This is a genomic window from Lysinibacillus odysseyi 34hs-1 = NBRC 100172, assembly GCF_001591965.1.
GTDB classification, from domain to species: Bacteria; Bacillota; Bacilli; order Bacillales_A; family Planococcaceae; genus Lysinibacillus_B; species Lysinibacillus_B odysseyi.
In genome coordinates this window covers 173,015-230,685 of sequence record NZ_BCVX01000005.1, presented here as the reverse complement: position 1 = coordinate 230,685, position 57,671 = coordinate 173,015, and the positions used below count along the sequence as shown (strand labels likewise).

The window sequence follows — 57,671 nt, the reverse complement described above, 5'->3', positions numbered from 1 at the left end:
TGAAGCCCATACCCATGATTTTATTACGACAGGTCAGGCCGATTCGAAATTTGGCTTTGATTTGAATAACGGGCAGACTGATGAAGCCTTCGCTCAAGTAAAAGATCATGAATTTTTATGCTTGCTTGGATTGCACTGTCATATCGGTTCGCAGATTTTCGAAACGGATGGCTTCGCTTTAGCTGCCAGGAAAGTAATGAAAAAAATGGGTGAGTGGAAACAGGCACACGGATTTGAATGTTCCGTGCTCAACCTTGGCGGCGGTTTTGGAATTCGTTATACGGAAGAGGACAAACCGCTGGAGCCGCATGTTTACGTGGAAGAAATGATTAAATCTGTACAAGCTGAGGCAGAAGCGGTAAAATTAACAATGCCGGAGATTTGGATTGAGCCGGGCCGCTCTCTCGTAGGAGACGCTGGTACATCGCTGTATACAGTAGGCTCACATAAGAGTGTACCAGGTATACGCGAGTATATCGCAGTCGATGGAGGAATGAGCGATAATATCCGCCCAGCCCTTTATGATGCGAAATATGAGGCAATCATTGCAAACAAAGCCGACAAGGAAAAGGACGCTACTTATACAGTAGCAGGAAAGCTTTGTGAATCAGGCGATAAGCTGATCATTGACGCAGCACTGCAGCAGGCAGAGGCTGGTGATATTTTAGCTATCTTCTGTACAGGGGCATATGGATATTCAATGGCTTCTAATTATAATCGCGTACCACGGCCGGCTGTAGTTTTTGCAGAAGCAGGCGAACACCAGCTGGTGATTAAGCGCGAAAGCTATGAAGATATCGTAGCCAATGATCTTCCGTTAACATTAAAAAAAGGGTGAGTAAGCTTTGAAATTATCAAGACAGGCAAAATGGGGACTTGGTTTATTTGTAGGTGTTACTACTTGGGCCCTGTTATTTATCTATGTCATTAGTCCATTAATTGCGATATTCAACGGGCAATAATCCGTTTTACTGTAATAGAGGCCACAGACTGCCACTTGGAAAATTGTGATATTGCATTTCCTCAGCAGTTTTGGTAGGATGTGCAGTGGTTAGAATTGAGGGAATATGACAATGCTAGTACGATACAAAAAAGCACTTGAAAAAATCGCTATGGGACTGTTATCCTTCATGCCACAGGAGAAGGATGTCCGGCGGTTGATGGAAACAATTCAACAATATGAACAATTGGATAACTGGATGCTTTATTTATGGAAAGAGGACGAGGAATATGTTGGGATTATCGGCGTACGTACGGAAGATACTGTGGCGACGATTCAGCATATTACTGTTATTCCGTCGTACCGCGGAGAAGGGGTAGCCCTGGAAATGCTTCAGCAGCTGCGTGATCTTAATCTTTTTACGGAGATTAAGCCAAACGACGAAACCGAACCTTTTGTCCAAAAATGCATGCCAATATTAGAAGAAGGATGACTCGATTTTGAGCCATCCTTTTTAATATGGGAAGCGCTTGATGAATGATAAATGGGAAGAAATAAGGTCATTTTCTCCCTTCTTTTTTCATGGCAATTTTTGTCATGCGGGCTTCGAGTACTTCACTCCGGTCGCGCAGCATATGTTTATGAAGAAGATATTCCTCATCAGCTGGAGGAAGCGCAGCAATGTTTGAGTCGACAGTGGCTCGGAAAACAGGATCAAGAATAGACAGTTTGAATGGCTGGAAAGGTTTTTGCTGCTTGATAGCTTCAATAGCCTGGAAGATTTGTTGCTCTAGCAATCTATTATCGAGCGGCTCTAAAAAAGCCGAATGACGGTTCTGTTGGAGAATGTGAAGAGATTTTGTTAAAATTCTTGCAGAACCATTAAAATTGCCCCGGCGCCAATGGTACATGCCGGTCGCGAGTTGTACAAGTCCGACAAGGACATGTTCCTTATCCCCAGGCGCAACCTCTTTCCAGTATTCCTCGAATACTTCGTGGCATTCAAAATAGTCCTGGTTGCCGTTAAAATATGTACAATAAGCTACATACAATGGATGGGTATATGGCAAATGAATCACCTTTCCTCTATACTATGATTGAACCATTTATATACAAACGACAGGTGGCATACAAATGAGTTATGAAGTGAAACTTGAAGCATTTACAGGTCCACTCGATCTATTATTGCATTTAATTCACCGATTGGAAATTGATATATATGATATCCCGATGGCCGAGCTGACAGCGCAGTATATCGACCATATCCATACGATGAAAGAACTGGAGCTAAATGAAGCGAGTGAATATTTAGTTATGGCTGCAACGCTTTTGGCCATTAAAAGCAGGATGCTCCTTCCCATTCATGAGGGAGAATTAGAGGATGCTGAATTTATCGAAGACGGACCTGACCCGCGTGAGGAACTTGTAACGCGGCTAATCGAATATAAAAAATATAAGGAAGCTGCAACGAATCTCCAGTCGCTCGAAGAAGAGCGGGCACAAGTTTATACAAGGCCGCCAGCCGACCTTTCAGAATATGCTGTGGCTGAACAGACAGTACTGTTCGAAACAGAAGTCAATGTCTATGATATGCTGTCGGCGTTTCAAAAGCTGCTGCGTCGCAAGCAGTTGAAAAAACCGCTCAAGACACGTGTAGCCAGACAGGAGATTTCTATTAAGGACCAGATGTTTGCCGTAGTAGATCGGCTAAAGAAAAGCGGAGGCCGGACAACGTTTACAGAACTATTCCCATTTGAGGATAAGGAAACACTGATTGTCACGTTTTTATCATTATTAGAATTAATGAAACGCCAAGTCGTCTTTGTAGAGCAGACAAACAACTTTGAAGAACTGACCGTATTACTACAAAAGGAGGAAATTGGCGATGGACTCGAAGAATTTGATGAGTAGAATCGAAGCTTTATTATTTGTTGCAGGAGATGATGGTATGACGTCACGCCAACTTGCACAATATTTAGATGTGGGAGTAATTGATGTAGAAGCAGGACTAAGTGAGCTGGAGACGAAATATAATGAAGCGGAAGATCATGGCATCACAATCAAGCAGTTAGCTGGCACATACCAGTTAACGACAAAGCAATCCGCAGCCGACACAATAAAAAAGCTTGTGGAAAATCCAACAAGCCAAGTGCTGACATCTGCTTCACTTGAAGTGTTGGCCATTATTGCGTACAAGCAGCCCATTACACGGGCAGAAGTGGAGGATTTGCGCGGAGTAAAAAGTGAGCGTCCAATTCAAACACTCGTATCACGTGCTTTAGTTCAGGAAGTGGGCCGGGCCGAAAAGACCGGGCGTGCAATCCTTTACGGTACAACAAAGGAGTTTCTCAATTACTTTGGCCTCAAGGACATTTCTGAGCTGCCCCCTCTGCCGACAGAGGAATCTGAAGAGGAGGAAGCAACGGATTTGTTCATGACCAAGTTCCAGGAAGCATTTAACGAATAAGGAGCGTAGGCTTGAAGAAAATTTGGCTGATGTTGTTATTGCTGCTCGTGCCGGTGAAAGTGGAGGCAGCGTCCAGCTATGCAGTAGTTGATGCACAGACGGGACGACTTCTGGAAGGACAGGCCGAGGATGCACGCTTGCCGATAGCCAGTCTGACAAAAATGTGGACGGCCCTTATTGCCATAGAAAACGGCCGTCTCGATGATATGGTGACAGTGTCCAAGCGTGCTGCCTATAGTGAGGGCTCCTCGATTTATTTGGAGGAAGGACAAGAGGTAAAGCTGGAACATCTATTGTATGGTCTTATGCTGCGTTCGGGTAATGATGCCGCCACGGCCATTGCAGAACATATTGGAGGGTCGGTCGATGGGTTTGTAAAGCTGATGAATGATAAAGCAGAGCTGTATGGATTGAGCAGTACGATGTTTACAAATCCATCCGGGCTTCATCATGAAGAGCATCTTTCCACGGCAGAAGATACGGCAAAGATGCTGCAGATAGCCATGCAGAACGAGACCTTCCGAAAGATTTCCACAACGGTTCTTTATAAAGGGGAGAATGTGTGGCAGAACAAGCATAAGCTATTGTCCCAAGGAATAGGAGCCATTGCAGGAAAAACAGGCTATACAAAGGTGGCAGGACGTACATTAGCGACCTATTTCGAACGAGGGGATAAAGAGTTCGTCGTCGTGACAATCAATGAGTCGAACGACTGGTTATTCCATAAGGAGCTAGCGGATAGAATAGAAGCGCAGTACGAAAGTTATGAGCTTGTTCCAGCAGGAGAGTACTTGATTCCTAACGCAAAGGTTACAGTAAAAAAACCGATATCCTTGCTGCTTACAAAAGAAGAACGAGAGGATATTCATCACACACTCATTGCCCGCCGTGATTACGAACGGGCCATCTGGCAGGTTTCACTCGGGAAAGAGGTCATTTTTTCACAAGCGGTATCCATTCAAGAAGACTGATGATGGTCTTCTTTTTTTATTGGGCTAGTTACGAAAAAACAGAGGAAAAATGGTGCGGTTCGTATACTCAGTGGAAAATATGCGGAAAGTTGGGAATAAAGCTATTTCTCTTTATGTTTTCGTCAAAGTATGACATAATTTTCAACAGATTATTGGGAATAACTTAGTCTAGTTACACGTTACTGTGTGGCGTACAAATCAATGAGGTGAGCTTATGGAAAGACTACAGAAAGTTATTGCTTACGCAGGTGTAGCATCGAGACGTAAAGCAGAGCAGTTAATAACGGAAGGCAAAGTAAAGGTAAATGGGAAGGTTGTACGAGAGCTTGGGACAAAAGTTTCCAACTCTGACACAATCGAGGTAGAGGGAGTAAAGCTGGAAAAAGAGGACAAGGTATACTTCCTGCTTTATAAACCAAAGGGCTATATTTCTGCTGTAACAGATGATAAGGGACGTAAAACGGTCGTGGATATTTTTAAAAAGAGAGTACCGGAGCGTATTTTCCCAGTGGGACGACTTGATTATGAGACAACGGGACTTTTATTGTTGACGAACGATGGGGAGTTTTCCTATCAATTGACACATCCGAAATTTAAAATTGATAAGACCTATGTCGCCCGTGTCAAAGGTGTCCCAACGATTGAAGGGTTAAAAAAGCTGCAGCGCGGTATTAAGCTTGAAGACGGCAAGACAGCACCGGCGAAAGTCAGCATGACATCATTTGATGAAAAGGCAGGAAAGGCCATTTGTGAAATTACGATTCATGAAGGACGCAACCGCCAAGTAAGACGTATGTTTGAAGCAATCGGTACACCAGTTGTAAAACTGAAACGTGAGCGCTTTGCATTTCTTGACCTAGGCAGCTTAAAGCCGGGGGAATACCGTCAGCTAACGAAGCATGAAGTAAAACAATTGCGTGTACTTGCAGAGACAGGACGATTGGATTAACACTAACCATATAGTGTAAACGTTCATAAATCATTCATAATCCATAGAAGGCCTAAACGCAATATTTGGTATAATGGACTATGAATTTGCCTGATTGGGGAGGGATGCGAAAAATGGATAAAAAGAGAAAGAGATCCATTAGTCGTGGAATCATTTTAGCACTGCTAGCGGTAGCAATCGGCTATACGGTATATACAACTTTTACAAAAGACAAAGTCGACGTACTAAAAGTGGGAGCAGAGGCACCCGATTTTGAATTGGTGGACTTAAATGGTAAAGTCCACCGTTTATCGGATTATAAGGGGCAAGGGGTGCTTCTGAACTTCTGGGGAACATGGTGTGACCCTTGTAAAAGGGAGTTCCCGGCAATTGAAAGGCAGTATAAATCGTTCGAATCACAAGGTGTACATGTGCTGGCCCTTAATATTGCTCAATCGGATTTCGAAGTAAAAAACTATGTGAAAAACATGGGCATGACTTTCCCGGTGGCGATCGACCAAACAAAAAGCGTGATGGAAGCGTATAACGTGACCAATCTACCAGCAACGATTTTGATCAATAAAGAAGGAAAAATAGAAAAAATCGTTACAGGTGAAATGACAGAAGCACAGATTGCCGCGCATATGGAGTCTATTAAGCCGGAATAGGAGTCTTACAATATGGAAAAAATTACATGTGAATGTGGCCATGAAAATCCTGTCGGCACGAAGCTCTGCGGGAAATGCGGCCGTCCGTTAACAGAAGAAGAAAAGCAAAAAAAGTTAGTAGACATGCGCTATGATGGAATTGCGATTCGGTCTAAAACATACAACAAATCCATCATCGATAAGATCTGGAACTTTTTCTCGAGTGTAAAAGTGGGAATTACGCTTATTATCTTGAATCTCGTTGCAGCTTCGATTGGTACGATCCTGCCTCAGGAGTTTTATGTAAGCGTGTCCAGTGCACCAGAAAAAGCAAAATACTATGAAGATACGTACGGAACATTTGGCACGCTCTACTATAATTTAGGGCTGTCAGATCTTTATTCTTCCTGGTGGTTCCAAATATTAGTCGGCATGCTTGGTGTATCAATTATAGTGGCGAGTATCGACCGGGGACTGCCGCTGCATAAATCGTTAAAAAACCAGCGTGTAAAACGCCACTCAAGCTTTATGAAGCGTCAGCGTCTTGTGGCTGAGGGAGTACCTACTGCTGAGCAAGGGAAGACGCTTGACCTTGTAGAGAAAAAAATGAAGGACATGAAATATAAGGTCCGCCGGGAAGGCAATGCACTCTTGGCAGAAAAGAACCGGTTTGCCCGTTACGGCCCTTATATTAATCACTTAGGGTTAATTATTTTTCTAGGTGCTGTCATGCTGCGCCTATTACCCGGCTTCTACATAGATGAGTCCACATGGTTGCGTGAAGGAGAATTACGGGCTGTTCCCGGGATGGAGGGCTACTTCATCCATAATGATAAATTTATCCTGGAAACGTACGACAACGAGCCTACAGAAGAACAGCTGAAGCAGGGCGTTAATGTGATGGCAAAAAACTACCAGACAAACGTAACGCTCTATAAACAGCAGGAAGGTGACTTGCCAGGCCAAACGGATAACCTGAAAGTTGTCGACAAATATGAAATTAAAGTTAATTCTCCGCTTAAGCACGACGGGTACGCTATTTACCAAATGGACTATGGTTTAAATGAATTAAAAACAATGAAATTTGCACTAACAAACAAAACATCAGGCGATTCACTCGGAGAGATAACAATCGACCTGTCAAGTCCTGAAACAGAATATATACTGAATAACGATACACGTGTAGAAATTGTCTCGTACTTACCAGACTTCTCCGGATTTGAGGAAGGTGTACCACAGACTGCTTCTCCAACACCAAACAATCCGGCGTTTATTTTCCGAATGTATACACCTGAAAAGCCGGAAGGGGAGACAAGTTTTGTGGCAATCCAGCAGACGCTTGAGCCTTTAGGTGAGAACACTTACAAGATGTCCTTCCAGGGAGTCGAAACACGGAATATGTCAGGTTTGACTATTCGTAAAGATAAAACGATTCCATTTTTATTCATTGGTGGTATGATATTCATGCTGGGTGTAGCAATCGGTTCGTACTGGGCTCACCGCCGCCTGTGGGTGGAAGAACTGCCTGATGGTACGGTACGTCTTGCAGCACATACAAATAAAAACTGGTTTGGTATGAAAAAAGAAATGGATGCTGTGACGGCATTTGCGCATCTTCCAGCTTATATAGATCAGGTGGAAGCTGAAAAGGAAGAAAGTAAAAAGGAAGGTGACAATACCTTATGAGTTTGATTGACTTAAGTGGTAACCTCCTATTCGTAGCGTTTATCTGCTACTTGATTGGTACATTCCTGTTTGGAGGAGCGATCAAGGAGAAGGAAGATACAGCAGCAAAACGCGCTGATAAATGGGGAAAAATTGCAATTAGTATTACGATCGTCGGGTTCCTTGCTCAGCTTGGTTACTTTATTACTCGCTGGATATACACAGGACATGCTCCTGTAAGTAATATGTTTGAATTTACAACTGCATTTGGTATGTTCATCATATTATCTTTCATCATCATTTACTTTATGTATAGAGTAACAGCATTGGGTGTCGTTGCACTGCCGATTGCATTGTTAATTATCGCCTATGCTTCTATGTTTACAAAAGATGTAAGTCCGCTCGTTCCATCTTTGCAAAGTTACTGGCTGACAATTCACGTAATTACAGCTGCGCTTGGTCAGTCGATTCTCTCAATGAGTGCAGTCGCCGGGCTTATCTACTTATTGAAAAACGTAGATGCAAAAAAAGCAACAAAAGAGCGTTTCTGGTTGGAAGCCGTTATGTTTTTCTGTGTGCTTGTCATCGGATTTGTCGTGGCAACAACAGCGTTCCGGGCTGCCGGCTACGAGGCGAGCTTCGAGCATGTTACGCAAGAGGGCAAAACAGAAGTAGTAGAATACCACATGCCGGCAATATTTGGACCGAATGATTATGTGGCGCTCTCTGAAGATCGGATGACTCCGTTTGTCGAAGTGCCTGCGCTCTTTGACGCCAGCAAAATGACAACGGTTGTATGGTCGATTTTATTTGGCAGCGTTTTATATGTATTAATCCGGTTAATTGCCCGCCGTTCGGTAACAGCCATGATTCAGCCATTATTAAAGCGGGTGAACTCACAGCTGATGGATGAAATCGGCTACCGTGCTGTATTGATCGGTTTCCCTGTATTTACCCTTGGAGCCCTGATTTTCGCCATGATATGGGCACAAATCGCTTGGAGCCGATTCTGGGGCTGGGATCCAAAAGAAGTATGGGCGCTTATTACATGGCTGTTCTATGCGGCATTCCTGCATCTGCGCCTCTCTAAAGGCTGGGAAGGGAAAAAGTCTGCTTGGCTAACAGTAATCGGCTTTTTGATTATCATGTTTAACTTGGTTGTAGTAAACCTTGTCATCGCAGGCTTGCATTCTTACGCATAATTGTGCGTGAAATCAGTGGAAGGAGCCGTATTTTACGGCTCCTCTTCTTTTCATTTACTGACTAAAACTGTACAATAGAAGTGTATATAACGCTTGAAGGGGGATTCACACCAGTGTCTGAGAATATTTCTGTATTAGTAGTGGACGATGAGGATCGCATTCGCCGTCTATTGAAAATGTATCTAGAACGAGAAGGGTACATAGTGGACGAAGCCGAAAATGGCGAAGAAGCGATTGAAAAGGCGTTTGAAAATGAATATCATTGTATTCTTCTGGATATTATGATGCCGGAAAAAGATGGACTGCAAGTTTGTGAAGAAATCCGTGAAAAGAAGACAACCCCTATTATTTTATTAACGGCTAAAGGGGAAGAAGCAAACCGTGTGCAAGGATTTGAATTGGGAGCTGATGATTATATTGTTAAGCCGTTCAGCCCGCGTGAGGTCGTACTGCGTGTGAAGGCAATCCTGCGCCGCTCTGCTGCATTTTCGCCTGTTGCAAATGGAACGGCTTCCAAAGACCTTGTAGTGTTTCCGCATCTAACGATCGACCATGATGCACATCGTGTAACAGCTGATGGAAAAGAAGTGAATCTCACACCAAAAGAGTACGAGCTGCTATACTTTTTAGCGAAGGCTCCGGACAAAGTGTTTGACCGTGAACAGTTACTGAAAGAAGTTTGGCACTACGATTTCTTTGGTGACCTTCGCACGGTTGACACACATGTGAAGCGCTTACGTGAAAAGCTGAATCGTGTTTCCGAAAATGCTGCGAAGATGATTGTGACAGTATGGGGCGTCGGCTACAAATTCGAGGTCGTGAATGAATAGAATATGGAATAGTATTGTCGGGAAGCTATGGGTAACCATATTGCTTCTCGTTTCATTTGTCCTTTTCATCTTCACGGTATTTATGCTGGAGTTTTTAGAGAAATACCACAGCGAACAGGCAGAAAGTTCCCTACGCCAGTCAGCTGCTGCAATAGCAAGCATTGTGGATGAGTACGGTGCCGGCCATTCACCCATGGATGTCATTAAGGTTGTATTGGATGAACATACGAACGCACTTGTAGCGAATAATCCAAATGATGTGGTGTATGCAATCCAAGAAGGGGAAAATCAGAAGGAAATACAGCAGGCTATTTTGGAAAGCAAGGGATTCCAGTCGATTTATGAATCGGATAAGCCTATTTTAAAAGAAATGATTCTTCCGTCGCAAACAGAGGGAGATAAAATGGAGTCTTATGTGGTGTTGGGCTTCCCTCTGAAATCAGATAATGAGCTGCACGGCGCAGTGTTCATTTACCAAAGTCCGGATGCAATCCATCAAACGAGCAAGGAAACGACAAAAATTGTTTTCATCTCTGCTCTGATTGCGTTCATGTTAACAACGTTCTTTGCCTTTTTCCTGTCGAGCCGTATTACGTATCCGTTACGCCAAATGCGCGAGCATGCCTTTGCTCTTTCGAAAGGGAAATTTGATTCACAGGTCCCGGCAATCCAGAGCAGGGATGAGATCGGTCAATTAGCGGTAGCATTCAATCAAATGGGACGCCAGTTGAAGCATCATTTAGAAGTCATTAACCAGGAGAAGGAACAGCTGTCAAGCATCCTTACCTCGATGACAGATGCAGTGATCACCTTCAATCGTGACCGCACCATCTTACTGAGCAACCCGCCGGCTGAAAAACTGCTGCAAAAATGGTTTATTAGTAAAGGCAGCAAAAGCGAACGGCCAATCCCGCCGGAAATTTACCATATGCTTGATCATGTGCTGGATTTTGAAGATAAAATTGAAGAGGATCTAGCGATGGATAGCTCATTTTATAGTATTACAATTAGTCCGTTATACAGCGGAGAGCTAATACGAGGAGCTATTGCAGTTATTCGTGATAAAACGGAGAAAAACCGTCTGGAGAAGCTGCGTTCAGATTTCATAGCGAACGTCTCTCATGAGCTTCGGACACCGATTGCTATGCTGCAGGGGTATTCGGAAGCTATATTGGATGATGTTGTGCAATCAGACGAAGAACGTAATGAGATGATTCGCATTATCTATGATGAATCACAGCGTATGGGCCGGCTTGTGACGGATTTACTTGACCTTGCCCGGATGGAGTCGGGACATATCCGTCTCTATAAAGACACTGTACCGATTGTTCATGTCCTTGAGCGTATGACACAGAAATTTATGCAAGTGGCAAAGGAAAAGCAAGTCTCTCTGAAATTCGTTTCCGATTTGCCGGAGGACACTATTATTTCCCTCGACGAGGACCGTATTGAACAGGTATTGACGAACCTTATTGATAATGCACTTCGCCATACACCGGAGGAAGGCACAGTTACTGTATCGTTGACAAATGAGCTCTCCTACGCCAAAATTTCGGTGAGCGATACAGGAATCGGTATACCATCGGAAGATCTGCCATATGTATTTGAGCGTTTTTATAAAGCAGATAAGGCACGGACGAGAGCGAAAGGCGGAACAGGCCTCGGATTAGCGATTGCCCGTAACATTGTGGAAGCGCATGAAGGAAATATTAAGGTAGAGAGTGTGGAAAAAGAAGGAACAACATTTACGTTCTACCTTCCAATGTAATAATATAGAAGATAGGGTTATGATACCCTATCTTTTTTATTTTTGGCTCCTCAACGAAAATGGAGGATGACAAATTGTGAGGGCATTTTAGAGGAAGATGAAACAATTTTAGTATTTATTCGACTAATTTGATGAGAACGGAGGTGGAATGGATGAAAGAATCCATTTTCCATCGGTTATATGATGAGTACCATCAGGATGTCTTTCAGTTTTTAATTTATCTCGTAAAAAACAGGACGGTGGCTGAGGATCTCTCCCATGAGGTGTATGTCCGGGTCCTGAAAGCATATGACAGATTTGAAGGAAGAAGCTCGGAAAAGACATGGCTTTTTTCCATTGCCAAAAATGTAGCTATTGATTATTTCCGAAAAGCAAAGGTTAGAGACCGCCATTCCTTCGATGCGTTTGACTGGGAGCAAGAGCAGCTCGTATCGCCGTCCAAATCTCCCGAGCAGTTTGTCGAGCACAATGAAGAAATGAATCGTCTGCTGACTGTATTGGAATATTGCACAGGGGATCAAAAAATGGTCATTGTCATGCGGTATTTCCAGGAGCTCTCCATTGCAGAAACAGCAGAAATTTTGGGCTGGACGGAAGGCAAAGTAAAAACAACACAGCATCGGGCAATTAAATCGCTGCGTGAGAAATTGAGTGAACAGGAGGCGAATTCATTGTGAAGAACGAAAAATGGGACGATCAACAGCTGGAAGAATTATTATCCAAAGCCCCAAAAATTCAAGATCATCGTTCAAAGGAAGACGTCTTCGCAAGACTGAAGGAAGCCGGGGCTTTTGAAGAGGAACCCGTACAACGAAGCAAGAAGAAATCAAGAAAACCATTTATGCTCTTTGGGCTAACAGCAGCCTTGACATTGTTAACATTCGGCAGTGTTTTCTACTTTTCGCAAAGTCCTTCTGAGGAGAAAAGTATAGCCTCGTTCGATAATGAGAAGGCAGATCAACAGGATAAAATGCTTGATACAGAAGAAGAGACAGCAGAAATCCAGGAGATGGCAATCAGAGGGATGCCGGAAGAGGATATCCGTACTTCTGTATATGAAGAACAGCTTGAGAATGCTTCAGCATTTCATCTTGGTCTAGCGGGAGACGATGCGGAAAGTGTACCGGTAACAATTGTGATTCCGAAAGAAAAGCTTATAGAAGACTTTGGAAAAGAAGAGCCGACACAGGTTGAAATGTATAATAAATATGCTGCAGCCTTAGATGAACAGGCCGCTGGATTCAATGAGTTGCATCCGGTAAAAGGAACGATAGAAGAACAGGGGAAAACGGTGATCCATACATTGCCTGATGATCACGGTTATGATGAATCGGCTGGTAAGACAGCGGTCTATACAGGAATGCTGACGGATACGTTTGGTAAAAATTATGAAAAGGTAGTCATGCAAAATAAAGACGGAACGCCCGTTACTTTTAAAGAAGTCGGAACACCGAGCGAACCGATCGATTTAGCAGATTCATCACGATATAGTTATTTCCTGGATGAGCAGAAAAAGGGTACTTTTCTATCTCCGAATTTCCGCCAAACCTTTTCTACTGTAACAGAGGCATTGAATTATATGAAAGTAGAAGAAAATGATATTTATAAAACAGCCATCCTGCCGGGAATAGACTATCATGTAACGGATGGGGATGTTGTCAAAGTCAGTTTTACAGCACCGCTCGATCTAGATGCGGTTGATTCGCAGCAGGCGATGCAGATGATTGAGGCCATGCTGTTAACGGCATCCGGTTTTAATAAGCAGATTCTTTTTGAAAATATCGTACAAACCGAATGGCGGGGGTTCCGCTTTACAGAACCGCTTCCAAAACCGGTTGGGGCAAATGAATTACCGGTCGATCTTATTGAGGCTAAATAGCGAGCTTTAGAGAATTGTAAGCAAAAAGGTTTACAATTCTCGTTTTTCTCTTATAATGAAAGGTGTAACATAATTTTATATTGATTCATCTTCGGGGCAGGGTGTAATTCCCGACCGGCGGTAATAGAAGGAGCGATGTCTGACCATCCTTGGAGGACATTGCGAAACCCCTTCTTCAGCCCGCGAGCCGCTTTTACAGTGTGCAGGATTTGGTGAGATTCCAAAGCCGACAGTATAGTCTGGATGGGAGAAGGTGAAGGTACGGTCGTCATTTCATGAGAAATGTCGTGTTTTGTGTGCTGCTTAAAGCTAAAGGGAACTAGCTTTATTTCGCTGTACACAAAATGCTGATAATAAGACCTTTATTTAAGTGTGCCTTATTCTCCCTTATACAATGCTGTATAAGGGTTTTTTCATGGCTTGAGGCGACAATGTACCTTTCTTCTTGCGAGATGGAATCAGCAAAGGAGAAGATTTTTTATGACAAAGACTAACAAAAAGTTACGTTCATTCGTAACGATTGCGATGTTGAGCAGCATTTCGTTTATTCTAATGCTATTTAACTTTCCGCTTCCTTGGTTCCCAGCATTTCTGCAAATCGACTTCAGTGATGTACCAGCATTGATTGCGGCAATCACAATGGGTCCGGTTGCCGGTATTTTAGTAGAGTTGATGAAAAATATCCTGGACTGGATTTTCTCGGGTTCACCAACAGGTATGCCGGTAGGACACATGGCGAATTTTGCAACAGGTATTTTATTTATCATGCCTGTCTACTACATTTATAAAAAGTTACCTTCTGCAAAAGGTTTATTTTTCGGCTTAATCGTTGGTTCTGTCATTATGTCAGTAGGAATGGCCTTCCTGAACTATATTGCATTTTTACCGATGTATGGCTACTTTATGAATTTCCATGTGGAGAACATCTCCGAAATGGCAGTGAAGGCAATTTTACCGTTCAATCTGATTAAGGGAATCATGCTGATCGCCATTGTTACGGTTCTATTCCGTACGATGAAAACGTGGATTCAAAACCAACGTTTACAATATTTATCATAATGAAAACGCAGCTGCTTTGGCGGCTGCGTTTTATTTTGCAGAAAAGAAGTGATAAAATAGCGTCATATGAAGACAGTGCGGTTAATTATCGGCTTCTAATAGTAGGAGGGAAAAAGTATGTGGATTGATATTACGATGCCATTATATAAAAATATGCCGGTTTGGCCGGGGGATACGCCATTTGATTACCGATTAATGGCGATGCTCACATCGGATGGGGCAAATGTGGGGGAAATAACGATGAGTCTGCATGCGGGAACACATATCGATGCACCATTTCACTATGATGATTTTGGGAAATCGATTGATGCACTGCCGCTTGACTTGTTTATTGGACCTGTCCTGCTTATTGATGTGACAGGAAAAAAGCAAATACAGAAACAACATCTAGAAGAGCTTTCGCTAAACGGGATTGAAAGAATCTTTTTTAAGACGAAAGAAACATATGACCTGTACCGGTTTGACCCTTCCTATACGACCATCCATCCTGAAGCTGTCACATTTCTAGCGAATAAAGGAATCAAAGTAATAGGCACGGATGCCCCCTCGGTTGATGCAGTGGAAGATACAACATTGCAGGCGCATCACGCGTGTAAAAATGAAGGGATATACATTATCGAAAATTTGCATTTAAAAGATATAGTGGGCGGATTGTATGAATTTATTGGCCTTCCGTTAGCTATACAGAGTGGAGACGCATCACCAATCAGAGCGATTATCCGAAAAATGAAATAGAAAAAAGCCGGCCGAAGAATGGCTGGCTTTTTTGCTTGGAAAAAATAATATTTTATCTGCTAGATGACTTTTCGTGTCAGCTATTGTTTATCTGAAATTGAGATAAATTCAATCTAAAAGTGATATGTTATATTTTCTAACATAATATTGATAATAGTTATAACATGTTGTAAAGTAAAAATAAGAAAGGGAGGGGATGACGATGAGTCGAGAGTTTCGAAGAGCCATGCCGTTACTTCCCATTAGCATGGTGATGCAGTTGACGGAATTGACTGCCAGACAAATCCGTTATTATGAAGAGCACAAATTAATCCAGCCGGCACGCTCGGAAGGAAACAGAAGAATGTTTTCATTAGATGACGTGGATGCGCTTTTGGAAATCCGCGAGCTCCTTGACCAAGGGATCAATATGGCAGGCATTAAGAAAGTATTTGATATGCGTCAAGTAAATGATGTAAGGATTTATGACAAAACGATCATTTCAGATGCAGAGCTTCGTATTATCTTAAGAGAAGAGATGCTGCAGGCCCAGCGTTTACAGAAACCTTCGCTGCGTCAAGGTGGCCTATCGCGTTTCATCCAAATAAAAAGTAAATAACATATAGGAGCGTGAAAGAGTATGGGTAACGCAATTGAGAAAACGACAGGTAAATATACAAAAGAGGATATTAAACGTATCGTAAAGGAAAAAAACGTAAAGTTCATCCGTCTGCAGTTTACGGATATTTTAGGTACGATAAAAAATGTGGAAATCCCGCTGAGTCAGTTGGATAAAGCACTTGATAATAAGATGATGTTTGATGGTTCTTCCATTGAAGGCTTCGTGCGTATTGAAGAGTCCGATATGTATCTTCGCCCGGATCTCGATACGTTTATGATTTTCCCATGGACAGCGGAAAAAGGAAAGGTTGCACGTCTCATTTGTGATATTGCACGCCCGGATGGCACACCTTTTGAAGGTGATCCGCGCTCCAATTTGAAACGGATGCTCACAGAAATGGAGGCTCTTGGCTTCACAAGCTTCAACCTGGGACCTGAACCGGAGTTCTTCTTATTTAAGCTGGATGAGAAGGGAGAACCGACACTAGAGCTGAATGATGACGGGGGATACTTTGATCTGGCGCCAACAGATCTTGGTGAAAATTGCCGCCGCGATATTGTACTGGAGCTTGAAGAGATGGGCTTTGAGATTGAAGCATCCCACCATGAGGTAGCACCAGGACAGCATGAGATTGACTTCAAATATGCTAATGCTGTAGAAGCGTGCGATAATATTCAAACATTCAAGCTCGTCGTTAAAACAATTGCGCGGAAGCATGGTTTACATGCAACATTTATGCCAAAGCCATTATTCGGTGTTAACGGGTCGGGCATGCACTTCAATCTATCCTTATTCAAAGGAGACAAAAATTCATTTTGGGATGAAGGAGCTGACTTGCAATTATCAAAAACGGCCCGCAGCTTTATGGCTGGTGTCTTAAAGCATGTACAAGGTTTTACAGCAGTAACAAATCCGACAGTGAATTCCTATAAACGTCTTGTGCCGGGTTATGAGGCACCGTGTTATGTAGCATGGTCGGCGCAAAACCGGTCCCCGCTTATTCGGATTCCTGCTTCCCGCGGTTTATCAACACGTATTGAGCTTCGCTCTGTAGACCCATCTGCAAACCCGTATTTAGCAATGGCGGTTATTTTGGCAGCCGGTCTGGATGGTGTGAAAAGTGAGCTGGAGCCGCCAGCTCCTGTTGACCGTAATATCTATGTGATGAATAGTGTGGAGCGCCGGCAGCACGGTATAGAAAATCTGCCTGCATCCCTAGAAGCAGCATTAACGGCGTTAGCAGAAGATGGCGTTATCAAGGCGGCACTGGGAGAGCATATTTACGAAAACTTCAAAGAAGCAAAGGAAGTGGAATACGATATGTTCCGCACTACTGTTCACCCGTGGGAACGCGAGCAATATTTGAAAATGTATTAATGACTGGAGAGATGGCATAAGCCATCTCTTTTTTTAAATTAAAATAATCTGGATGTCCGTTTGTATTAACTTAAAGATTTCTGCTCCTCCTTAATATATACCAAACTCCTATATATCACTCCATTTGCAGAAAAGGTGAGCAAAAACAAGGTAAAACAATTTCACAATATAAACGTGTAATTTACATACAAATAACAAAACATAATACAGAGAAAATAATCTGTTAATAAATTGCTTGTATGCTAAATATGTAAAACTTATTTGGGAGGGATTGGCAGGATGAAAAAAGGTAAAAAACTGGCGGCAGCCGCAATGGCGGGGACGCTATTAGTATCTTCGGCAGCTGCAATGATTCATACGAATCTGATGGAAGTAGAAGCGAAGGAAAACGGGAAGAAGCAGGACCCGACAAATGTCATTATGCTTGTGATGGACGGTTCAAGTAATAACGTATCGACACTTTCCCGCTGGTATAAAGGAGAGTCGCTGGCGCTGGATGAAATCCTGACAGGAGGTGTGCGTACATACTCTGCAGAATCGGCTATTACCGACTCCGCTCCAGCTTCTACGGCACTTGCCACAGGACATAAATCAAATTCAGGCTATATTGGTGTCCTGCCATCCTCTGTGACAACACCTGGTGTGGAGCAAGTGAAAGAGGAGGAAGCATTTAAGCCGGTAGCCAATGTGCTGGAGGGAGCAAAGAAATCCGGAAGAGCAACAGGGATTGTATCCACTTCCGAGATTCAGCATGCCACACCCGCAGGCTTTTCCTCTCATGTAGCGTCCCGCAGCAATTATGATGACATTGCGGAGCAGCAAGTATACCAGGGGATTGATGTTGTGCTTGGGGGCGGACTTGATTCCTTAAAAGAAACGAGAAAAGACGGCGAGAATCTGCTGGAAGTGATTGAAGAGCAGGATTATGAGCTGGTGACAACTCGGGAGGAGCTATTAAAAACAAACGCCGATAAAATTTGGGGCGCCTTTGCACCTGCTGCGCTTGCTTATGATTTTGATCGCGGACTCACAAAAGCCGAGGAGCCGACACTAGCTGATATGACGAAAAAAGCGATTGATACATTGGATAAGGATAAGGACGGTTTCTTCCTTATGGTAGAAGGAAGTAAAATCGATTGGGCAGCCCATGCAAATGACACAATCGGAATGATCAGTGATTTTCTTGCTTTTGACGATGCAGTAAAGGAAGCGCTCGAATTTGCGGAAAAGGATAAAAACACACTTGTCATTGCGGTGACAGACCACGGAAACAGCGGTATTACGATAGGGAATACAGCTACAACAGGCACATACGATACAACACCTGTTTCTGCATATATTGATCCATTAAAAGAAGCATCGATGACAGTAGAAGGGGCACTATCCTTCCTGAAGGAAGATAAGTCCAATTTGGAGGAAGTGGCTGCTTTATACGGCTTAAAGAATTTAACGGAGAAAGAGCGCAAGGCTTTAGAAGCTTCTGAAAAATTATCAGCTACGATGGTAAAGCTGCTCGCTGAACGCGCTAATATCGGCTACACAACAGGAGGGCATACAGGTGATGATGTGTTCCTATATGCATATGGCCCAAACAAACCATCGGGTCTTGTGGACAATACCGATTTAGCGAATATTATGGCCGAGACAATGAACTTCCAATTGAATCAGCTGACAGCTTCTCTGTATATCGAGGCTAAATCTGCTCTGGAGAAAAAGGGCTTCACCGTAACGGTGGATCAGTCTGATAGCAGTAACCCGGTTCTCGTAGCAAAGAAAGGGAATACGACATATGAAATACCGGAAAATAAAAATAGTATCCTTTCCAAAATAACAGATAAAAACGGTAAATCAGAAGTTAAGCAGCATACAGTACCGTATGTAACGGTTTATAATGACCGCAGCTTCTTTATTTCAGAAGAAGCATTGAAATATATAAAATAATAGAAGGTAGAAAAAGAAAAAAGAGATGGCGCAATGCCATCTCTTCTTCAATTAACCATGATGTCGGTCACGACCCCAACACTCCACTTCGCCAATGTCTTCTACTTCGTCAGCATAGAACACCGGCTCTTTTCCTTGCTTACGCTGCGCTGTATAATTGTCGAGTACCTTTTTGGCCACTTTCCACAGCATTAGAATAGCAATAAGGTTGATGAACGCCATGACACCCATAAAGACATCTGCCAAGTCCCATACGAGCTGCACTTTAGCAACGGAACCAAGGAAGACGAATGCCACAACAATGACACGGTAAACGTTTACCATTACTTTAGAGTTTTTGATAAACTCAATGTTTGTTTCCCCGTAGTAGTAGTTACCGATAACTGAACTAAAGGCAAACAGGAAAATAATGATAGCCAGGAACATACCCGCCCAATCACCAATATGATCAGTCAATGAGGCTTGTGTTAAGTTGATCGATTGCGCATCCACCTGCAAATAAGCATCGCTTAATAAAACAATCATAGCAGTAGCTGTACAGATCAAAAGCGTATCAACAAATACACCTAATGATTGGATTAACCCTTGCTTTACCGGGTGGGACACATCTGCTGTTGCTCCGGCATTCGGCGCAGAACCCATACCGGCTTCGTTGGAGAACAATCCGCGTTTAATACCGTTCAGGACAGCCGCACCAATCATCCCGCCAAATGCTTCTTCCAGCCCGAATGCTGATTTGACAATCAATGCAATAACGCCTGGAAGCTCTGTAATATTCATAATCATGACAATGATGGCCAAAATTAAATAAATAATCGCCATAACTGGCACGATTAATTGTGTTACGCTAACAATTCGCTTTAAACCGCCGAAAATAATAAAGGCAGTCAGTACAGCCAAGATAGCACCCATTAATGTACGAGAAATATCAAAGCTTTCATTAAAAGCGATAGAAATCGTATTTGCCTGTACAGCATTAAATACGAAGCCAAAGCAAAGCGTGATGGCGACAGCAAAAATAACGCCCATCCAGCGTTTGTTCAAGCCCTTTTCCATATAGTAGGCAGGACCGCCTCGGAACAGTCCATTTTTTTCAGGCACTTTATATACCTGTGCAAGTGTACTTTCAATGAAAGAGGAAGCAGCACCAATGAGTGCAATCAGCCACATCCAGAAAACAGCACCAGGACCACCAACTGCAATGGCTGTTGCCACACCTGCAACATTCCCTGTACCAATACGGGATGCCGCACTAATCGTGAAAGCCTGGAATGAAGAAATTCCTTTTTTACCGTCTTTTCCGACAGGAGCTTTTTCTGTAATAACTCTGAACATTTCAGGTAACAGGCGGAATTGGACGAATTTTGTACGAATCGTAAAGAATAGGCCGATTCCGATTAGCATGTAAATGAGTAGGTACGAATACATGAAATTATTAATATTCGCTACGATGTTTTCGATAAATGCCATATTTTCTACCTCCTTAATAGTATAACAATACTACAATTCCCTAAAACGATTAAAATAATAGATTATATCGACAATTAAGAAAATAATGAAGAAAAAGAGCGGAACCTATTAAAATAGGTCCGCTCTTGTCATATGTGTAGAAAGAAAATGGTATGGATTACCCCATGATGTTATAGCCGGAGTCTACATAAATCGTTTCGCCTGTAACACCTCGTGACAGACGGCTCAGCATTACTATCGTCATATCCGCCACTTCTTCTTGATTCGTGTTTCGTTTAAGTGGGGCTGTCTCCCCGATTTTATTAAGAATCTGATTAAAGCTTGGTACACCTTTTGCAGCGAGCGTACGGATAGCACCGGCTGAAATAGCATTGACACGGATGCCATCAGTACCTAAATCGGCAGCAAGATAGCGCATTGCAGCTTCTAATGCAGCTTTTGCCACTCCCATCACATTATAGCCGTCCAGTACACGGTCAGCTCCAAGGTAGCTCATCGTAACGATCGAAGCGTCTTCTGACAGGTAAGGCTTTGCTGCTTTGCTGACAGCGACAAGTGAATAGGCACTTGTATCCTGGGCAAATGCATAGCCTTCGCGTGTCGTTTCAACAAAACGGTTTTTCAAATCCTCAGCATGGGCAAAGGCAACAGAATGGACGATTCCGTGAATTGTCCCAAATGCAGCACCGATTTCCTCAAACGCTTTTGCAATCGATTCATCGCTGTTAACATCACATTCTACAACGGCCGTTTTATACGCCTCATAATCTGCCAATAATTTTTCAATTTTTCCTTTAGAACGTTCTTTCCGGTAAGTGAAGATGACGTTAGCGCCGACTTCCATTAGACGTTTTGCCACGCCCCAAGCGATACTCCGTTCATTGGCAACGCCCATTACCACAATATTTTTCCCGGCTAATTGTATTAAATCCACAGTCAACACCCCTAAGTAATATCAGTTATTAGTACCAACTACTAATTGTAACTATAACATTTCTTCTGTTAGCATGCAATAACAAGTTGACAGCTACTTTGTTATGCAATATAGTAAAAACAGCTACTTTGTTACGCAAGGTAGTGTATTATTTATCAAGCTATCTTGTTTTACAAGGGAGTGAAAAAATGTCGATCCGAAGTCAGTTGTTGAAGGGAATACTGGATGGCTGTGTACTGGCGGTTATTGAAAAGGAAACGATCTATGGCTATGAGCTGTCTGAAAAACTGCAGCGGGCAGGGCTGAAGGATGTCAGTGAGGGAACAATTTACCCTGTTTTATTACGTTTACAAAAAAATGAATTTATTGTTGGAGAAATGAGACCTTCTGAATCGGGACCGAATCGTAAATATTATTCATTAACCAAAAAAGGAATGGAAGCACTGGATGAAATCCGGACAGAGTGGGAGCTGCTGGCAAGTCCCATTACTACTTTATTGAGAGGTGAGTAACATGGTAAAAACGAAGACACTTATTAAACAAAATAATGAACGCAGGAAATTACTCAATGAGGAAAACAAGGTATATTACGAAAACCTAATGGTATATATCCGTACCTCTCCATTCAAGGATGACAAGGCAACGGAGGAAGTACTTATGGAGCTGCTGGAGCACTTACTGTCGGCACAGGAGGACGGCAAAACGGCAGAAAATGTATTCGGAAAAGCGCCAAAGGAATTAGCAGATGAAATTATTGCAGGTCTGCCGAAGGAGAAGCCCTCTAAGACGGTCATTTTCATAGTAGAAATTGTCGTTCAGTTTTTAGGTATGTTTATAGCGGTAACAGGTATTGCGACTATCATAAAGGGAGAGCCAAAAATAATTCATATAGGCTCCGCTAGTTTACTTGCTGCTGTGCAAATAGTCGGCATCTTGCTGCTCATTGTTTTATTATTAAAGCTCCTAAAATCCGATGCATTCAAGCAAAACCCACAAAGTAAAAAAATGTTTTGGTCATGGGCTTTAGGATCAGGGGTGTTTATTTTAGTGGTATTAATTTTTGGTGTATGGATGGAACCATTTGGCCCTGCTATAGAAGTAAGTAAGTATACTCAACTAATTGCCGGTGGTGTACTTATTTTGGCTGCTTTTGGACTGAAAAAATGGCGTGAAACAAAATGAAAAAACAGCAACTTTGCTTTGGTAAAGTTGCTGTTTATATCGAAGCATCCACATTGTGCATGCACATTGGATCTATTCGTATTTTAATGCATCGCCCTCGAAGGATTCGTCTGCGACTTTGATCGAATCAGTTGGACAGCCTTCAAAAGCATCCTGCATATCTTCTAACAGGTCTTCCGGAACTTCTGCAGTACCCATGTTTTCGTCTAAAATAACAAAGGCAATACCCTCATCATCATAGTCGTAAATATCCGGTGCAGCTGCGCCGCAAGCGCCGCAAGCGATGCATGTATCTTTATCTACAATTGTATATTTCGGCATTGTTACCTCTCCTTTTATCATTGCTCTACCCTAAGCTTCTTTACTATTCTAAATCGGTTTACTCTACTTTTCAACCGTGAAACCGTTATTTTCATACGAACGTATGAGTAAATATGGACACAAATAAGGTTTCGATGCTATATCGTGAGGACGGATTTCATTATAGCATAGTTCCCGTCCATTAAAGTCCCGTTCCGCTCAAAGAATAGAAATTTACATAGTAATCGTCGTTTCCAACCCCATTTGTATATTTGGCCATCCAGCTTTTTACACTAAACATAAATGAACAGTACCTTATTTCTCCAAAGTGTTCTATTATATGGAGAAGGAAAGATAGCGGGAATTGAACAGGATGGGAGATGAAAGGTAATGAATAACAAAAACAAAACAGTTGTCCGCTCAATGGATATTTTAAATTTATTTATCGAGCATAGCGAGTTGTCTTTTCAGGAAATCATCACGCTATCCGGGATGCCGAAAACATCGGTATACCGGATGCTTGGCACAATGGAAGAAATGGGATTTCTGGAGAAGGGGAGCGACGCTAAATACCGGCTCGGATTGCTTTTTTTGAAGTTCGGCCATTTAGTTTCCTCGAGGCTTGATATACGGAAGGCGGCATTTCCTTTCATGAACGCGCTTCATCAGGAAACGGAGGAAGCAATCAATTTGATTATCCGTGAAGGGCATGAAACCATCTACATAGAAAAAATAGACACGTATCAGAAGGTGCGTCTTTACACAGCGATTGGCCGCAGAAGTCCGCTTTACGCTGGAGCCTGTCCCCGTGCCATTTTGTCCTTTCTTCCGGATACAGAAATTGATGCCTATCTCGATACGGTAGAGCTCAAACCAATTGCCAAAGGAACAATTACCGATAAGGACAAGCTATATGACATGATCCGCCAGGCAAGAATAGAGGGGTGCACCGTCAGTCATTCAGAATTAGAAAACTATACATCGGCTGTTGCGGCACCTATTTATAATAATGTAGGAGACGTTATAGCCGGCATCAGCATCGCAGGCATCGAGGCGAATTATGAAGGGGAAAAGGTTGATGTGCTGAAGAAAAAGGTGAAAGATGCTGCCTATGAGATTTCTAAACAGCTTGGGTATTTGCATTAAAAAAGGGAGTTCCTGGTAATGAGCTCCCTTCAGATTGTAGACAAATAATATGCAATAATTGAATATTTTATAGGATAGCTGTGGGATACTTCCCATAGCTATTTTGGGCAGGCAGTCAAAGATGAATTTGTTAAGCTAATTCTGCATCAACAAACTGTACTTTCCGCCTTGTCTCATCAATAAACGAAATGGCAATATAATCGAAGCCATCAAGTAAAACTGTTTCCCATGCTATTCGTCGCCCATCAACTAAAATGACCGAACCGTTTTCATCAAAATCATAATCCTCTTTTTCTTCTTCGTAGTCTATACTATACCCGAGTTCTATCATGATTTTTGAGGTGGGAATATCAAGCTTTTTTAAAGTTCGACAGGAGAGCTCTTCTGCATCGTGTACATCACAAAACATATTGTCGTAACCATGTTTACCCCCGTCAAAGAGTATAATTTCTTCTTGTGTATCCGGCTCTTTTGCCACAATTAACATAGGCGCTTGATCGGTATTGACAATGTAATTTTGATTTTCATTTTCGACTAAAAATAAATCCCCATAATACCATATTTCAAACAACTCTTTATCATCACTGGAGCACACTGTCATAGCTGTCAGTTCATTATCTTCGAAATTGTTTATATTATTTTTTAAATAGGTTGGTACTTTCATGCTGCTCTCCTTTTTCGAATTTTGGTTTGTTAAATAATACCACTATTATCTAAAAAATCATAGAATCGAATAGTTAAAAGCATATACTAAACACTGTGCTTTTTAGGCTGCTTTATCTACACTCTGGAAGCTCGTAGTAAGGAGATTCCTGTTATACTTTTATGCCTTTTAAGATTGCGCCTTTAGACGAATACCAAGCGCGATATCAGCCATTACTCTTTCTATTTCAAACAAGGCTTCCTCTGCCTGCTCCAACGACACTTCCGTGAAACGAATTTCGGTGTTAGGCTGCATTTGTGCCAACCGGGGAAGATCAGCGGAAATGATTTGCCCGATTTTTGGATAGCCGCCGGTCGTTTGTCTATCAGCCATTAAAATAATCGGCTGTCCGTTTGAAGGGACCTGTATTGTTCCATATGTGACACCCTCCGAAAGTAAATCAAATGTCTCGGATAAATGTAACGGAGGTCCTTCCAGCCGGTAGCCCATCCTATCTGACTGTGTTGTTATTTTATAAAGGCTGGAAAAGAAGGCATGCCGGCTTTCAGGGTTGAAACGATGGAATTCAGAACCATGCATGACGCGAATTGCCTCGTTTTTCCTAAATAAGCCAAGCTGTCTAACATCAACATACCATGTGAAAGACTGATCTGCCTGTTCTAACTGCTGGATGAATGATTGCCCGATAGGATTTGTGGTGCCGCTGCAGGCAAAACAATCGCCCTTTTGCAGCGCACGTCCGGAAAGCCCGCCAATGCCGGCGCGAAGATACGTACTTTTGCTGCCCATGACAAGCGGTATGTCGATTCCGCCGGCAAACGCTAAATAGGATCGGCAGCCGCGGATGGCCGATTTGAATTGTAAAATAGATCCGCGCCTGATAAGTACCGGCCGCCACATCGGTGCGGGCTGTCCGTCAATGGTCGGCTGGAGATCGCCGCCTGTTATTGCGACAAGCTGATCCTGCTCAAAGTGGAGCTTTGTACCGAACATTGTAACTTCAAGCACGCCTTCCTCCTCTTCGTTGCCTACAAGTAGATTTGCCACACGCATCGACACACAATCCATCGCCCCGCTGACAATGACACCATACTTCTGGAAGCCGAACCTTCCTAAATCTTGAACCGTTGTTAATAGACCGCCGTGTAAAACCTGTACACTCATTGCTTCTTCTCCTTTAAGCTTGAAAATTCCTTTGAAGAAATAGGAACAAAGCGCACCTTATCGCCTGATTGCAAAAGGGTCGGCGGAGAGCAGTCTGGAAGGAACAAGTCGAGCGGTGTGCGTCCGATAATTTGCCAGCCACCGGGTGTTTCCAGTGGATAAATACCTGTCTGCTTCCCTGCGATACCGACCGAACCAGTTGGAATGGCCAATCGTGGTGACTCTTTTCTAGGCGTAGCAATCTGCTCGTCCATTCCGCCCATAAACGAAAAACCTGGGGCAAAGCCGAGCATATAGACAAGATATTCGGCAGAGGAATGGAGGCGAATGACCTCGTCGACAGAAAGCCTGTTAAAGGAAGCAACATATTCAATGTCCGGTCCATACTCTCCGCCATATAATACCGGAATATCTATTTGTCGCTGCTTGAATGTTTGATGTGTTCCCACAGAGTCTATTAATTTCGATAAGAAGCCGCAGACAATTTGGTAGGGGCTTTTTTTAGCATATGCTGGATTTAGCGAACACACAGTAAGGGGATGATAGTAAACAGTCAAACTATTATAAGACGGTACAGCCTCTATAAAGCCGGGAAAGGGACTGTTTTCCAGTAATAAACTTAAGTGCTTCACTTTTTTATGAATAGCCGGATCAATTCCTTCTCCTAAATGGACGACAAGGGCTGAGTCTCCTAAAGGACGAAACGGTGTGCTCATTTGTTGAAGGGTCATTAACATTCTCTCCTTTAGTTTCGTATTTCGGAATTACTGTTCTGAAAAATGGATATATCTTTTATTATAGGGCGTCTTAAAATAAAAACAAATAAATATTTTTGAACTATCCAACTTTTCTATCAATTCTAACATTATCTCTTTTCAAACAAAAAATAGATATGCTAGAATGAGACTGTAATTTAAAACTAAAGTTCCGAGAATCGGAACAAAACGTTAAAGAAGTATATGTGGAGGGGATAGGAATGTATCACGTAGATATAAATTGTGACTTAGGAGAGAGCTTTGGGCGTTTTAAATTAGGGGAGCAGGAGGAAATTCTGAAGTATGTTACATCCGCCAACATCGCATGCGGCTTTCACAGCGGCGACCCGACTGTTATGAGGGAGACGGTAAAGCTGGCTATCGATAATGGTGTGAAGATAGGGGCTCATCCGGGCTTGCCTGATTTGAACGGTTTCGGCAGAAGAGAGATGGCCATCACACCTCAGGAAGGCTATGATATGGTTGTTTATCAAATTGGTGCATTACAGGGATTCCTTGCAACTTTCAAGGAAGAGATGCAGCATGTAAAACCGCACGGCGCTTTGTATAATATGGCAGCGAAAGATCGGGCACTTGCAGAGGCCATCGCTCAGGCTGTGTATGATGTTTCACCTTCCCTTATCTTATTTGGTCTAGCAAATAGCGAGTTGACAAGAGCGGGAGAAAAAATAGGTCTACGCACAGCACATGAGTTTTTTGCTGATCGTACATATCAGGCGGACGGTTCACTTACGTCACGCTCCCAGCCTGACGCGATGATTACAGACCGGGTGCAATCTGCTGCTCAGGTCATCAAAGCTGTAAAGGAAGGAAAGGTTTTAACCCAGCAGCAAACAGAAGTTGCGTTGCGGGCACATACTGTCTGCATTCACGGAGACGGCGAGCATGCACTAGCCTTTGCGCAATATTTGAAAGAAACATTGGAAAACAACCAAATTACCCTTGCGGCAATTGGACGTCGGGGGGAATAGTAGATGGCTGTACCAAAGGGGAAAACAAAAAATCCGAAGCCTGAAGCCATGAAGAAACAGAGCAGCAAAAAGGTGAGCAGAAGCGTCCTGCTCGGAGCAGCATTTTTAATGGCGACCTCCTCCATCGGGCCGGGATTCTTAACACAGACGACAGTGTTCACACAGCAGCTCGCTGCCAGCTTTGGCTTTGTTATATTAATTTCATTAATCTTGGATGTTGTTGTCCAAATGAATGTGTGGCGTATCATTGGCGTGTCAGGGCTGAGAGGACAGGAAATTGCCAATAAGGTACTGCCGGGTCTTGGTGTTGTGCTCGCAATCCTGATTGTAATCGGCGGGCTGGCCTTCAATATCGGAAACGTAGCAGGGGCTGGGCTTGGATTGAATGCCATGCTCGGGCTCGATCCGATTACAGGAGCGATCATCAGCGCGGTTGTTGCCATTTTCATCTTCGTCGTAAAGGAAGCAGGAAAGGCAATGGACAAGTTCGCCCAGTTCGCTGGTTTTATCATGATTCTTTTAATGATTTATGTTGCTTTTAAAACGTTCCCTCCTGTCGGGGAAGCACTCGCGAACACAGTCATGCCGGAAACGATCAGTTGGTTTGCCATTGTGACGCTTGTCGGGGGTACGGTCGGCGGCTATATTACCTTTGCGGGCGGGCACCGGTTACTTGATGCAGGTGTAAAAGGCATTGAATCATTACCGGAAATTACAAAAAGCTCTGTGACGGGTATCGCAGCTACAGGGATTATGAGGGTTGCCCTATTTTTAGCGGTTCTTGGTGTCGTATCACAGGGCCTGGTTATTGATGCAGACAATCCAGCTGCCTCTGTATTCCAGTTAGCTGCTGGCAATATCGGCTATCGTATATTCGGAATCATTATGTGGGCTGCGGCTATTACTTCTGTTGTCGGGGCAGCCTATACGTCTGTTTCCTTTATCCGTACTTTCCATCCAATTATTGAAAAATACCATAATTGGATCATTATCGGCTTCATCATTGTTTCGACAACCATTTTTGCCTTTGTTGGAAGACCTGTTAATATTCTGATCATTGTCGGGGCGCTGAATGCACTTATCCTGCCGCTTGCATTGGGAACACTGCTGGTGGGAGCTTACAAGAAAAAGATTGTCGGAGAATACAAGCATCCTTTATGGCTGACGATTACAGGCGTCATTGTCGTCGCGATTATGGCTTATTTAGGTATCATCACATTGATCGAGCAATTACCATTGCTGTTCAAATAGAAGGAGGAGAAAAGCATGCAAGATGTTTCATTACTGGCTCCGAAAGATGTACGGGAGCTTATTCGAAAGCAGGAGATCACAGGACCGACAGCAGGTATGTCAAAGGGGTATACACAGGCAAATCTGGCCATCTTAAAAAAAGAGCATGCTTTTGACTTTTTATTGTTCTGCCAGCGTAACCAAAAGCAATGTCCTGTGCTTGATGTGACAGAAGTCGGCTCATTCAGTCCGGCACTGCTGGCAAAAGATGCGGACATCCGGAAGGACATACCAAAATACCGCATTTACCGGGATGGCGTGTTCACGGAAGAGGTAAATGATATTACAGATTACTGGGAGGACGATATGGTTGCCTTTCTGATCGGATGCAGCTTTACGTTTGAAACACCGCTTTTAGAAAGCGGCATTCCGGTCCGTCATATTGAGGAAAACTGCAATGTCCCGATGTATAAGACGAATATTCCGTGTATAAAGGCAGGGGTGTTTGAAGGACCAACCGTTGTCAGCATGCGGCCGATGTCACCGGAAGACGCTATCCGGGCTGTCCAAATTACATCACGCTTCCCTGCTGTCCACGGGGCTCCGCTGCATATCGGCAACCCGCGTCAAATCGGCATCGAGGATATTACAAAACCGGATTTTGGTGATGCTGTTACGATCAAACCAGGCGAAGTACCGGTATTCTGGGCCTGCGGTGTTACCCCACAGGCAGTAGCGATGCAAAGCAAGCCTTCGATCATGATTACACACGCACCGGGCTGTATGTTTATTAGTGACGTCCGGGATGAGGTGTACAGCGTCATTTAAAATGGAACAATCAGCTTGCGATAATGCTTTATGTAGCCGCAATCCTTTATTGGATTGCGGCTTTTTTGTTGGAGAATATAATGTTATCTTGGTGGCAGGAGGAGGCCTAGCCTTTCTTCCGGAAAATAGTGTCTGGAAAATTATGAATCTTATAGGAGTTTTCGTATAATAGAAATAGAGAGTACATCTTTGATTCGATAGCACCCCATTTACTAAAGAAATGAGGTCCGAAAAATGGAGAATGTAGCGGTAAATGAGTTGAAGGAAATGTTTGAGAAGCAGCTTGAGTATCAGTGGGAAGTTCGTGCCACAACAGCCGTACAGCGAATTGATAAGCTCGCAAAACTGAAGGATGTGCTACTTCGGAGGTTAGACGATATTGTGGAAGCAGCTATATCGGATTTTGCACGCCCGATTGATGAGGCCAAACACCAAGTATATGCAGTGACGCAGTCCATTGATCACATTATCGCCCATCTGGAGGAATGGATGCAGCCGGAAGAATACGCAAGTGAAGAGGGCAGCACAGCGAAAGCCATTTATGAACCAAGAGGACTGGTTTGTATTTTCGGCACATGGAATGCACCGCTTTCTGTAACGGTACACCCATTGACAGAGGCTGTGGCTGCAGGCAACTGTGTAGTGATAAAGCCGTCAGAATTTACGCCGGCCTACAGCCAAATAATCAAGGATGTTTTATCGGAAGTATTTGATGAAAGGGAAGTGGCAGTCGTACTGGGAGAGGCAGATGTTGCGGCTGAACTGCTCGAGCTGCCGTTTAATCACTTCTTCTTTACAGGAGGAGAAAAAGTAGGGAAAATTATTATGCAGGGAGCAGCAAAGCATCTAGCAGCTGTCACACTGGAGCTTGGTGGGAAGTCGCCGGCCATTTTGGACCGTCATATTGATCTTAGTCGTACAGCTCAGCGCCTCGCGTATGGAAAAATAATGATGGGCGGCCAATTCTGCATCTGTCCAGATTATATTTTTGTCCCGGCGGAAGATGTGGATGCATTTGTCCAAAGCTATGAAGGCGTTGTACAGGCTTTGTTATATGAGGACGGGAAAATCCGCACGACAGAGCGTACGCAAATTGTCAATGAGATGCACTACAACCGCTTGAAAAACTTGCTGGACGATGCGATGAGTAAAGGGGCAACGGTACTGTCAGGCGGCACATTAAACGATGAACTGCGCCTGATAGAACCGACAATTTTAGGCCATGTAACAGATGATATGAAGATCGTGCAGGAGGAGATATTCGGCCCGCTGACATTCCTGAAGCCTTACACAGAGACAGCCGAGGTTATTCGTTACATTCGTCAGCGACCGAAGCCGCTCGCTTTATATATTTTCAGTGAGGACAAGGAATTCCAGAACCGGATTCTTGCCAATACATCATCCGGCGGGGTTACGATTAACGATATTGCTTTGCATAATATACACCCTGAATTACCATTCGGCGGTATCAACCAATCCGGGCTCGGCCATTTCCACGGGCAGCACGGTTTTAAAACGTTCTCTCATCTCCGGGCAGTTTATACGGTGGAGGATACAAGTCAATAAAATGAAAAGGTAATATCCGACTTGGCTGATGTAATGACAGCCAAGTCGTTTTTTGTTCATGTTTTTCACAGAAGGGAGGATTCATCAATATATCATAGCTGGAGATGGTAACGAGGAAATAGAGAACAAAATAGTGGAATTTTGTAATTATCATGCCGGAGAAGCTAAATAGAATAAGAAGAAGTACGTGTTGAAATGGAACGCTTTTCGTGAGGAGTAGGTACTGAAAAATTTAACAAGTTAATACATTATATTAACAAACGTTTAAAACGATATCGTAAATCGTTTTTATTGACGATTTGCCCCCATGTGTATGTGATAAAGGATAGAAATTTGTAGTAATTGCGAGAAGCTTTGATAAGCCGAGGCTGTTTCATAGGAAAAGCACTAGAAGGGGGACGGAAGTGCGGAAAAATATGATAGGGGCAGCTATTGTAGCTGTATTGGTTGTTATTTTCTTTGTCAACCTATCAGGAGATAAAATGGCAGTAGAGGTGAAAAAGGATAAGGGGAATGAGCAGCAATCAGCTGTTCAGAAAGGGCAGGCGACAGAAGCAGCTGATTTTACGTTGAAATCTTTAACAGGAGAAGAAGTAACGCTGTCATCATTAAGAGGGAAAATCGTCATTGTAAATTTATGGGCTACCTGGTGTCCGCCCTGCCGTCAGGAAATGCCGCATATGCAAAAATTTTATGAAAAACATCAGGAAGAAGTCGAGATTTTGGCAGTGAATTTAACTTCCGAAGATTATGGAACGGAAAAAGTAGCGGAATTTGTATCGGAATTCGGTCTGACATTTCCTGTCCTCCTTGACCAAACAGGAGAAATCGGGAAGCTATACGAAGTATATACAATCCCTACAAGCTATATCATCGATAAAGAGGGTATGATTTTCCAGAAGATCATCGGCCCGATGGATGAAGAATATATGGAGCAGCTAATTACAGCATTAAATGAAACGGAAAAGTAAGTTCAATATACAATGGAAAACGGTAAAGTTTTTCTTCTCCGCTATATTACCATTTTATAAACCAGCTCTTATCCGGAGCAAATAAATAATCGGTTACTTTCCCGCCCGGTAATATGCCAGGCGGGCGTTTTTATATTAGCAGCGCTTTTTTTTAGGAAAATAAGCGGTTTACATGGAAGTCTCCAAGTGATGGTCGAAAGGAAGCGGTGTATAAAGAATGGCGAAAATGAACAAATTTCAAGCAAGTATCCTTTTTTACTAACAAAGCAAAAAGGGTGAAATATGAGGGGAGGAGTAAGGTTGGACTTTCTAATAGGTAAGCTTGAAGAAGATATAGAATATTTATATTCACAAGGTAAGCGGGTCGATATGATCAAAATGAATCCCGAAATATACGAGCATTTTATCCAGTCAAGGCAAGACGTTCCTAACATGGATATTCCCGTCGAAGCAGATGAAAACGTGGAAAAATACGAACTTGTTTATAGCGTCATTCAATAAGGGGAAATATGAAAATTTATACAGCGTCCACAGCATCACTAAAAATATTGGCAGCTCATTAGATCAAGCAGCACTCCTGATTATTCCTAAAAGGGAGTGCTGCTTTTATCTTTTTTGTAAACTGAATAAGTGAACACTCAATCTTCCTTCCTGCTTAAATAAAAACGTGCATTAGCAAAAAAGGCTGTTCCTAAAAGGAAGAGCATCACGGTAATCCAACTAGCGATGGCAGAATATTCACCGTCTAAAATAAATTCACTGCTTAAATTAACAAATACCATTATAGACATTACTACATATAAACCCTTTAGAAATTTCACCTGTTTACCTCCCGAAATATGCGAAAACCTATACGCCTATTTAGATTCCGTACTGTTCACTACGATAGTAAAACCGCCTTACGTGTTTTGTATCTGATTCTTGCTGGGCTTCTCTTTTCCAATAATCTGTTTCTGAATGACGATATTGACTAACGCCTGGATTGTCATGGCGAGCACCAGGAAGATAAGGTGTGTGTTACCGGAGATAAATAAGGAAATAAAGTAAAAGAGCGGTGCTGCTGAAAAGTAAGAAATAAATTGGTTTTTTGTCCATAGAAAAATGATAGTCGAAAGACAAATTGTTACTAATAGAATTTCACTTATCATTCCCAGTGTACCGCTGTCCAAGTAATGGACAAGATCGTATACATAAAACATAGTACTTTCTCCTTTCTAAAACTAATAAGTTATTGAAACTGTAACATATTTACATTTATAGTGAAAGAGAGCTATTTTCCTATCTCCTAGATTACACTCACCCGTTATTCGTATGAGCGTGTTAAAATGGAAAAAAACGTATAAGGATGGATAAAAAGATGAACATTCCGGAGCAATTTATCAAGCCGTTTCCTTCATATGAAGAGGTGTTTTACGATGAGCTGGAGCAGCATAAAAAGTATTTCCTGCCGATTTGCTCTATCAATCTGCAGTGTGTTGATCCTGAGTGGGATGAGTGGCTGCATATTGTATCAGTAAAGGAAATCCATGACGGCTGTGTCGGCGAAAATACAAAGGAGTTCCATACACGCTTCACGACAGAAGATACGCTAGGCTTCAATATTATTGATGGTAAATATCAATTTGAGGCAGGGTGGGATTACTTTGAGGCTGAAACGGATGGAGTACTGGAGGACGTATATTTACAGAACGAAACAGATTATGAAGCAAGGAAACAATTTTTCCTTCGCCATGGAAAAATCTACCCTTATTCCAGTTTCGGAAGAGGCTTTGAATCAGCAGAAGCATTGGAACAGGATTTTAACGATAAGCAGGCAGCAGGCTGGGGCTTAGAATACCCTATGGTAAACGGGATATTAGATGATGTGCGGTTTATAACTGAGGAAGGTCAGGTGCTGCTGGAAGACTACGAAAGTGAAGCGGATGCTTTTGACTACACAAACCTGCTGTACGTGCCAAAGGATGAAAATGGTGCTGTGTTTACATATATCGGATTTGCGACAGGCTATTATTTTCAAGCCTGTGGGGCAGACCGGATCTATCTGTTCTTCAATAAGGAACTGAAAAAAGCAGTCATTTGCCTTGAGTATACGTGAGGGGGAAGGCTGAAAATAGTAAGAGCCGGTGGGGCTTTTGCTGTTTTTTATAAAGAGAAGCTATTTGATTCCATATAGTACCGAAACCTTTAATAGTCAAGCTGCTAGAATTTTAGGCATGCTCTGACTAGCTGTCATTTCTGAATTAAACATGATAAGGACGATACTATGGGCAGTAGAATGACTGATGAAAGCTGTCTATTTTCAATCGAAATAATTCCGTGATAGGTCTTACAAATGAATAAAAGCGGATGTTATAAAATGAACGGCAGAGAGTCTTATGACACTTAGAACAGTCCATACCAATAAAACAGGCTAGGTAGTTAGGAAAAACAAAGACAGAGGGGATAACATATTGAAAGAGGGAAAATTTGAATATGTTTCAGAGACAGAAAGATTAGTAGTAAGACCGTTAAGAAAAGACGACTATGAAAATTGGTTAAATGAATTTGAAAGCCGTTATCCATCTCAAAATCGCCATGATCAAGGAAAGATGGATATGAGTGAATGTACAATGGAGTGGTTTCATAATCTCGTAGATAAACATCAAGAGTTAGCACTCACAGATACTGCACATGTATTTGGTGTGTTTAGAAAAGAGGATGGTATACATCTGGGGATGGTTGATTTTTCAACCTTAGCAAGAGATGATTTCCAATGGGGGCGTATAGGGTATACCATTCATAATCAGCATTGGAAAGAAGGTTATGGTAAAGAAGCCGTACAAGAGGCTCTAAATATTGCTTTTCAATATTTAAAATTTCACCGTATAGAAGCCCATATTAACCTTGATAATACACCTTCTATGAAATTAGCTGAAAGTGTAGGCATGAAATTTGAATGTATCCGCAAAGGCTTTATATACGAAGATGATGAATGGACCGATCATGCAGTTTATTACAAGAACTCAAAGTAATGTTTTTTCGGTCCAAGGGAAATTTGATTAAATAAGTGGACTCCAAAAAGGAGTTCACTATTTTTATTTATAAGACACGTTATTGTTTTTATATCTCTTACGAGGTTTCGTTATTCATTTCCAAAATAAGTTGAGCTGTTAAAATACCTCGATGTTTTTTCCTCCATGAGCTTTAAATGTGTTCTATAGAGCAAGAAGCGAAGGGGCTTCTCCTACCGCTTTTTTTGTGAGTCATATCTACTGTACTAAACTATCCAGTTCCGGCTGCAATTTGTTCCGCAGAATATACAGCATAATGCCCCCAACAATGAATGCCACAGTATCTGCAATGACAAGGGACCAGATCACCCCGTGGAAGCCGTGCATATGGTTGGCGATAAATAGTATGGGAATCAGAGTAATACCTTGAATAATTGACATAATAAACGCGGCGGTTCCTTGAGCTGTTGCTTGAAAGATTCCAGTAAACAATGTGGTCATGCCTGAAACGAATAAGGATAGGAACGTTACATGCAGAATGTAACTCCCCATTTCAATTAATTGCGGTTCATTCGTAAATAAACCAATTAAGTGATCGGAAATCAGATAGACAATAACGCCAAATACGCAGGCTAACGTCACAATCGCTTTGATTGTAAATCCGATAGTATGCTTCATACGTGTTTTATCTGCTGTAAAAGAAAAGGCAATGAGCGGTACTACTCCTTCGCATAAGCCCATCAGAATAAACTCAGGAAATTGCAGTAAACGGGAGGATATTCCAAAAGCAGCTACTGCCTGATCCCCGTACTCGACAAGAAAGTGGTTTAAGATGAGCGACATTGCACCCAAAAAGATACTCATAATAAAGACGGGAACTCCAATTTTGAATACATTGGCTAGAATGTCTTTGTTAGTCTTGAACCATTTTGCGGAAACGGTTAAAAATTGGCTTTTATATCCTATATGGAAAGCGAAGAATGCACTCGCAGCCACGTTTGAAATTACCGTAGCAGACGCAACCCCGGTCACGCCCCAATGGAAGACGAAGATGACTAGCGCATCTAGAAGAATATTCACGGCCACGCTGAGAATCATACCGATCATCGATGTGATTGCTGCCCCTTCTGAGCGCACGATATTTTCCAGTGTGAAGAACAATATGACAAATGGCGAGCCTATAAGCATAATTGTGACATAGTCCTTCGTAAATTCGAAGGAGTCAGGCGTTGCTCCTAGGCTATGAACGATTGGATCGATTAATGGGAGGCCGACAGCGATCACAATAAGACCGAGAACTAAGCTGCTGTAAAAGGCGAATGAAGAAACATGTTTTACTTCGCCGTATTTTTTCTCTCCTAACAAACGTGAGATAAATGTACCACTCCCCATGCCAATCAAATTTCCCAGTGCCATAATGATCGCAAATAACGGCAGGGTTAATGCGAGCGCGGTTAACATGGCAGTACTGTGGAGCGTACCAAGAAAATAGGCATTCAAGATGGAATATATGACACTCATTGATGTGCCTAGCATCATCGGTACAGCAAAATGGGCTACAGCTTTTGCGACCGGTGCTTTTTCAAAATAATAGAGATTTTCTGCATCCATGTGGATCACTTCTTTCTTTTGAATAAATACCTAACAGTGTTAGTTTGAATCTTACAGTGTTAGATGTTATCATGAACCTATGGGTCTGTAAAGCATAAACTTACAGTGTTAGATGGATGGGGGATACCAATGAAAAAACAGCAGCCTCAGATTTCGGAGGATAAGATTTTAGAAGCCTCATGGGAACTTCTTGGAGAAGGCGGCATCGAGAAATTCAGCATGAGACGATTAGCCGACAGACTAGGGATTCAGGCTCCCTCTTTGTATTGGTACTTCAAGAGCAAACAAAATCTCTACCAGCGTCTGGCCAATCAGGTATCGAAAGTAATATTGGAGGAATTCCAATCTGAAGGGGACTGGAAGGAGCAATTGACGGAGCTTGCAGTGACGGTACGGAGTGTGCTCAGCCGATATCCATGCTCTACGCAGATCATGATGATGACACTGCCTCACGAACCAGATATCATCCGGTTCACCAACCGTATGCTGCTATGTGTTGAATCGACACCGCTTGAGCAAGAGCAGAAAATACAAGTGATTACAACGCTTGTGAACTATGTCTATTACTTCGTTCTAGATGATTACCAACATAACCGTAATATTTCTGTTATCCTTAAGGATAAAGAAACGCCTCCAGGAGAGGAAATGATTCGCCTCCTAGACTCCATGAAGGAAACAGATGCGGGATTATTCCGGAGAATGTTCACGAACGGGCTGTTTGAAGTGATGGGGACCGACAGAGCGTTTGAGTTTGGTTTGAAGCTCATTTTGCTCGGGGTTGAGCAGGTGATTAAGGAGCAGGTGAAGTAAATGCAAAAAAGCTCATCCGGTTACCGGATGGGCTTTTACGATGGAATGCACGTGTAATAACCAGCACGAAGATACCATAACCTTAGCACTGCTTCCCCAATATAAGTGCCAGCTTTAGTACGAATGCGTCCTCAAAATGCTGGGGGTTGTAGCCGGTCAGCTTATACACTTTATTAAGGCGGTAGGTGAGGGTATGGCGGTGAATACCGAGTTTTTCCGCACATATATTTAACTGAAGATTGCATTCAAAAAATGTCAGCAGGGTTACAGTAAGTTTATCTGTCAGCCCGCGAATCTTCATAAGAAATCTCGTCACTTCCTCGCTGCTACGGTTTTTAAACAGCGTATATATCTCTACATCCTCAAAATAAGTCGTTTGCCCGAAGGAAAGAGCTGTTTTTGCTCCGTTAAATGCATAGGGCAGTACCTCCAATTCATCTACAACTGGTCCGACACCGATGGAAATCTCAAACTTTTTCTGAAGCTTCACCAGCTGCTGGATCGTTTCTTTTGCATGCTTTACAGAACGCCCGCATAAAAACAGGTAATATTCACCTAGATCAATCTGACCGAATAGCGCTTGCTGTCTATAAAGAATGTTTTCCAAATGAAGGGGCAGCGCAGAAGCATCACCTTGCTGCTTAACGAGCAGTATTTGAAAGGGTCCCTCCAACGGAAACGACAGCTTTTCAATTCGTTCCTTGAATGCCTCGTCGATAGGCGCATGATCAATTAATGCTTTAAAAATAAGATCCCCATTTTTCCGCTGCCATTCGCTTTTGCTTTCCGTCAGCACCTGGTGCACGATCATTTCTGTCGTCAGCTGCACTAAGCTGGCGATTTCCTGCAGGTCATGTGGATTCCCTGTAATCCCGATGACCCCGATAATTTTTTCGTGGAACTTGATCGGCAGGTTAATGCCGGGCTTACAGTGATAAAAATCCTTTGAAAGCGGATCATCTATCAACAACGGCATGCCCGTTTTTACTACTTGGATAGCGCCTTCGTGAATAGAATCTATGCGCTCCTTATCCCCCGAGGCCAATATGACACCATCCGTACTGATTACATTAATATTATGATGAAGCCGCATCATCGTCTGATGTACGATTTCCTCTGCTAATTTAATAGATAACATTTTATACACCTCGTACAAAAATGATTCTGTACTAATACAGTTAATTTGTACATCCATTATAATGCTTTTTCGAATAGTCTGTCATTATAATATTTGTAAGCGCTTAATCGGAAGGAGAATGAGGATGAAAATCATCATAAGTCCAGACTCTTTTAAAGGTACATTAACAGCTTTAGAAGCAGCAAAATCTATCGAACAAGGAATTAAGCAAGCATATCCAGAAGCGGAAACCGTTTTACTGCCTGTTGCAGATGGCGGAGAGGGGACAATGGAGGCCCTTGTACTTGCAACAGATGGACACTTTGTTCAAACAACGGTACTCGATCCTCTAGGGCGTGAAATAGAAGCTTCGTTTGGCGTGCTTGGCAATCAATCGACTTGTGTTATTGAAATGGCCTCTGCATCAGGTATTACACTGTTGCATAACAATGAGCGCAATCCGCGGATTGCCTCGACTTTTGGTACGGGGCAGCTCATTAAAGCAGCATTAGACCAAGGTTTTAGAGACTTTATCGTTTGTATCGGCGGAAGTGCTACAAATGATGCCGGCGTGGGGATGTTGCGGGCACTCGGCCTGCGTTTAGTAGATGAGTATGGACGTGACGTACAAAAAACGATCGATGGCTTATATGAAGTAAAAAGCCTGGATTTTTCAACTTGGGATACAAGACTGCATGATACGACTATTGCCATTGCCTGTGATGTAAATAATCCACTAGTTGGTGAAAATGGTGCGACAGCAGTATTTGGCCCACAAAAAGGTGTGAAGCCTGAGGAAATGGATTATTTTGATGAGGCATTGACACATTGGGCCAATATTGTAGAAGCAGAAAAAGGAACCCGGCTGCATGACTATCAAGGTGCCGGGGCAGCAGGTGGCATGGGGGGCGCGTTAATCGCATTCCTTAACGGAAAGTTTCATCAGGGCATTCAATTAGTACTCGATGTTATGAAGTTTTGCGAGAAAATCCAAGGTGCGGATTATATTGTAACAGGTGAAGGGAAGTCAGATCGCCAGACACTACACGGGAAAGCACCAATGGGCGTTCTGCATTGTGCCAAACAGTTTAATATACCGGTCTTATTGCTTTCGGGTTGTATTGAGAAGCAAGATAGAGAATTATTAGCACCGCACTTTCAACAGACGGTGTCAGTAGTTAATGAGTCTGTCTCTAATGACATGGCGATGAAGGAAGCAGCCCGCTGCCTGTCTCAGCGGGCATATGAAACGTTTCAACATTTAATCGGTTAAGGGGGAGAAAGGAATGTTATTTTTCATCATTTTAATAGGGGTGTTATTTGTCGTACTCGCTACGGCCAAATTAAAGCTCCATCCATTTTTAGCACTCATTATTAGTTCGTTCTTTGTCGGAATTGCGAGCGGCATGCCATTACTGGATGTCGTTACGAACATTAATACCGGTTTTGGCAGCTTAATGACGAGCATCGGGATTGTCATTGTAGCTGGAACAATGATCGGCGTCATTTTGGAGCGCTCCGGCGCGGCATACCGTATGGCGGAGGTAGTTCTCCGAATTGTTGGGCCAAAGCGTCCGCAATTAGCAATGTCCATTATCGGCTATATTGTATCGATTCCTGTGTTTTGTGACTCTGGATTTATCATTCTATCAAGCTTGCAGAAATCACTGGCAAAACGCGCGAAAGTAACAGTTGCATCTATGGGTGTAGCACTTGCAACAGGCTTATATGCAACACATGTACTTGTGCCGCCGACACCGGGGCCGATTGCAGCAGCCGGCAATATTGGTGCTGCTGATTACTTAGGGACGGTGATTTTAGTCGGACTGCTTGTGGCGATTCCGGCGACATTTGTCGGATATTTATGGGCTGTAAAGGTAGCGACAAAAATCGAAGTACCGTTAGATAAAGAAGAGGCAATGGATTATGAGGAAGTCATTAAATCCTTCGGTGAAATGCCTTCAACATTCAAATCATTTTTCCCGATTATCCTGCCGATCGTATTAATCGGTATCGGTTCGATTGCAGCATTAGTAGGTGATCCGGAATCTACATTTAATATGATTTTACGTTTCATCGGAAGCCCGATCGTGGCTCTGCTGTTAGGTGTATTTGCCGCGTTCCCATTACTGCCGAATCTAAATGAAGAAACGTTAACGGGCTGGATTGGCGATAGCTTAAAGGATGCAGCACCGATTCTGTTAATTACGGCAGCCGGTGGTTCATTCGGTACGGTAATTAAAGAAACAGGTGTAGGTGACATGTTGCAGCAAATGGATCTTGGCTCATTGGCACAAGGTTCACTGTTCCTGCTTGTGCCATTCCTGATTGCAGCTGCACTGAAAACGGCACAGGGCTCTTCCACAACAGCACTTGTTATTACATCGACATTAGTCGCACCAATGCTCGTTACTGCTGGAATTGAAGGGGCATTCCCATTGGCGTTAGTCGTGATGGCTATCGGTGCTGGAGCCATGACTGTCTCTCACGTCAACGACAGCTTCTTCTGGGTCGTGACACAGTACAGCGGCATGGAAGTAACGCAAGCCTACAAAGCACAGACAATGGCGACATTGCTTCAAGGGGTAACAACAATTGCTGTTTCAATGATTTTATGGGTATTGTTTGTATAGGGCAGGAGATTAATAGATAAGATAAGAAAGCATACCTGCAGAACGGGGCGGTATGCTTTTTATTTAGGCAAAGTAGGATGTCAAAGTGTTTTATTACTAATCCATAAAAGCCGGAGATATTGATCAGGAGTTGAGCTCCAGGTCAATATCCTTTTTTTATCCCCAAAAAGAGACATATTTAGAGTGATAGCCGATCTTTGAAATGCACTGTTTAGAGGTTTTTTATGTATGGAAACAGAGATGCGTGTTTAAGCAAAGGACATTGTGCATGATAGGAAAAACGGTTGAGAAAATAATAATATATAGCAAAGTAATATAAGACAGAATATACAGAAAACAATAAGTAAGCGATTACAAACAGAATTTTAATGTTAAAATTGAGAAAAAATAGGCAGATTTCACATTGTGAAATTTCGACGGTTACGGAAAAAGAGCAGAATGATATTATGCGAGTAATAAGAAGGAAGGAGGTATTTGTATGGATAGTAAATTACTAAGGCAAGCCTTTGGGAAGTTTCCAACAGGTGTAACTGTTGTTACGTGGTTCGATGAAGAGGATATTAACGGAATTACGGTAAACTCTTTTACATCTGTTTCCCTGGACCCGCCGCTTGTACTTGTCTCAATCGATAAGACAACTAATTCCTATACGCAAATGCAAAATAAAAATTTCACCATCAATGTCCTGACTGCAGATCAAGAAGCCATCGCCTGGCAGTTTGCGGGACGGCAGCAAGAAGGGCTGAATATTGAGTGGAATAGGGAAGGCGATTCCCCTGTCATTCAAGGGGCAGGAGCCTATTTCAAATGTAAACCTTGGCAAACGTATGATGCCGGAGATCATGTTCTATTTATAGGCGAGATTACAGAGTTCGATCGCCAGGATACTGATTCTTTAACCTTCTTCGAGGGGAAAATGGGCTCCACAAAGAACTATGTAAATCTTGCAGCTATAAAAGGAGTGTAGCATATGGGAATTCGCACAGGAGATCAATATATCGAGGCACTAAAATCGAGAAAGCCGGAAGTTTGGCTTAATGGTAAGTTAGTCGAAAGCATTTTCGATGAACCCTATTTTCAACAACCAATCTTGGAAATTGCTAGATTATATGATATGCAGCATGACCCGGCCTATCAGGAAGATTTAACCGTTATTTGCGAAGAAACCGGCGAACGTATGGCTGCCTCTTTTTTACCGCCCCGCTCATACGAAGATATTATGAAGCGCAGCAAAGCATTTGAGGTAGTAGCACGTCAAACATATGGTTTGATGGGACGCACACCGGACTTTTTAAATACAGTGGTAACATCCCTTGCACAAAATTCTTGGTTTTTAAGTAAATACAATAAAGACTGGGCAGCAAATATCGAAAGCTATTACAGGCATCTGCGTGATAATGATTTATTTTTAACCCACGCTATTGTAAATCCTCAAAACGACCGTAGTAAAACATCCCATGAACAATCAGACAAATTTACACACTTAGGTGCAGTAGAGGAACGTCCTGAAGGACTTGTAGTACGAGGGGCAAAAATGCTTGCTACACTAGCAGCACTGACAGATGAAGTGATTATCTATTCCTTCCCTGGCTTTGCACCTGGTGATGAAAGATATGCACTCGCTTTTGCGATTCCGATCGATACAAAAGGGCTGAAAATTATTTGCCGAGAGCCTGTGCAGGATGGCACACGTTCCACATTTGATCATCCATTAGCATCACGTTATGAAGAAATGGATGCACTGCTTATATTTGAAGATGTCGTTGTTCCTTGGGATAAAGTGTTCTTATATAACAATGTGGAAGCAGCAAATTTACTCTATCCGATGACAGGTATTGCAGAGCAGCCGGCACACCAATCAAGTGTACGTGGTTATATTAAACTCGCATTTGCAGTGGAGGTTGCTTGTAAAGTAGCTGATTCCATAGGTGTTGACCAGTACTTGAATGTCCAGCGCGATTTAGGGGAGCTTGTCCAATCGGTAGAAGTGATTCGGGCACTGCTACGAACGGCAGAGCGTGAATATACAATGACGGAGCGGGGAGAGGCACGTTTAAATCCCGATGCATTAGAAACAATTCGCGGTATGATGCCGGAAATGTATCCGCGTGCAGTGGAAGTGATGCAGACAATCGGGGCGGGCGGATTATTGATGATGCCGACAGAAGCGGACTTCCTAAATCCTGAGCTGCGTCCGAGTATTGACCGCCATTATGGAGGACGTGAGGGAGTTGATGCAGAGCTGCGTATGAAAATTTTCAAACTCGCCTGGGATTTGTGCGGTGAAGCATTCGGTATGCGTGCATTACAATATGAACGCTATTATACAGGCGACCCAATCAGAAAACGTGCAATCTTCTACAATAAATTCAAAAAGCAGCATAATTTTGATCTTGTGAATTCAATTTTGGCGAAAGAAAACTGTTTAAAAGAGCCCCAAACAAACTAAAAAACATATACGGAGGTAATAGGAATGATTTCTTCTGTTAGTAAAATGGCACAAATAATTGATTTATTTTCTGCGGGTGAATCATCTTTGTCCAATAAACAAATTGCAGAAAAATTAAATATTCCTATTAGCTCGGTGCATCATTTCTTGAAAACGATGTGCAAAGAAAATATTTTGATGCAGGATAGAGACCGGAAATACCGTTTAGGCTGGCGAATTTTAGAGTGGAGCAACAAAGTCATGTATCACCAGGATATCAATACCGAGGTTGCTCCGATTGTTGCAAAGCTGGTGAACCGTTTTAAAGGGAGTGTACATGTAGGTATGTTCGATCAGGGGGAAGTTCGCTTTATATTCAAGGCCATATCCCCGCATTCTGATGTCATCCCGACTTATATAGGTATGACAAGGTTTCCAGCACATGCAACGAGCATTGGAAAAGTGCTGCTTGCTTATAATCCTTCCTTTTTGCCGGCCGTGGCACAAAAAGGGATGCCTGCCTACACGGAAAATACAATTACAGACATGGATGTCTTGAAAAAAGAGTTATTAATTATCCGCCAGCAGGGCTATGCCATAAGTAATTGCGAAAATGAGACGGATACGTTCGGTATTGCAGCGCCAATTAAAAGCTACAATGGTCAAGTTGTAGCTGCCCTCAATTTTGTGAGCGACGTAAATTATTTCAAGGGCAGCAACTACCAGAGTATTTTAAATGAAGTAATCCGGTCGGCACAAAATGTATCGCGTGAGATTGGATATATTACCATTAATTATTAAACTGGGAGGTATTACGATGAGTAATTCAATCGAAATTAGCAAGATGCAGGCACGTTCGCAAAATATTTGGAAAATCATCGAGGATAATAAGGACTTATTAAAACCACCTGTAAATAATAAAGCGCTATGGGAAGATTCACAGTTCCTTGTGATGCTTGTAGGGGGACCGAATGCACGGCGCGAGTTCCATGTCAGTCCATCAGATGAAATATTCTATCAAGTAAAAGGCTCCTGCTATGTAGAAATTATTAATGATGAAAATAAAAGAGAAGTAATTGAAGTAAAAGAAGGCGAGATGTTTGTATTACCGGGCAATGTCCCACATTCACCACATCGCGTGGCAGATACGTACGGAATTGTAATTGAGTATAAGCGAAAAGCAGGAGAGTTAGAGGATCTGGTCTGGTTATGCGATCAATGTGACCATGAGCTGCACCGCGCTACATTGCAAGTAACGAACATCGGCCAGCAGATTGCAGAAGGTATCGCACATTTTAATGCGACAGAGGAATTGCGTACATGTGATAAATGCGGCCATGTCATGCCGGAAACAGTAGAGGAATGGAAATGAGAGTAGATTTCCATACTCATATATACCCTCTTGAATTACCTGATTTTTCTGAAAAGTATGACAATAAAAAATGGCCTGTATTGCAGCAAAAATGTTCTTGCGGTGCGGATATTATGGTGAGCGGAAAAGTATTCCGTGAAGTTACTGATCAAGTATGGGACCCAAAAAAGCGGATTGAGGATATGAAAAAAGAAGGCGTGGATATGCAGGTGATTTCACCGGTTCCCGTTACATTTTCATACTGGGCGCCGGTAGAGCAGGCACTGGAGCTGGCCCAGTTCCAAAATGATTTCATAGCCGGCACCGTAAATGAATATCCTGATTATTTTATCGGGCTGGGAACGGTCCCTATGCAAGATGCAGATGCAGCAATTGAAGAGATGCGCCGCTGTAAGGAGCTGGGGTTGGCGGGCATTGAAATTGGAACGAATGTAAATGGCGAGAATTTAGATGCCGCCTATTTACTGCCTTTCTTCAAGGCAGCTGAAGAGCTGGAAATGCCGTTATTTATTCATCCTTGGGAAACGATGGCGCAGGACCGCACACCTCGTCATAACTTTTTGTACACGATTGGTATGCCGAGCGAAACAGCCTTGGCCGGTGCAAGCCTGATTTGGAGCGGCATAATGGAAAAATGCCCAAATCTTAAAGTTTGTCTTGCCCACGGCGGCGGATCGTTTCCGTATATTTTGCCCCGGCTGGATCAGGGCTGGGAAGTATGGCCACATCTTCGCTTAACAGAGCATCCTCCTAGTCATTATGCAAAGAATTTCTATTTTGATTCGCTAGTTTACGATAAAGATAATTTAGCATTCTTAATCGAAAGATTCGGCCATGACAAGATTATTATGGGATCGGATTATCCATTCTTGTTAAGAGAAATTGATCCCGGAAAAGTGATAGATGACTCCCCGGATCTTCCGTCAGAAGTGAAAAAAGCGATTTTGGGAGAGAATGCCCTGCAATTTTTAAACTATCAAAAGAGTGGTGTTGGAAAATAATGTTCAGTCAAACTCAATCTCCAGAAGAGCGGCTGCGGAATTTAGGAGTTGAAATTGCAGCACCCCGTCAAGCGGTAGGCAATTATGTCAGCTGTGTCCGGACAGGTAATTTAATTTTTACGTCCGGCCAGGGGGTCGATCAATACCACGGCAAATTAGGCGAAAATTTAACCGTAGAAGACGGATATGCTGCAAGTCGACAATCCATGATTAATTTACTGACAGTGCTTAAGCATGAATTAGGTGAACTTTCGAAAATAAAGCGTGTTGTCAAAATTTTAGGCATGGTAAATTCCGCCCCGCATTTTACAGAACAGCCAAAAGTAATGAACGGTGCGTCGGACCTATTGGTTGAGGTATTGGGCGAAAAAGGAAAACACGCTCGCTCGGCTGTCGGGCTTGCCCAATTGCCGAATAATACAGCAATTGAAATCGAAATGATTGTGGAAGTGGAAGAAGAATAACCTGTAGAGCAGCTTTAAGGAAGTGAATAGTTTCATTTTCTCGGAAGCTGCTATCTTTATTTATTCAGGAAAAGCGAGGTGAATTCTACACGTTCGTGTAGGAAGAAAATGCAGCAGTTACAAAAAGCGGTTAAAGGAATCGATTGTCAAAATTTTATTAATGGTCAATATATCGAAGCGCCGGAAGAAAGAAAGTTTTTGAACATCAATCCGGCTACTGAGGAAGTAATTGGATGGGTAGCGGAAGCAACACAGCAAGAGGTAGACCAGGCAGTGAAAGCAGCCAAAGCGGCTTTAAAGGGTGAATGGTCACAGTATACGGTGAAGCAGCGCTCGCAAATCATTCGTAAAATTGGCGATCTCATTTTGGAAAATGTGGAGGAGTTAGCGGCGCTTGAGGCTTTAGATACAGGAAAGCCCTACGAATTGGCACTTGAAATGGATATTAAAAGAGCTGCCCATAATTTTCATTTTTTCGCGGACTACGTCACTTCCCTGGGAAATGAAGCGTATCATCAGGACAATATTGCCTTGCATTATTCTATTACCCGTCCTGTAGGGGTTGTCGCCATGATTAACCCGTGGAATCTGCCGTTATTGTTATTAACATGGAAGCTGGCACCGTGTTTAGCGGCAGGAAGTACCGCTGTCATGAAGCCGGCCGAACTGACGCCGATGACGGCAACGAAGCTGGCGGCGCTCTGTAAAGAGGCGGGCGTACCGGATGGTGTAGTGAATGTAGTGCACGGATTTGGAAGTGATTCCGCCGGGGCATTTTTATCCGAACATCCTCAGGTGGATGCTATTACATTTACGGGGGAGACACGGACAGGAACGGTCATTATGAAGGCGGCAGCACCTACATTAAAGAAAGTGTCCTTTGAATTGGGCGGTAAAAATCCTAGTATCATTTTTGCGGACTCTGATATTGACGAAGTTGTGGAAACAACGCTTCATTCAAGCTTCCGCAACCAGGGGCAGGTCTGTCTATGCGCGTCTAGAATCTATGTTGAACGATCGATAATGGATATATTTTTAGATCGATTCACCGCACGTACGAAAGAGTTAGTAATAGGTGATCCATTTGATTCGAATACAAATATCGGGTCTGTCGTCGGAAAAGAGCATTATGAAAAAGTGATGCATTATATTGATATTGCAAAAGAAGAGGGCGGCACTATTTTAACAGGCGGCAAGCGTCCGGATCATTTAGAAAAAGGCTATTTTATTGAGCCGACCATTATTGTCGGGCTGCCGGAGGATTCCCGCTGTATCAAAGAGGAAATTTTCGGCCCGGTAGTGACGGTCATGCCGTTTGATACAGAAGAAGAAGTGATTGCGTATGCAAATGATACAACATACGGGCTGGGTGCTACGATCTGGACAAATGATTTACGCCGGGCGCACCGTGTCGCCGGGCAAATCGAAGCCGGCATTGTCTGGGTGAATACATGGTATTTACGCGATTTACGCACACCATTCGGCGGTATGAAGCATAGCGGTATTGGACGCGAGGGAGGGGCCCACAGCTTTGAATTTTACTGTGAGCTATCAAATGTAACTATTAAATTATAAAGTCTGGGTGATTAATATGGTCGTTAATTTAATTGAGTGGTCAGATAAATTTGTGGAAGCTGAAAAACAGCGTGAAGGAATCGAACCGTTAACAGAGCAGCTGGAACATTTCACATTAAAGGATGCGTATTCTATCCAGCTGGAGGTTATTCACAAGAAGGTAATAGCCGGAGATCAGATAACAGGCAAAAAAATCGGCCTCACATCAGAGGCAATGCAAAAGCTGCTGAAGGTAGATGAACCTGACTATGGTCACTTACTGGAATCGATGGAGCTGAAAAATAACGAGCTGGACTGCTCGGAGTGTTTAAAGCCGCGCGTTGAAGCAGAGGTAGCCTTTGTTATGAAGGAGGACTTAAAGGGGCCGAATGTTACTGCCGAGGATGTGATCAACGCAACGGATTATGTACTGGCCAGCATTGAAGTAGTAGACAGCCGAATTAAAAATTGGAATATTAAATTGCTTGATACGATTGCAGACAATGCTTCTTCTGCTAAATATGTGTTAGGTGAGAAGAAGCGGACACTCGATGAGATTGACCTGCCTGCTGTCCATATGGATTTCTATAAAAACGGCGAGTTAATAAACAGCGGGAAAGGAAGCGATGTGCTTGGAAACCCCGCTTCTTGTGTAGCTTGGCTCGTCAACAAACTGGCTGATTTCAATATCGGATTGAAAAAAGGCGAGATTGTTTTATCGGGCGCATTATCTTCAGCGCTTGATGCTGCAGAAGGTGATATTTTCGTGGCCGACTTTGGAGACACACTGGGCAAAGTGGAACTTATCTGTCGTTAACAGGAGGAACTATGAAGAAATTAAAAGTAGGCATTATTGGTTCAGGTAATATTGGTACGGATTTGATGAAGAAAGTCATGCGTTCCGAGCTATTGCACATGTCAGTCGTCATCGGGATCGACCCGGACTCTGACGGCTTAAAAAAGGCAAAAGATGCAGGTGTCCACACCATTTCCAACGGGATAGAAGGATTTTTGGAGCATCCTGAACTGGCAGATGTATTATTTGATGCCACTTCTGCCAAAGCACATACTAAACACGTCGAGCTGCTAGAGCCGCTTGGCAAAAAAATAATAGATTTAACACCGGCTGCGATAGGTCCTTTCGTTGTACCGACCGTTAATCTGGAAAGACACCTCAATGAATCTGTTGTAAATATGATTACGTGCGGCGGGCAGGCAACGATTCCCGTCATTCATGCTATCCAGCAGGTGCAAAATGTAGAATATGCAGAAATCGTCGCAACGATTGCTTCAAAAAGTGCAGGACCAGGTACACGGGCCAATATCGATGAATTTACACAAACAACAGCTAGAGCGATTGAAGAAGTAGGGGGCGCCAAAAAAGGAAAAGCGATTATTATCCTAAATCCTGCCGAGCCCCCAATGCTGATGCGGGATACTGTATCGTGCTTACTCGAAGAAGATGTTAAAGAGCCTGACCAAATGAAGACGGCTATTGAGCAGATTGTAAAGGACGTAAATTCTTATGTTCCCGGATACCGCCTGAAAATAGATCCGTTAATTGAAGGAAGAGAAGTAAAAGTCTTTTTAGAGGTAGAAGGGTTAGGAGATTATTTACCGGTTTATGCCGGGAATCTGGATATCATGACTGCCGCTGCGTTAAAAGTTGGAGAGATTATGGCTCAGCAGCTGCAGAAAAAAGAGGTAGGAATATAATGGGGAAAATTCTATTAACAGAAGTTGCCTTGCGGGACGGAAGCCATGTTGTGGGCCATCAATTTACTAAAGAGCAGGTTCGCTATGTTGTAGAGCAAGCAAGTAAAGCGGGTGTTCCCTATATTGAGGTAACACATGGCGATGGTTTGGGAGGATCTTCTTTACAATACGGTCTTTCGAAAGAATATGATATAGATCTTGTAAAAGCAGCGGTTGAAGTAGCCGGCGATTCCATTATTTCCGTATTGCTGCTGCCAGGTATCGGGACAATTGAAGATTTAAAGGAAGCCTATCAAGCAGGAGCACGCATGGTGCGGGTCGCTACACATGTAACGGAGGCTGATGTTTCGAAGCAGCATATCGAAACGGCGAAAAGCATGGGAATGGAGACAATCGGGTTTTTAATGATGTCACACAGCGCGCCGCCTGAAGTAGTGCTGGAGCAGGCAAAGCTAATGGAATCCTATGGAGCGGATGCCGTATACGTAACTGATTCGGCAGGCGCGATGCTTCTGGGAGATGTGCAAGCCCGGATCAGTCTGCTAAAAGAGCACTTATCCGTAGATATCGGCTTCCATGCACATAACAATCTATCGCTCGCTGTAGCCAATTCGTTAGCCGCAATTGAGGCGGGAGCCAATCGAATAGATGGAAGTGTGTGCTGTCTTGGTGCAGGTGCGGGCAATACACAAACAGAAGTGCTGGTAGGCGTGCTCGACCGGATGGGGATTGACACAAATATCGATTTATATAGAATGCTGGATTTGGCTGACTATGTCCGGGCCAATATTTTACCGGCACCGCAGGATATTACAAGCGGCAGCTTCATTATGGGCTATGCAGGCGTCTATTCAAGCTTTTTGCGGCATGCGGTAATTGCCAGTGAAAAGTTTGGTGTAGATTCCCGTGATATTCTGATTGAATTAGGAAAACGCAACGTCGTAGGGGGGCAGGAAGATACAATCATCGAAACAGCCCAACAAATGGCGGAGAAAAAGGTGAGTGTGTAGTGGGGAACGTATTTGAATATGTCGAACGAGTAGCAAATGCACAGATGAATAAAGAAGCGATAGAAAAAATAACGAACAGCCATCCAGCCTTAACGATAGAAGAGGCATATGAAATTCAGCGGTTAAGCATAGAGAAATCAATCTCAGCTGATAATCCGTTCATCGGTTGGAAAATGGGGCTGACAAGCAAGGCAAAGCAGCAGCAGGTTGGTGTAGACTCAACCATTTACGGACGTCTTACAGAAAACATGCTTTTGCGTACGAACGAAATTGTTGCTGCTGACTATATCCATCCGCGGGTAGAGCCGGAAATCGCCTTTACATTTAAAAAGGCGATTGCAGGTGACAATGTAACTCCCCAGCAGGTGTGGACAGCGGTGGAATATGTATATCTCGCGTTAGAGGTCATTGACAGCCGCTATGAAAACTTTTCGTTCTCATTACCCGATGTCATTGCAGATAATGCATCTTCGACAAAATTTCTATTAGGCAGCCAGCCGTATGCACCAACTACAACAAACTGGGCTGCCGTTCAAGTAAGCATGTACCAAAACGATGAGAAAAAACACGAAGGTGGCGGAGCGGCCATCCTGGATCACCCGATTCATTCTGTAATGGAACTGCTGGCCCAGCTTAGTAAAGAAGGAAGAGGCATCATGCCGGGCGACGTCGTACTGGCAGGTGCTATGACAGATGCTGTAGCTGTGAAGGCCGGTGATATGGTGACGGCTAACTATGGCCCATTAGGAATGTTGACTCTGCATGTTAAGTAAAGGTGATTCGCTATGCCAATTGTACAAATTCAACTATTAGAGGGCAGAAGCGCTGATCAGAAGCGTGAAATCATTTATGAAGTGACGGAAACATTGTCTAAAGTCGCTGATGTCCCTAAAGAACGCATTCGTGTAATTATTCAGGAAATACCTCTAGAACATTGGGGCATTAACGGAGAAACGATGGCTCAATACCGAAAAAAAATAGATAAGGGAGAGGTCAAATGAAACAGTTCTTGAAGGTTGGAAAATGGTCTTTGTTTTTACTGCTTATGCTTTTAGTAACAGCATGCAGTAGTAAAGGGACGGAAACAGGGGATTCATCAGGAGACAGTGTGAATGTGAGTGCAACAACGAACGGCGGCTATCCTGAAATGACATTGAAGCTTGCCCACATTACAGCGACAGATCATATGTGGCATCAAGCTTCGGAGAAATTTAAAGAGGAATTAGAATCAATATCAGGCGGCAAAATGAAGGTGGAAATTTTCCCGGCCAGCCAGCTTGGTTCGGAAGCTGATATGGTACAGCAGGTAGAAGCGGGGTCTGTTGATATGGCGATGATTACAGCAGCATATTTAACATCGCGTACACCTGAAATGGCAGGATGGTTTGCCCCGTATTTATTTGAGACGCTTGAAGAGGCAAATGCAGCTGCAGCTTCGGAAACAGGACAGGAAATTTTGCGGAAAGTAGAAGGGACAGGCTTAAAAGGGCTCACTTATTTATTCGCCGGTCAGCGGACAATGGTAACAAAGGATAAGAAAATTGAATCAACGAATGATTTAAAAGGGCTGAAACTGCGTGTAACACCAAGTCCCGTCCTGCAGTCCTTCTATAAAAACGCAGGGGCTGCCCCGGAATCCCTTTCATTAACAGAAGTATATTCTGCATTGCAAACAGGGGTTATTGACGGGATGGATATGGACCTTGATGCAACGATTACAAATAAATATTCAGAGATTGCCAAATACGTAGCAGTAACAAATCATATGGTATGGCCTTCTACTATTCTAACAAACGAGAAAAAATTCTCCTCCCTTTCACAAGAGGCACAGGATGCCATTACCCAAGCATGGAAAACAGCAAGTGACTTTGCTGTAAAAACACGTTCTGGACAAGAAGAGGAGTTTCGTAAGAAGCTGGAAAGCCAGGGGATGGAAGTGTACGACGTTGACGCGAGTGTCTTTGATAAGCAAATCAAAGCATTTGATAAGGAATACGGCGGACAATCAGACTTGATCAAAAAATTTATCGAAGAAAATCGGTAATAAGTAAAATGACTTGGGGGTATGGGAATGACAAAGTTAAGCAATGTCATTACTAAAGTAGAGGAAGTCATTATGGGGCTATTAATGGGGATTTTGACAATCGTTATGATTGCTGCTGTTACCTTCCGCTACTTTTTGAAAGATCCGATCCCTTGGGCAAGCGAGGTTTCCATTTACTTATTTATTTGGTTTTCGTTTATCGGCGGTAGCTGGGGCTTGAAATATGGTACACAAGCCTCGGTTACCTTTTTGGTAGATGCATTATCTGAAAATAAGCAAAGAATATTGCGCATTGTCCAAGATATCATTATGCTGCTGTTTTTATTTATTATTTTATTTTACGCTTCCAAATGGGTGATGCTGCCTTCCACGATGCTGCAAAAGTCCACCTCACTAGGTATGCCGATGTGGATTCCGTACAGTGCTGTGCCAATCGGTATTTTATTTGCGGTCATCCATATCATCGCCCGGTTGATCCGGCTGTTTCGTCATCAAAGGGATGTCCCTGGCAAAGAGGGGGATAAAGGGATATGACATTTCTTACGATCGCTTTATTCATCTTACTATTGATTATGGGGATTCCGATTTCGATGGTGCTGGGGATTATTACGGTTATTTACTTTTTGCTAAATGGCCAGGCTTTGCTGTTGGAGTCAACTCCGCTGCGCATGTTTTCGGGGCTGGAAAACTTCGGTCTATTGGCGATCCCACTGTTTATGCTAATGGGTGAAATCATGAATGAGGGCGGCATCACTACGCGCCTTGTGAACTTTGCCAAATTATTATTAGGTCATTTCCGCGGCGGGCTTGCCTATGTTACTGTTGTGGCGAACATGTTTCTTGCATCTATTTTAGGATCAGCCAATGCCCAAGCGGCTATGATGAGTAAAGTAATGGTTCCGCAAATGGAGAAGGAAGGCTATAAAAGAGAATTTGCAGGCGCTATTACACTAGCTTCATCGATCATAGCCCCTATCATTCCGCCAAGCATGATTTTTATCATTTATGGCACATTATCAAGCACATCAATTGGTGCTATGTTTATGGCTGGGATTTTACCGGGGATTCTTTATGGCATCGCCTTTATATTAATGATTGCCTATATGGGGTATAAGCAGGGCTTCCCGAAAAGCGAAAGGGCTTCGTTCCGTGAAATAGTACGGGGAACAATTAAAATGCTGCCGGCATTGCTGATCCCGCTTACTGTCGTAGTAGGAATTTTAACAGGGGTTTTTACAGCAACAGAATCCGCTGCCATTGCCTGTTTGCTGGCAATCATTGTAGGGTCTGTCATTTACCGGGAACTGGACTTTAAAAAATTCCCGAAAATGCTTATTAATACGGTTACGAATACGGCGACTGTCACATTTTTAATCATCATGGCGAATATTTTCGGCTGGATGATTGCTTTCGAGCAAATTCCGCAGCTGCTGGCAGATCTGATTTTAAACATAACGGAAAGCCCGTGGGTATTCCTTCTGCTTGTAAATGTCTTGCTGCTGATTGTAGGTATGCTGCTCGATGGTATAGCAGCGCTTGTTATTTTAGTTCCGGTGTTTATGCCGCTGGTCCAGGCACTGCAGATCGACCCTGTCCATTTTGGTGTCCTTATATGTATCAACTTAACATTAGGGTTATTGACACCGCCGGTAGGAACAGGCCTGTTCATTGTGTCTTCCATGGCAGAGGTGAAATTTGAAACACTCGTAAAAGCGGTATTTCCTTTCATTATCGTGTCGATTGTCGTATTAATGATCATCACGTATATTCCGCAGCTTGTATTATTTATACCTGATGCACTAGGATTCTAACATGGAGAAAGCTATAAATACGCGGACATTCGTCATGCTTATTATTTTCTCGCAGCTGCTGACAGCGTTTGTCGGGAGGAGTATGAACCCTTTTGCCATTTATATTGGCGACAGCCTGCAGTTGACGAATTTTCAGCTTGGCTTCCTGCCGACTGCCTTATTTCTAGGCCAGTTTCTGGCTACGCTACCGATGGGTTTTTTTGCCGATTATATCGCAACACACCGCTTACTTTTGCTGCTGATGCTGACTGTAGGGGGAGGGTTTTTCCTGTTTGCTACAGTGCAGAACACATATATAGTTGCATTGCTGTTTATTACATTGGCAGGATTGGGATACGGGGGCATGCATCCTGTCACAAACAAAATGCTCATCCAGCTGTACCCCGTCCAAAAAGTCACCTTCCCTATGGGGCTTAAACAGATGTCCATCACATTAGGTTCGGCTCTTTCAAGCATTCTATTGCTTGCGCTTGCTGAAAAAATAGGATGGCAGTGGGCTGTAAAGGGAGCGGCAATAGGCTTGATTGTGTTTGCTTTTATCGTATATAACGTGATGCGGACCTATTCGGGCGTGTTTTCAACGCTGCGTTCTACGGAGTCATCACTGCTCGAACAGTTAAAAAAGCTCTTTACCTCTAAAATGCTTTTTTTCACAACCTTTATTGCGCTGCTTTTAATGGGAATGCAGGTGACTTTTAATACTTACTTATTACTGTTTTTGAGCGGGGCAAAAGGCTGGTCCATTTATATTGCCGGCCTGGCACTGGCATTTTCGGAAATCTGCGGAGCGGCAGGAAGAGTCCTTTGGGGCATGATGAGTGATGCGTGGTTCAATGGAGACCGATGGATCGTACTTATGATCATTACAGCATGGTTTCCGATTGCCTTATGGGCGCTGTATGAAGTAAATGCGGTCTGGATTACGGTCATCATCATTGCCAGTGTCGGCTTTACATTGTCCGGCTTTAACGGGGTATGGATGAACTTGGCGGTCGAAAGTGTACCGAGGTCCATCGGCGGCTCGGCAAGCGGCTACAGTGTTACCTTTGCCTCGATAGGCGTATTCATACTTCCACCGGTTTTTGGCTATTTAACGGATATGGCCGGCTATTTGTATGGCGGCATTTTTTTGGCCGGCTCGAGTGCGCTCTGTTTGATGATCCTGTTCTGGGCTTTCATAAGCAGTAAGAGAATGGCTAATATATAAATAAAATTCAATGTTAGGGGCTGCCCGGAGAGTTTTTCCTCTCTGGACAGCCCCTTTTTAGATGAGCGGCTTCAACGAATTGAACGCTCTCTATAGGAGTATCTGATAGTGATAGAGAAAAAGTAGTATAGGTACATAAAAAAGTTAAAAAAACCATTTATTTAAGTCGATTTAGCTGTATAATTATAGGTCGATAGGATTAAAGTTTAGTGAGCAGAGGTGAAAATAGGAATAAAGTTTATTAAATACGGGGTGCTTAGGGCAGGGGAATTACAAATGTTTTGCCTGTGAGTAAACTCCTTGATAGTAAGTGGTAGTAATAAATAAAATTATTCAAAAAGTAAGAAGATAATACGTTGTTAATTCGTACACAAAGGGATAGGCAGTTTTTCACCTATAGAAACGACACACAGAGGGACAAATTTAAGCAACTCTTGCCCCTTGGTATAAGAGAGCTGGGGGCAATACCGAAAAAAGTATAAAAATAACTTCCAGAGCTGATTTATTGTGGATGCAGCAACGGGACAACAAAGTGCTAATATAGCTAAAAAATACAGCTAGGCTGCAAAGGTAGGAAGGAATATATTATGGCAAAAAAAGATAATGTAACGAAGTCAAACTTGTTTTCCTGGATAGGAAACAGTATTTCAACAAAAGTAGCTTTTGCTCTTTTTATAGCTATTATAATTGTATTTTCAATTACAGGATTTCTAATTAACTCTTATACAAAATCAATTTTAGTGGATAGTGTGGAAGAGAATGTGTCGACCAGCAGTGACGCAATCGCTGATCAAGTGAATAGTATGTTTGCAGAGAAAGAAACAATCGTAAGACAAGTTGCTACAAACCAGGAGATACTAAAATACTTGAATACAGCCCAATCGAGGGAAGAAGCAACAACAAACCCGTATTATGATGGAGTTTTAAAATCTCTTGATGAGATTGTGAAAACAGATGAAGCTGTTGCGATGGTGTGGGTTGCCAGCAATAAGGCCAATTTTCTAGTCGGCAGTAATAACGTAGTATCGGATTCAAGCTTCGATATAAAAAGCAGACCATGGTATGAGCAAGCCGTTAAGGAAGATGATGTATTTTTTACTGAGCCGTATATGGATGAAGTGTTCGGGAAAATCATTTTAAGCGCGATGAAGCCGATTAAAGAGGGTGGAAATACGGTTGGTATCGTTGCGATAGACATATTTTTAGATGAATTGCCGCAATTAATGCAATCTTATAAGATGGGGGAAAACGGATATTCATTCTTACTTTCCAGCGACGGAACGATCCTGTACCATCCGGACAGCGAGTTAATACTAGAACAAAAGCTCCCTGAACTTTCCGGTGAAATAGGAAATGTAGGCAAGAAAATGGTTGAGGGTAAAAAGGGGCTCGAATTAACGAAAGTAAATGACGGCTTGGAATATATCGGATATTCACAAGTTCCGACAACTGATTGGTCAGTAGGCGCATCTATACCGCAAGAGGAGGCATTGAGCAGCCTTAGCACCTTTACATACATGATGGGCTTATATTTTGCGGTTGCCTGCCTCATCCTCATTGTTCTCGTTTTCTTCCTGCTAAAACGGATGTTAAGAGAAATACCTCAAGTTACGAATGTAATGGAGCAGCTAGCTTTAGGTAATTTAAGCGAGGGAAAATTAGAATCAAAATCTAAAGATGAAATCGGACAG

At 42.9% G+C, this 57,671-nt stretch carries 61 protein-coding genes and 1 riboswitch (2 of these 62 running past the window's edge); of the genes, 50 read left to right on the top strand and 11 right to left on the bottom strand.

What is annotated here, in order from left to right:
* Positions 1–838, top strand: partial view of a diaminopimelate decarboxylase gene (gene lysA / locus BOD01S_RS10385; protein ID WP_036154267.1) — the 3' portion only. It extends 476 nt beyond the left edge of the window; 838 of the gene's 1,314 nt are visible here — the last part of the coding sequence; the start codon falls outside the window, past its left edge; it ends in the stop codon at positions 836–838.
* Between the two features lie 235 nt (positions 839–1,073).
* Positions 1,074–1,433, top strand: coding sequence for a GNAT family N-acetyltransferase (locus BOD01S_RS10380; protein WP_036154269.1), 360 nt, complete (start codon positions 1,074–1,076; stop codon positions 1,431–1,433).
* Between the two features lie 67 nt (positions 1,434–1,500).
* Here the strand turns inward: BOD01S_RS10380 and BOD01S_RS10375 are convergent, their stop codons facing one another.
* A complete protein-coding gene (locus BOD01S_RS10375; protein ID WP_322786776.1) occupies positions 1,501–1,992 on the bottom strand; it encodes a DUF309 domain-containing protein in 492 nt (163 codons plus the stop codon).
* A gap of 82 nt (positions 1,993–2,074) precedes the next feature.
* Here BOD01S_RS10375 and BOD01S_RS10370 point away from each other — a divergent pair, with 82 nt between their 5' ends.
* The 16 genes from BOD01S_RS10370 to BOD01S_RS10295 all read left to right on the top strand — a co-directional run bounded on the left by BOD01S_RS10370 (position 2,075) and on the right by BOD01S_RS10295 (position 19,010).
* Positions 2,075–2,851: a segregation/condensation protein A gene (locus BOD01S_RS10370; protein WP_036154271.1), complete on the top strand. Its 777-nt coding sequence runs from the start codon at positions 2,075–2,077 to the stop codon at positions 2,849–2,851.
* On the top strand, positions 2,826–3,407 hold the full coding sequence (gene scpB / locus BOD01S_RS10365) for an SMC-Scp complex subunit ScpB (protein ID WP_036154274.1): 582 nt from the start codon (positions 2,826–2,828) through the stop codon (positions 3,405–3,407). The genes BOD01S_RS10370 and scpB overlap by 26 nt, the downstream gene beginning before the upstream one ends.
* Before the next feature lie 11 nt (positions 3,408–3,418).
* Positions 3,419–4,378: a D-alanyl-D-alanine carboxypeptidase family protein gene (locus BOD01S_RS10360; RefSeq protein WP_036154276.1), complete on the top strand. Its 960-nt coding sequence runs from the start codon at positions 3,419–3,421 to the stop codon at positions 4,376–4,378.
* A gap of 214 nt (positions 4,379–4,592) precedes the next feature.
* Positions 4,593–5,327: a pseudouridine synthase gene (locus tag BOD01S_RS10355; protein ID WP_036154278.1), complete on the top strand. Its 735-nt coding sequence runs from the start codon at positions 4,593–4,595 to the stop codon at positions 5,325–5,327.
* 113 nt (positions 5,328–5,440) lie between these two features.
* Positions 5,441–5,974 carry a thiol-disulfide oxidoreductase ResA gene (gene resA / locus BOD01S_RS10350; protein WP_036154280.1) on the top strand — a complete coding sequence of 178 codons (534 nt, stop codon included), beginning with the start codon at positions 5,441–5,443 and terminating at the stop codon, positions 5,972–5,974.
* 12 nt (positions 5,975–5,986) lie between these two features.
* Complete coding sequence (locus BOD01S_RS10345) at positions 5,987–7,639, top strand: cytochrome c biogenesis protein ResB (protein WP_036154282.1); 1,653 nt, start codon at positions 5,987–5,989, stop codon at positions 7,637–7,639.
* A complete protein-coding gene (ccsB, locus tag BOD01S_RS10340; RefSeq protein WP_036154284.1) occupies positions 7,636–8,820 on the top strand; it encodes a c-type cytochrome biogenesis protein CcsB in 1,185 nt (394 codons plus the stop codon). The genes BOD01S_RS10345 and ccsB overlap by 4 nt, the downstream gene beginning before the upstream one ends.
* A 113-nt stretch (positions 8,821–8,933) precedes the next feature.
* Positions 8,934–9,650, top strand: coding sequence for a response regulator transcription factor (locus BOD01S_RS10335; RefSeq protein WP_036154286.1), 717 nt, complete (start codon positions 8,934–8,936; stop codon positions 9,648–9,650).
* Positions 9,643–11,418, top strand: a complete 1,776-nt coding sequence (locus BOD01S_RS10330; RefSeq protein WP_036154288.1) for an ATP-binding protein — start codon at positions 9,643–9,645, stop codon at positions 11,416–11,418. The genes BOD01S_RS10335 and BOD01S_RS10330 overlap by 8 nt, the downstream gene beginning before the upstream one ends.
* 152 nt (positions 11,419–11,570) lie before the next feature.
* Positions 11,571–12,095 carry an RNA polymerase sigma factor SigX gene (gene sigX / locus BOD01S_RS10325; protein WP_036154290.1) on the top strand — a complete coding sequence of 175 codons (525 nt, stop codon included), beginning with the start codon at positions 11,571–11,573 and terminating at the stop codon, positions 12,093–12,095.
* The gene (locus BOD01S_RS10320) at positions 12,092–13,297 is read left to right on the top strand and encodes a hypothetical protein (RefSeq protein WP_036154292.1); all 1,206 of its coding nucleotides are present in this window, start codon (positions 12,092–12,094) and stop codon (positions 13,295–13,297) included. Before sigX ends, BOD01S_RS10320 begins: the two co-directional genes overlap by 4 nt.
* A gap of 83 nt (positions 13,298–13,380) precedes the next feature.
* Positions 13,381–13,556, top strand: a riboswitch (FMN riboswitch).
* A 221-nt stretch (positions 13,557–13,777) separates the two neighbouring features.
* Positions 13,778–14,356, top strand: coding sequence for an ECF transporter S component (locus tag BOD01S_RS10315; protein WP_036154294.1), 579 nt, complete (start codon positions 13,778–13,780; stop codon positions 14,354–14,356).
* Between the two features lie 117 nt (positions 14,357–14,473).
* On the top strand, positions 14,474–15,091 hold the full coding sequence (locus BOD01S_RS10310; RefSeq protein ID WP_036154297.1) for a cyclase family protein: 618 nt from the start codon (positions 14,474–14,476) through the stop codon (positions 15,089–15,091).
* Positions 15,092–15,293: 202 nt separating this feature from the next.
* Complete coding sequence (locus tag BOD01S_RS10305) at positions 15,294–15,689, top strand: MerR family transcriptional regulator (RefSeq protein ID WP_036154299.1); 396 nt, start codon at positions 15,294–15,296, stop codon at positions 15,687–15,689.
* A 21-nt stretch (positions 15,690–15,710) separates the two neighbouring features.
* Positions 15,711–17,069: a type I glutamate--ammonia ligase gene (glnA, locus tag BOD01S_RS10300; RefSeq protein ID WP_036154301.1), complete on the top strand. Its 1,359-nt coding sequence runs from the start codon at positions 15,711–15,713 to the stop codon at positions 17,067–17,069.
* Positions 17,070–17,348: 279 nt separating this feature from the next.
* The gene (locus BOD01S_RS10295) at positions 17,349–19,010 is read left to right on the top strand and encodes an alkaline phosphatase (protein ID WP_036154303.1); all 1,662 of its coding nucleotides are present in this window, start codon (positions 17,349–17,351) and stop codon (positions 19,008–19,010) included.
* A gap of 51 nt (positions 19,011–19,061) precedes the next feature.
* On the opposite strand, the gene BOD01S_RS10290 is transcribed toward BOD01S_RS10295, so the two are convergent.
* Complete coding sequence (locus tag BOD01S_RS10290; RefSeq protein ID WP_036154305.1) at positions 19,062–20,480, bottom strand: alanine/glycine:cation symporter family protein; 1,419 nt, start codon at positions 20,478–20,480, stop codon at positions 19,062–19,064.
* Between the two features lie 157 nt (positions 20,481–20,637).
* Positions 20,638–21,375 (bottom strand): enoyl-ACP reductase FabI, encoded by a 738-nt coding sequence (locus BOD01S_RS10285; RefSeq protein WP_407655997.1) that lies wholly within the window; start codon positions 21,373–21,375, stop codon positions 20,638–20,640.
* A 227-nt stretch (positions 21,376–21,602) separates the two neighbouring features.
* Here BOD01S_RS10285 and BOD01S_RS10280 point away from each other — a divergent pair, with 227 nt between their 5' ends.
* Both BOD01S_RS10280 and BOD01S_RS10275 read left to right on the top strand, forming a co-directional pair.
* Entirely contained in the window at positions 21,603–21,926 is a 324-nt protein-coding gene (locus tag BOD01S_RS10280; protein ID WP_036154310.1) for a PadR family transcriptional regulator, read from the top strand.
* 1 nt (position 21,927) lies between these two features.
* Positions 21,928–22,596 (top strand): DUF1129 family protein, encoded by a 669-nt coding sequence (locus tag BOD01S_RS10275; protein ID WP_036154312.1) that lies wholly within the window; start codon positions 21,928–21,930, stop codon positions 22,594–22,596.
* Positions 22,597–22,668: 72 nt separating this feature from the next.
* On the opposite strand, the gene BOD01S_RS10270 is transcribed toward BOD01S_RS10275, so the two are convergent.
* On the bottom strand, positions 22,669–22,917 hold the full coding sequence (locus tag BOD01S_RS10270; RefSeq protein ID WP_036154313.1) for a ferredoxin: 249 nt from the start codon (positions 22,915–22,917) through the stop codon (positions 22,669–22,671).
* A gap of 369 nt (positions 22,918–23,286) precedes the next feature.
* Between BOD01S_RS10270 and BOD01S_RS10265 the strand changes: the two genes are divergently transcribed.
* A complete protein-coding gene (locus tag BOD01S_RS10265) occupies positions 23,287–24,042 on the top strand; it encodes an IclR family transcriptional regulator (RefSeq protein WP_036154316.1) in 756 nt (251 codons plus the stop codon).
* A 130-nt stretch (positions 24,043–24,172) separates the two neighbouring features.
* Here BOD01S_RS10265 and BOD01S_RS10260 read toward each other — a convergent pair whose 3' ends face one another.
* The 3 genes from BOD01S_RS10260 to pxpB all read right to left on the bottom strand — a co-directional run bounded on the left by BOD01S_RS10260 (position 24,173) and on the right by pxpB (position 26,601).
* Positions 24,173–24,706: a hypothetical protein gene (locus BOD01S_RS10260; protein WP_036154318.1), complete on the bottom strand. Its 534-nt coding sequence runs from the start codon at positions 24,704–24,706 to the stop codon at positions 24,173–24,175.
* 168 nt (positions 24,707–24,874) lie between these two features.
* Positions 24,875–25,870: a 5-oxoprolinase subunit C family protein gene (locus tag BOD01S_RS10255; protein ID WP_036154320.1), complete on the bottom strand. Its 996-nt coding sequence runs from the start codon at positions 25,868–25,870 to the stop codon at positions 24,875–24,877.
* Entirely contained in the window at positions 25,867–26,601 is a 735-nt protein-coding gene (gene pxpB, locus BOD01S_RS10250; protein WP_036154322.1) for a 5-oxoprolinase subunit PxpB, read from the bottom strand. Before pxpB ends, BOD01S_RS10255 begins: the two co-directional genes overlap by 4 nt.
* Before the next feature lie 245 nt (positions 26,602–26,846).
* On the opposite strand from pxpB, the gene BOD01S_RS10245 reads away from it, so the two are divergent.
* From BOD01S_RS10245 to BOD01S_RS10220, 7 genes are all read left to right on the top strand, one after another.
* The gene (locus BOD01S_RS10245) at positions 26,847–27,617 is read left to right on the top strand and encodes a LamB/YcsF family protein (RefSeq protein WP_036154325.1); all 771 of its coding nucleotides are present in this window, start codon (positions 26,847–26,849) and stop codon (positions 27,615–27,617) included.
* A 48-nt stretch (positions 27,618–27,665) separates the two neighbouring features.
* A complete protein-coding gene (locus BOD01S_RS10240) occupies positions 27,666–28,868 on the top strand; it encodes an NRAMP family divalent metal transporter (protein ID WP_036154708.1) in 1,203 nt (400 codons plus the stop codon).
* A gap of 15 nt (positions 28,869–28,883) precedes the next feature.
* Positions 28,884–29,675, top strand: coding sequence for a putative hydro-lyase (locus tag BOD01S_RS10235; protein ID WP_036154327.1), 792 nt, complete (start codon positions 28,884–28,886; stop codon positions 29,673–29,675).
* A 1-nt stretch (position 29,676) separates the two neighbouring features.
* A complete protein-coding gene (locus BOD01S_RS23275) occupies positions 29,677–29,844 on the top strand; it encodes a hypothetical protein (RefSeq protein WP_169745609.1) in 168 nt (55 codons plus the stop codon).
* 65 nt (positions 29,845–29,909) lie between these two features.
* Entirely contained in the window at positions 29,910–31,241 is a 1,332-nt protein-coding gene (locus tag BOD01S_RS10230; protein ID WP_036154329.1) for an aldehyde dehydrogenase family protein, read from the top strand.
* 404 nt (positions 31,242–31,645) lie between these two features.
* On the top strand, positions 31,646–32,212 hold the full coding sequence (locus BOD01S_RS10225; RefSeq protein WP_036154331.1) for a peroxiredoxin family protein: 567 nt from the start codon (positions 31,646–31,648) through the stop codon (positions 32,210–32,212).
* A gap of 300 nt (positions 32,213–32,512) precedes the next feature.
* Positions 32,513–32,713, top strand: coding sequence for a hypothetical protein (locus BOD01S_RS10220; RefSeq protein ID WP_036154333.1), 201 nt, complete (start codon positions 32,513–32,515; stop codon positions 32,711–32,713).
* Between the two features lie 137 nt (positions 32,714–32,850).
* Here BOD01S_RS10220 and BOD01S_RS10215 read toward each other — a convergent pair whose 3' ends face one another.
* Together BOD01S_RS10215 and BOD01S_RS10210 are read right to left on the bottom strand one after the other, a co-directional pair.
* Positions 32,851–33,033, bottom strand: coding sequence for a hypothetical protein (locus tag BOD01S_RS10215; protein ID WP_036154335.1), 183 nt, complete (start codon positions 33,031–33,033; stop codon positions 32,851–32,853).
* A 78-nt stretch (positions 33,034–33,111) separates the two neighbouring features.
* Positions 33,112–33,411, bottom strand: a complete 300-nt coding sequence (locus BOD01S_RS10210) for a hypothetical protein (RefSeq protein WP_036154337.1) — start codon at positions 33,409–33,411, stop codon at positions 33,112–33,114.
* 158 nt (positions 33,412–33,569) lie between these two features.
* Between BOD01S_RS10210 and BOD01S_RS10205 the strand changes: the two genes are divergently transcribed.
* Positions 33,570–34,307 carry a hypothetical protein gene (locus BOD01S_RS10205; RefSeq protein WP_036154339.1) on the top strand — a complete coding sequence of 246 codons (738 nt, stop codon included), beginning with the start codon at positions 33,570–33,572 and terminating at the stop codon, positions 34,305–34,307.
* A gap of 355 nt (positions 34,308–34,662) precedes the next feature.
* Complete coding sequence (locus BOD01S_RS10200) at positions 34,663–35,223, top strand: GNAT family N-acetyltransferase (RefSeq protein ID WP_036154341.1); 561 nt, start codon at positions 34,663–34,665, stop codon at positions 35,221–35,223.
* 237 nt (positions 35,224–35,460) lie between these two features.
* Here the strand turns inward: BOD01S_RS10200 and BOD01S_RS10195 are convergent, their stop codons facing one another.
* Positions 35,461–36,813 (bottom strand): MATE family efflux transporter, encoded by a 1,353-nt coding sequence (locus BOD01S_RS10195; protein WP_036154343.1) that lies wholly within the window; start codon positions 36,811–36,813, stop codon positions 35,461–35,463.
* A gap of 129 nt (positions 36,814–36,942) precedes the next feature.
* On the opposite strand from BOD01S_RS10195, the gene BOD01S_RS10190 reads away from it, so the two are divergent.
* The gene (locus BOD01S_RS10190) at positions 36,943–37,623 is read left to right on the top strand and encodes a TetR/AcrR family transcriptional regulator (protein WP_036154345.1); all 681 of its coding nucleotides are present in this window, start codon (positions 36,943–36,945) and stop codon (positions 37,621–37,623) included.
* Positions 37,624–37,705: 82 nt separating this feature from the next.
* Here the strand turns inward: BOD01S_RS10190 and BOD01S_RS10185 are convergent, their stop codons facing one another.
* On the bottom strand, positions 37,706–38,761 hold the full coding sequence (locus BOD01S_RS10185; protein ID WP_036154347.1) for a CdaR family transcriptional regulator: 1,056 nt from the start codon (positions 38,759–38,761) through the stop codon (positions 37,706–37,708).
* Positions 38,762–38,885: 124 nt separating this feature from the next.
* Here BOD01S_RS10185 and BOD01S_RS10180 point away from each other — a divergent pair, with 124 nt between their 5' ends.
* The 19 genes from BOD01S_RS10180 to BOD01S_RS23695 form a co-directional block, all read left to right on the top strand.
* A complete protein-coding gene (locus BOD01S_RS10180) occupies positions 38,886–40,013 on the top strand; it encodes a glycerate kinase (protein WP_036154349.1) in 1,128 nt (375 codons plus the stop codon).
* A gap of 13 nt (positions 40,014–40,026) precedes the next feature.
* Positions 40,027–41,373: a GntP family permease gene (locus BOD01S_RS10175; protein ID WP_036154351.1), complete on the top strand. Its 1,347-nt coding sequence runs from the start codon at positions 40,027–40,029 to the stop codon at positions 41,371–41,373.
* Positions 41,374–41,851: 478 nt separating this feature from the next.
* Entirely contained in the window at positions 41,852–42,340 is a 489-nt protein-coding gene (locus BOD01S_RS10170) for a flavin reductase family protein (RefSeq protein ID WP_036154353.1), read from the top strand.
* 3 nt (positions 42,341–42,343) lie between these two features.
* Positions 42,344–43,822, top strand: a complete 1,479-nt coding sequence (locus BOD01S_RS10165; RefSeq protein ID WP_036154355.1) for a 4-hydroxyphenylacetate 3-hydroxylase family protein — start codon at positions 42,344–42,346, stop codon at positions 43,820–43,822.
* Between the two features lie 24 nt (positions 43,823–43,846).
* Positions 43,847–44,602: an IclR family transcriptional regulator gene (locus tag BOD01S_RS10160; RefSeq protein ID WP_036154358.1), complete on the top strand. Its 756-nt coding sequence runs from the start codon at positions 43,847–43,849 to the stop codon at positions 44,600–44,602.
* A gap of 16 nt (positions 44,603–44,618) precedes the next feature.
* Positions 44,619–45,173: a 3-hydroxyanthranilate 3,4-dioxygenase gene (locus BOD01S_RS10155; RefSeq protein WP_052124829.1), complete on the top strand. Its 555-nt coding sequence runs from the start codon at positions 44,619–44,621 to the stop codon at positions 45,171–45,173.
* On the top strand, positions 45,164–46,174 hold the full coding sequence (locus tag BOD01S_RS10150) for an amidohydrolase family protein (protein WP_036154359.1): 1,011 nt from the start codon (positions 45,164–45,166) through the stop codon (positions 46,172–46,174). Before BOD01S_RS10155 ends, BOD01S_RS10150 begins: the two co-directional genes overlap by 10 nt.
* Positions 46,174–46,638: a RidA family protein gene (locus BOD01S_RS10145; protein WP_036154361.1), complete on the top strand. Its 465-nt coding sequence runs from the start codon at positions 46,174–46,176 to the stop codon at positions 46,636–46,638. Before BOD01S_RS10150 ends, BOD01S_RS10145 begins: the two co-directional genes overlap by 1 nt.
* Before the next feature lie 108 nt (positions 46,639–46,746).
* Positions 46,747–48,213, top strand: coding sequence for an aldehyde dehydrogenase (locus BOD01S_RS10140; protein ID WP_036154364.1), 1,467 nt, complete (start codon positions 46,747–46,749; stop codon positions 48,211–48,213).
* 16 nt (positions 48,214–48,229) lie between these two features.
* Positions 48,230–49,009 (top strand): 2-keto-4-pentenoate hydratase, encoded by a 780-nt coding sequence (locus BOD01S_RS10135; protein WP_036154366.1) that lies wholly within the window; start codon positions 48,230–48,232, stop codon positions 49,007–49,009.
* Positions 49,010–49,020: 11 nt separating this feature from the next.
* Positions 49,021–49,908, top strand: coding sequence for an acetaldehyde dehydrogenase (acetylating) (locus BOD01S_RS10130; protein WP_036154367.1), 888 nt, complete (start codon positions 49,021–49,023; stop codon positions 49,906–49,908).
* Positions 49,905–50,918 (top strand): 4-hydroxy-2-oxovalerate aldolase, encoded by a 1,014-nt coding sequence (gene dmpG / locus BOD01S_RS10125; RefSeq protein ID WP_088321745.1) that lies wholly within the window; start codon positions 49,905–49,907, stop codon positions 50,916–50,918. Before BOD01S_RS10130 ends, dmpG begins: the two co-directional genes overlap by 4 nt.
* Positions 50,918–51,691 carry a 2-keto-4-pentenoate hydratase gene (locus BOD01S_RS10120; protein ID WP_036154371.1) on the top strand — a complete coding sequence of 258 codons (774 nt, stop codon included), beginning with the start codon at positions 50,918–50,920 and terminating at the stop codon, positions 51,689–51,691. The genes dmpG and BOD01S_RS10120 overlap by 1 nt, the downstream gene beginning before the upstream one ends.
* Positions 51,692–51,703: 12 nt before the next feature.
* Positions 51,704–51,919 carry a 4-oxalocrotonate tautomerase gene (locus BOD01S_RS10115; protein ID WP_036154373.1) on the top strand — a complete coding sequence of 72 codons (216 nt, stop codon included), beginning with the start codon at positions 51,704–51,706 and terminating at the stop codon, positions 51,917–51,919.
* The gene (locus BOD01S_RS10110; RefSeq protein ID WP_036154375.1) at positions 51,916–52,962 is read left to right on the top strand and encodes a TRAP transporter substrate-binding protein; all 1,047 of its coding nucleotides are present in this window, start codon (positions 51,916–51,918) and stop codon (positions 52,960–52,962) included. The genes BOD01S_RS10115 and BOD01S_RS10110 overlap by 4 nt, the downstream gene beginning before the upstream one ends.
* A gap of 27 nt (positions 52,963–52,989) precedes the next feature.
* A complete protein-coding gene (locus BOD01S_RS10105) occupies positions 52,990–53,496 on the top strand; it encodes a TRAP transporter small permease (RefSeq protein ID WP_036154377.1) in 507 nt (168 codons plus the stop codon).
* On the top strand, positions 53,493–54,773 hold the full coding sequence (locus BOD01S_RS10100) for a TRAP transporter large permease (protein WP_036154379.1): 1,281 nt from the start codon (positions 53,493–53,495) through the stop codon (positions 54,771–54,773). Before BOD01S_RS10105 ends, BOD01S_RS10100 begins: the two co-directional genes overlap by 4 nt.
* Before the next feature lies 1 nt (position 54,774).
* Positions 54,775–55,980, top strand: a complete 1,206-nt coding sequence (locus BOD01S_RS10095) for an MFS transporter (protein ID WP_052124830.1) — start codon at positions 54,775–54,777, stop codon at positions 55,978–55,980.
* Positions 55,981–56,567: 587 nt separating this feature from the next.
* Positions 56,568–57,671, top strand: partial view of a methyl-accepting chemotaxis protein gene (locus tag BOD01S_RS23695; protein WP_081977942.1) — the 5' portion only. Its footprint extends 969 nt past the window's final position; the window shows 1,104 of its 2,073 coding nt (coding positions 1–1,104); its start codon is at positions 56,568–56,570; its stop codon lies off the right edge, out of view.

Coding starts and splice junctions, on each gene's coding strand:
- BOD01S_RS10380 (WP_036154269.1), top strand. CDS start 1,074: ATGCTAGTACGATACAAAAAAGCACTTGAAAAAATCGCTATGGGACTG.
- BOD01S_RS10370 (WP_036154271.1), top strand. CDS start 2,075: ATGAGTTATGAAGTGAAACTTGAAGCATTTACAGGTCCACTCGATCTA.
- scpB (WP_036154274.1), top strand. CDS start 2,826: ATGGACTCGAAGAATTTGATGAGTAGAATCGAAGCTTTATTATTTGTT.
- BOD01S_RS10355 (WP_036154278.1), top strand. CDS start 4,593: ATGGAAAGACTACAGAAAGTTATTGCTTACGCAGGTGTAGCATCGAGA.
- resA (WP_036154280.1), top strand. CDS start 5,441: ATGGATAAAAAGAGAAAGAGATCCATTAGTCGTGGAATCATTTTAGCA.
- BOD01S_RS10345 (WP_036154282.1), top strand. CDS start 5,987: ATGGAAAAAATTACATGTGAATGTGGCCATGAAAATCCTGTCGGCACG.
- ccsB (WP_036154284.1), top strand. CDS start 7,636: ATGAGTTTGATTGACTTAAGTGGTAACCTCCTATTCGTAGCGTTTATC.
- BOD01S_RS10330 (WP_036154288.1), top strand. CDS start 9,643: ATGAATAGAATATGGAATAGTATTGTCGGGAAGCTATGGGTAACCATA.
- sigX (WP_036154290.1), top strand. CDS start 11,571: ATGAAAGAATCCATTTTCCATCGGTTATATGATGAGTACCATCAGGAT.
- BOD01S_RS10315 (WP_036154294.1), top strand. CDS start 13,778: ATGACAAAGACTAACAAAAAGTTACGTTCATTCGTAACGATTGCGATG.
- BOD01S_RS10310 (WP_036154297.1), top strand. CDS start 14,474: ATGTGGATTGATATTACGATGCCATTATATAAAAATATGCCGGTTTGG.
- BOD01S_RS10305 (WP_036154299.1), top strand. CDS start 15,294: ATGAGTCGAGAGTTTCGAAGAGCCATGCCGTTACTTCCCATTAGCATG.
- glnA (WP_036154301.1), top strand. CDS start 15,711: ATGGGTAACGCAATTGAGAAAACGACAGGTAAATATACAAAAGAGGAT.
- BOD01S_RS10295 (WP_036154303.1), top strand. CDS start 17,349: ATGAAAAAAGGTAAAAAACTGGCGGCAGCCGCAATGGCGGGGACGCTA.
- BOD01S_RS10290 (WP_036154305.1), bottom strand. CDS start 20,480: ATGGCATTTATCGAAAACATCGTAGCGAATATTAATAATTTCATGTAT.
- BOD01S_RS10285 (WP_407655997.1), bottom strand. CDS start 21,375: ATGGGCGTTGCCAATGAACGGAGTATCGCTTGGGGCGTGGCAAAACGT.
- BOD01S_RS10280 (WP_036154310.1), top strand. CDS start 21,603: ATGTCGATCCGAAGTCAGTTGTTGAAGGGAATACTGGATGGCTGTGTA.
- BOD01S_RS10275 (WP_036154312.1), top strand. CDS start 21,928: ATGGTAAAAACGAAGACACTTATTAAACAAAATAATGAACGCAGGAAA.
- BOD01S_RS10270 (WP_036154313.1), bottom strand. CDS start 22,917: ATGCCGAAATATACAATTGTAGATAAAGATACATGCATCGCTTGCGGC.
- BOD01S_RS10265 (WP_036154316.1), top strand. CDS start 23,287: ATGAATAACAAAAACAAAACAGTTGTCCGCTCAATGGATATTTTAAAT.
- BOD01S_RS10260 (WP_036154318.1), bottom strand. CDS start 24,706: ATGAAAGTACCAACCTATTTAAAAAATAATATAAACAATTTCGAAGAT.
- BOD01S_RS10255 (WP_036154320.1), bottom strand. CDS start 25,870: ATGAGTGTACAGGTTTTACACGGCGGTCTATTAACAACGGTTCAAGAT.
- pxpB (WP_036154322.1), bottom strand. CDS start 26,601: ATGACCCTTCAACAAATGAGCACACCGTTTCGTCCTTTAGGAGACTCA.
- BOD01S_RS10245 (WP_036154325.1), top strand. CDS start 26,847: ATGTATCACGTAGATATAAATTGTGACTTAGGAGAGAGCTTTGGGCGT.
- BOD01S_RS10240 (WP_036154708.1), top strand. CDS start 27,666: ATGAAGAAACAGAGCAGCAAAAAGGTGAGCAGAAGCGTCCTGCTCGGA.
- BOD01S_RS10235 (WP_036154327.1), top strand. CDS start 28,884: ATGCAAGATGTTTCATTACTGGCTCCGAAAGATGTACGGGAGCTTATT.
- BOD01S_RS23275 (WP_169745609.1), top strand. CDS start 29,677: ATGGAACAATCAGCTTGCGATAATGCTTTATGTAGCCGCAATCCTTTA.
- BOD01S_RS10230 (WP_036154329.1), top strand. CDS start 29,910: ATGGAGAATGTAGCGGTAAATGAGTTGAAGGAAATGTTTGAGAAGCAG.
- BOD01S_RS10210 (WP_036154337.1), bottom strand. CDS start 33,411: ATGTTTTATGTATACGATCTTGTCCATTACTTGGACAGCGGTACACTG.
- BOD01S_RS10205 (WP_036154339.1), top strand. CDS start 33,570: ATGAACATTCCGGAGCAATTTATCAAGCCGTTTCCTTCATATGAAGAG.
- BOD01S_RS10195 (WP_036154343.1), bottom strand. CDS start 36,813: ATGGATGCAGAAAATCTCTATTATTTTGAAAAAGCACCGGTCGCAAAA.
- BOD01S_RS10190 (WP_036154345.1), top strand. CDS start 36,943: ATGAAAAAACAGCAGCCTCAGATTTCGGAGGATAAGATTTTAGAAGCC.
- BOD01S_RS10185 (WP_036154347.1), bottom strand. CDS start 38,761: ATGTTATCTATTAAATTAGCAGAGGAAATCGTACATCAGACGATGATG.
- BOD01S_RS10180 (WP_036154349.1), top strand. CDS start 38,886: ATGAAAATCATCATAAGTCCAGACTCTTTTAAAGGTACATTAACAGCT.
- BOD01S_RS10175 (WP_036154351.1), top strand. CDS start 40,027: ATGTTATTTTTCATCATTTTAATAGGGGTGTTATTTGTCGTACTCGCT.
- BOD01S_RS10170 (WP_036154353.1), top strand. CDS start 41,852: ATGGATAGTAAATTACTAAGGCAAGCCTTTGGGAAGTTTCCAACAGGT.
- BOD01S_RS10165 (WP_036154355.1), top strand. CDS start 42,344: ATGGGAATTCGCACAGGAGATCAATATATCGAGGCACTAAAATCGAGA.
- BOD01S_RS10160 (WP_036154358.1), top strand. CDS start 43,847: ATGATTTCTTCTGTTAGTAAAATGGCACAAATAATTGATTTATTTTCT.
- BOD01S_RS10155 (WP_052124829.1), top strand. CDS start 44,619: ATGAGTAATTCAATCGAAATTAGCAAGATGCAGGCACGTTCGCAAAAT.
- BOD01S_RS10150 (WP_036154359.1), top strand. CDS start 45,164: ATGGAAATGAGAGTAGATTTCCATACTCATATATACCCTCTTGAATTA.
- BOD01S_RS10145 (WP_036154361.1), top strand. CDS start 46,174: ATGTTCAGTCAAACTCAATCTCCAGAAGAGCGGCTGCGGAATTTAGGA.
- BOD01S_RS10140 (WP_036154364.1), top strand. CDS start 46,747: ATGCAGCAGTTACAAAAAGCGGTTAAAGGAATCGATTGTCAAAATTTT.
- BOD01S_RS10135 (WP_036154366.1), top strand. CDS start 48,230: ATGGTCGTTAATTTAATTGAGTGGTCAGATAAATTTGTGGAAGCTGAA.
- BOD01S_RS10130 (WP_036154367.1), top strand. CDS start 49,021: ATGAAGAAATTAAAAGTAGGCATTATTGGTTCAGGTAATATTGGTACG.
- BOD01S_RS10115 (WP_036154373.1), top strand. CDS start 51,704: ATGCCAATTGTACAAATTCAACTATTAGAGGGCAGAAGCGCTGATCAG.
- BOD01S_RS10110 (WP_036154375.1), top strand. CDS start 51,916: ATGAAACAGTTCTTGAAGGTTGGAAAATGGTCTTTGTTTTTACTGCTT.
- BOD01S_RS10105 (WP_036154377.1), top strand. CDS start 52,990: ATGACAAAGTTAAGCAATGTCATTACTAAAGTAGAGGAAGTCATTATG.
- BOD01S_RS10100 (WP_036154379.1), top strand. CDS start 53,493: ATGACATTTCTTACGATCGCTTTATTCATCTTACTATTGATTATGGGG.
- BOD01S_RS10095 (WP_052124830.1), top strand. CDS start 54,775: ATGGAGAAAGCTATAAATACGCGGACATTCGTCATGCTTATTATTTTC.